This window comes from Serratia plymuthica NBRC 102599, assembly GCF_001590925.1.
Classification (GTDB): Bacteria; Pseudomonadota; Gammaproteobacteria; order Enterobacterales; family Enterobacteriaceae; genus Serratia; species Serratia plymuthica.
This window is the reverse complement of sequence record NZ_BCTU01000001.1, coordinates 346,029-396,710: the sequence shown is the minus strand read 5'-3', so window position 1 is coordinate 396,710 and position 50,682 is coordinate 346,029. Positions and strand designations below refer to the sequence as shown.

Here is a 50,682-nt window from a genome sequence, read left to right as displayed (position 1 = left end):
CCCTTATACGTCCATTTTTTAACCGTGTTTTTGCTTAAAAATCAGCCATAAGTAAAAAAACGTCTTAAAAACAATGTATATGAGCCAAAAAAATATCATTTTTAGATCAATTCGAACAAAAGCATTACCAAACCAAAATAACAGAACAAAAATCTGTTCGTAGCCGGTAAATGCAGTATAAATAACCATTTAATTAACAATAAACTATCAACCCTCAAAAAATAACACACAGAAACTATAAGGACATTAAGTTTCAGATTTGACTTAAAGAACGGCTCATTGCCTGTTTTAATTTTAAGCGAAAGTGCATATTAGGTTAACAATGGGTTGCTTGGGTTATGAACAAGAAAACAGACGTAACGACATGTTTCTCGATTTGCAGAGTTAAGGCGGCGGATTTAGGCTTATGTCTCCCCATAACGTTTTATCGGCAGAGATAATTAAAACTTTAATCATTTTTTCATTGTAAAAAATTTAAATATCGCTGGGCGATTATTTTTCGATAAAATTTACCCGTGTATTTTTACCGCCATATAAAATAAAACGTAGTTTTATTTTAATTTTTTTCTCCGGGCGAGCTATTTCATTATTCGCTGCTGCCGGAGAACCAACCATATAACGTCGGTAATGTTGTCAGCGGCTGCCATAAGAGAATTGAAGGCGCCCTACGGTAGGTTTCAGGTGAATGCGCTCGACCGCCGGAACGCTTCAACGCGAGGAAAACAATCCCCTCAGGAGGATGGCTCAGCGTTCACCGCCCCGGTTTGGTCCCGCCCCGTAGCCCTTACCGGCCCGCCCCCCCTCCTCCAACAACCTGAGACTTTCCCTATTTCGCGCATTTACCGGCAGGATGACATTGCCGATACCGCGTGGGCATATTATTATTCTTCACGCAAAGGCGCTGGCAGCGCAGCCGATTATTACCCTATTGCAATTTATTCATTTGAAATTGATTTTTCAGGTCGAACATCACTCTTTTGACGCCGTTCTGGGTGACCGCGTGATGTTTCTTCGTCCGGCCACTACTCTTAACAGGCTATATTTTAATCATGAATGATACCTTCGATTACCTGATGACGTTCCGCAAATGCTCCAGTCTGGACAGCGTGGAAAAAGTGTACGACAAGCTTAACTATTCCATTGATAACGATATTGAAATGAGCAATATGTACCGTGCGGCCGATCACCGTCGTGCCGAGCTGGTTGCCGGTAAATTGTTCGATTTGGGCAAGGTACCAAAAACGCTGTGGGCGCAGGTGCTTTAATTTTCGTTCATTACGCGCGAAAGCCCCTTTATCTTTTATTGCTAAATAGCGGCAATAATCTCCGATTTATTGTCGCGCGTGATACAAAACACATTTATCAAACGCACCAGGCTCTACTCTTTATCTTAAGCATGAGAAACGGGGGTGGAAGATGGGATATCAAAACGTTCTGGTTACTGTCGCCGTAGCGGCTGACAGCCACCGCCTGGTTGAAAAAGCCGTCTCCATCGTGCGCCCCTCTAATGGCAAAATCACCCTGCTGAGCACGATCGCCAACCCGGAAATGTACAATAATTTCGCCGGGCCGATGCTGGGCGATTTGCGTGCGCTGATGGAAGAAGAGACGCTGCTGTTTTATGGAGGAACTGCGGCTGCGGGCCGATTACCCAATAACCGATACGCTGATCGTTCATGGTGAGCTGAGCGACAGCCTGAGCTACGCCCGCCAGCGCCAGCCGTTTGATCTGGTGATCTGCGGCAACCACTGCGACAGCATGATGAACAAGATCTCCTGTTCTGCTGCGCGTTTTATCAATACCAGCCATATCGACGTGCTGATCGTCCCGCTCTGATATCCGGCGGTTTGCCGCAAAGCCGCCACTTTTGCCCCCGCCGTCTTCATGGCGCACTTTTAGCTCTGTGACAGCCCTGCCGATGAAGGGGGCAGCGCCTAAGCACATTAGGCCATTCCCCCTCACCGAGGATTGACTAGACTTAGGGTTCTGTCCGCATAAGGAGTTCCTGATGTCTCAATCTGAACAACAAAATCGCCGCATCCTGCTGGCCTCACGCCCGCACGGTGAACCCACCGCTGACAATTTCCGCCTGGAAACGGGGGCGATACCGCAACCCGTCGCCGGCCAGGTACTTTTACGCACCGTCTATCTGTCGCTTGATCCCTACATGCGCGGCCGTATGAGCGATGCGCCTTCTTACGCGCCGCCGGTGGAGATCGGCCAGGTCATGGTCGGCGGCACGGTGTCGCGCGTTGTCACGTCGCAACACCCGGATTTCAAACCCGGCGATTGGGTGCTGGGCTATGACGGATGGCAGGATTATGCGCTGTCTGACGGCAACGGCTTGCGTAACCTTGGCCCGCAACAGACACACCCTTCCCGTCTGCTCGGGGTCTTGGGCATGCCGGGCTTTACCGCTTATATGGGCCTGCTGGATATCGGCCGGCCGCAACCCGGTGAAACCCTGGTGGTTGCCGCAGCCAGCGGCGCCGTCGGTTCGGTCGTTGGCCAGATAGCCAAACTGAAAGGTTGTCGCGTGGTCGGCGTGGCGGGCGGCGCGGAAAAATGCCGCTATGTGGTGGAAGAACTGGGCTTCGATGCCTGTGTCGATCACCGGGCTGCCGACTTTGCCGAACAGCTGGCCGCGGCTTGCCCGCAAGGGATCGACATTTATTACGAGAACGTCGGTGGTGCGGTGTTTGATGCGGTAATGCCGCTGCTGAACGCCAAGGCGCGTATTCCGGTCTGCGGCATTATTGCCCACTATAATGCCACCGGTTTGCCCGACGGCCCGGATCGGCTGTCGATGCTGCAGGGGCTGATTTTACGTAAGCGCATCCGCATGCAGGGTTTTATTATTTTCGATGACTATGGTTCAGAGTACGGTGACTTCCTGCAGCAAATGGGCGAATGGGTCGGGCAGGGAAAAATCAAGTTCCGCGAAGATGTGGTCGACGGGCTGGAAAATGCGCCGCAGGCGTTTATCGGCCTGTTACAAGGGAAAAACTTCGGCAAACTGGTGATCCGCGTCGCCGACGAGTAACCGAAAGCCAGGGCGCAGTTCAAATCTGCCATGCCCTGGCATTACCTCAATGCAGTTGCCTCAGCGCAACGCGCCGCCGGCGATCGTCAAGTCCCCGTCAAACGGCTCGATGCCGGTCACCGATACCCTCACCATCGTCACACCTTATGCCGTGTTTAAATTCGTAGGGTATCAGCCTAAACGGGGCAAAATGATGATGGAAATACGTTATCCACATATGCCGCTGCACCAGGGCCTGCGGTTATATTTTTTTCACCGATTGATAAATGTCGAGATCAAAATAACCATCGGCTTCACAGTCGTTGAGGTAGTGCTCATAGCACACGCCCTCCGTCGGTTGATAGCCGCTGGCCGGCAGTTCCTTTTGATAGAAATCGCTCCATGCCCGTTCAAAATCGCCGTCGGTAATGCGGACGTGATAAATTCCGTAGAGCCCGGCAGGCAGCGTTTGCAGCGTAAATCCCTCACTGCCCGGCGTGGGCAGCGTAAAATCGCTCGCCACGGTAAACACCACGTCGGCCCGCAGGCGTTCGGGCGCCACCTCAGCCGGATCGTCCCAGTACAGCACCAGCCATTTGCCGGGCTCAATGTCCTGTTGTTGCCGCCAGGCCATCAACCGTTCGAGGCCCAAAGGAATGGTCTGCGGGTAAGGCCCTACCACCCGCACCCCCACAACCTGTTCTGCTGCCCTATCCTCAATCCTTATCGCCATCACGATCTCCTCGCTACAAGATTACGCCCCTGGTTTCTGCACACGCGCTAGGCACCAATTTCGGTGCGCACGTCCAGCAGCTCCGGGAAAAAGGTCAGATCCAGCGCCTTTTTCAGGAAGCTGACGCCGCTGGAGCCACCGGTACCCGATTTGAAGCCGATAATGCGCTCTACCGTCTTCATATGACGGAAACGCCACAGGTGGAAGCTTTCTTCTATATCCACCAGCTTCTCGGCCATTTCATAGGCTTCCCAATACTTTTGCGGGTGGTCGTAGATCTCTTTGAACGCCGGCAACAGATTCGGGTTGCGTTGGTATGGCTGCGTCCAGTCGCGGTCAGTACATTCCTGCGGGATCGGCAGGCCGTGGCGGGACAGGTAGAGCAGGTATTCGTCGTACAGGCTTGGCGCCTCGAGGATCGCTTTCAGCGCCGCGTGTTTTTCCGCATCATTACTGAACACCGCCAGCATGGCCGCATTCTTGTTGCCCAGTAAAAACTCGATGGAGCGATATTGATGGGACTGGAAGCCCGAGGAGTTGCCCAGCACGTCACGGAATTCAACATACTCTGACGGCGTCAGGGTTTCCAGCACCGCCCATTGTTCAAACAGCAGCCGCTGGATCTGTTTGACCCTGGCCAGGATCTTGAAACAGTGGCTGAGCTTGTCTTGTTGCACCAACGCCCGTGCCGCCTGCAGTTCATGCAGCATCAGCTTCATCCACAGCTCAGAGGTTTGGTGCTGCACCACGAACAGCATTTCATCATGATGCTGCGGGTTGGACAGAGGATGCTGGCAATCCAGCAACTGGTCCAGGCACAGGTAATCGCCGTAACTCATGCGTTTGGAAAAATCGGTGACAATCGCGCTTTCTAATTCTCGTTTGTTCATCTGTACTCTCCGCGGTACCACGGCCGGAAGCGGCGTGGAACGTGCTGCAAAGAGAAAACAATAGTACAGAACCCTCACGTCCGAAGGACTATAAACGAGAGTTGCCTCGCAGATCTCGGTCATGATGCGGCCTGGGGTAATCTCGTATCGGTAAAGGTGCGGGAGGAGTCTCATTCCCGGCGCAGAATACCTGGCGCAAGAACCTGAAAACATCAACAAAAAATAAAAAACCAAACGGGAGTATTACAGTGAATTAATATCGATTAGCCTTACCCTCATTATTTAATACACCAACTTACCGCAACCGATAACATATTTACATTTCAATTTTATTTTCTAAAAAAACACTTGATATGATAATTACCATGCGCTAATAATTAATCACCTTACAGAGGTCAGCATTACAATAAATCATATATTCAAAAGGAGTTGGTTATGGAAATCGTTGATGCAGTTTGGTTCGACTCTATCGCAGGCGGTCGCGGCAATAATGGTGGCGATCGTACCGATAATGGCGGAAGAAATAAGGGTGGAAGTCAATCCGGTAACAACAGTGGTTCAGGTAATTACTACGCCAACAATACCTCGGAAGACTGTATCAATGGGATGGGCGTTGGTGCGGCATTGGGCGCATTTGGTGGGTTACCCGGTATAGCCGCTGGCTTGATTGGCGGCGCAATTACCGGGAAATGTTTCCAAGACACCAGTAAAGGCGGCGGTAACGTAGGAATGGGTAAAGGCGGCAACAAGTGCGGGTCAAGCGCGGGTGGCAGTTGTTCCTGGTAAGCGTTCACACTAAAAAATGATTTCTATATTTTGTTGTCATGTTCACTTTCGGCAAGTCTCCTGTAGAGAATTAGCCTGCCCATTTTGAATTATAACAACGCAACCACCTGGGAATTCATTAATTAAAGGCGGCAGTTAACACCTGCCGTCTTATAGATTAACAAAGAGTTATAAATGGATAAAATCATCAGACCCATAATTATATTTTTCGCCATACTTTCCATCTCCCCTTTCCTTAGTGGGGCCGGAGTGTTAACACCGGGTTCCGTGTTCTCTGCACCCGCGGGCATATCCAAATTTATGATTACCCTCGCCACCGGCTACTTTTTTGTTTCTTTATCCTTAAAGTTCTATGATTTCTTACGAAAAAGTAAATGAATATCACAGCAAACCACTACCATCAGGCAGCCATACTCAATCCCCTTTGCGAGGCTGGATCGGACTCAGCCAACCCTAACCTTGATAATATCGCTAAATTTAGTGGTATAACCCGGTGACAGCATTTCGCGTTTCATCTGCCACGGCTTGACGATGCCTTGCCCGGCAAACCAGATGCGGCCGCGCCCTTCCCGGTTGAGCTTGTCCAGCGTCGCCATCAGTTGGCCGCTGTTGCGCCGCGGCGGGCAGTCGTCGAACAGGTCAATTTGCGCCATGGTACCGGCACTGAAATCCCCCAATATCACGCCGCCTTTCAGGTAACGGCAGCCCTCCCGCCAGATGCTTTCCAGCGCACGCACTGCCATGGCAATAATATCGCGGCTGTCGTTGCTCGGCGTTTGCAGCCGGGCGGTGCCCAGGTTGCTGTAGTAACCCTCACCTGCGGAATGTGGGCTGGTCTTGATAAAGACCGACACGCTGCGGCAATAGCGTTCGTCCTGCCGCAGTTTTTCCGCCGCGCGCTCCGCATAGCTGCAAATCGCCTCCCGCATATGCGGGTAATGGGTCAACCGCTGGCCGAACGAACGTGAGCAGATAATCTGCTCTCTGGCCGCGGCCTCATCCTCCAGTTGCAGGCAGGATTCCCCGCGCAGCTCACGCACCGTGCGTTCCAGCACCACGCTGAACGTTTTGCGCATCAGCCGGGTGTCGCAATCCGCCAGTTGCAATGCGTTTTCAATCCCCATCGCCCGCAGTTGCCGGGTCAGTCGGCGGCCGACGCCCCACACTTCCTCTACCGGTATTAACGCCAGCAGCTTGCGCTGGCGGACAGGATCCGAAAGATCCACCACACCCCGGGTACCTGACCAACGCTTGGCGGCGTAATTGGCCAACTTGGCCAGCGTCTTACTGGGCGCAATACCCACGCCGACGGCCAAATGCGTCTCCTGCAAAATCCTTTGTTGCACCTGGCGGCCAAACTGCGCCAGATCGGCACAGCGGTTAACGCCATCCAACCGCAGAAAGGCTTCGTCCAGCGAATAGATTTCCACCGCCGGCGCCATCTCGTCCAGAATGCTCATCACCCGGTGGGACATATCGGCATACAGCGCGTAGTTGGAAGAGAACACCGCCACATTGCGGCGGCGCATCTCCTCCTTGATCTTGAAATACGGCGCCCCCATCGGCACGCCCAGTGCCTTGGCCTCGGCGCTACGGGCGATCACGCAACCGTCGTTATTGGACAGGACTATCACTGGCTTACCTTTAAGATCTGGCCGAAAAACCTGCTCACAGGCGCAGTACATCGAGTTGACGTCAACCAGCATAAACATGCTCACCTCCCAAACGAGTGCAGGGCGTGGATCACCACACCGAAAATTTCCAAAGTTTCGGGGTAAATGGGGCTATACGCTGGGTTCATAGGCGCAAGGAAGATCCGCGGGGTGAGCAACAGCCGCTTTACCGTAAATTCGCCGTCGACGGCGGCGATGCTGCCATGCACGGATTTTTCTGCCCGATCGACGATCAGCAGGTCACCTGACAAGATCCCGCCATCAGACATCGATTCGCCAGTAGCCCGGATAAAGTATGTTGCCGCTGGATGCTTTATAAAATCATAAAAATCAATTAATTGCTCAATACAGTCATCGGCAGGGCTGGGGAACCCCGCAGGGCAATGTGTACCAAATAGTGGGAGTTTTACGGGCTGGCCTGGTGAAAATAAATACAATTTCGACGTGTTCATAATAGGTATAATTTATCTGTATATATATACAGTAAATCATAAACGAAACGCACGCGGACGCAAGCCTGAAACCAAGCAACCATGCAAGATGCGGCGTAATTTAATAATTTTCTGAGTGTTTTTTTATATCTATTGACGATGATTTTTCGGGGGCTTGCGCACATGTTATCCACTAAAACTGTGGATAACGCCTAGTCTCCCGTCAGCCTGTAATCAGTTTATGGAAAAGGTTATTTAATAGGTGAGAGAGCCCGTGCAGTTTATTCTGACCTGGTGCTTAGAATGTCAGTGAGCCCCGATTGACGAGAACCTTGTTGTAGATAGCCCAGTTGGTGATTTTGAACTGTTGTTTTGCCACGTAATACCACCAGAGGGTCAGGAATGTGGTGATCTAATCCTGATTGCGGTCAAAAGTTCGATTTATTCAACAAAGCCTGTTGGCGGGTGATCCTTTTGTGTCGATATAGCCAAAGTATAGCTTCAGCGGTGTGGCGAGTTAGAGTCAGCAGTTAATTTTATAACTAATTGAAAATGTTAATAAAGTACAAGAAACCGGATTGTGTTAAATAAATCAATTACTTATGATTAGCACTAGGGTTGATTGACCGTAATCCAGTATTTTGTCCCATGCCATCATCCCCCCTTTCAGTGATGTGATATTCTTATCTTGTTGAATGTTGTCCTATCTTACCAGTCATGTTAGGGAGCGTTACCGTGAACAAAATGAAAGTATTGGCTGCCGGCTGTGTCCTGCTGGTTTCTGCGTCTGCTCTGGCTGCCGAGCAGGACATATCCATCCAGGGAAAGCCTCTGCAGGTGGTGACGGCTGATGGCAAAAACCATTCGCTGGCTACGTGTGGTGACTACCTTTCTTTGCAAAAAAATAAGCAGCAGATCGCTTCTATTACCGGATTGTCAGATCGCGATTACGTCGAAGCCCAGGACTCGTTGATCCAGTGCAACATTCAAAATTATGTAACTCAGCATCAGTATGCGCCAATCACTGGCTCTGCAGTGCCGAGTATTCAACAAGTGGTGGCACATTTGCCGGCCAGCACAGCGCTGGCAGTCTCGGATGATGAGGTTACGAAGCTCAAGGCGAAGGGACAGGGTAAAACGCTGCAGGAATGGACACCAAGTCTGAAGTTGAAGGAGGACCGGATGGTGTCGGACAAGGACCAGGTTGCCTATGCCGTAAGCCAATATCAGGTATTCAAAAACCCACAGGGGCAGTCACTGACGTTCATCACCCTAGGCTCAGGGGTGATCGGCGGTACGTTAGGTAAATTGTCCACTTACCGTATCGACGACATGAAAGGCAAAGTTTGGACGGTTATCCCCGTCACTGAGAACACGCCACTATAATGATGAAGTCCCCGCTTCCGGGGCGATAGGTATCACTTAACGGGCGTTTAGCAGTTGATCCCGCGTGGCATTGATACCCTTTGTGAATAGTCTGTATGCACTCTGAATATATATAGAGTCATTGGTAGTATATTTGAAATTAGATTGCCTTGTAGATTTATAATAATTATATTGCTAATATTTAATATCCTGTGCAACCACTTTTTTAAATTTAGCTGTGCCGTTTTATTTTGCTAGGGATTTAAATGCGGCATTTTATTTATTCTATTAAATAATGTTATTCATCGTCCGGCCAGATGATTTCCGGTATTTACTGCCGGGCACTCCTTGATAAGGTGGTTACTTCGGCCAACCGGTGTCATAAATACAGAATAACCAGACTGTTTGCCTGGGTTATCATAACCTTGTCCCCTGGACAGGATCGGGGTTTCCGCTTTGTGTAAAAGTCGGAAGACCGTTGAGCTTGCAGACGCTAGCTTTCAAGTCGTGGGGTATCCACCTAAGGCGACTGTACAGGGTGAATAGACGCTTGAACGGCTTAGTGCTGTCCTTCCTGCTCTTTTCACAAGATTTTATTTCGTCAAGAATGATAAAATAGGAACCACTGTGCAGGACAGGTAGTTCTGGCTTTGGAGACGTGGTGATGACGAAGGCATTTTATCTAAAATACTTAGTATATGGTTCACTGTGGGGTTGCCTAGCCGCGTATATTTATTATAGCGGGTTCAATCATGGCCATTCGATAGGCATATATCTCATGTTTGGATTGTCTGCCGTGCTCTTTCCCTTGGCAAAATGCCTGATTGAAGCACTGGCCCTCAAATACACAACGCGCGAATTCTGGACGCGGGGGTTGTTGGTTGAAACCCCTGCCAGAAATGGCCTTTACGCCTTGTACCATATGGTTTGTTTTATTTTTTCTATCCCTCTCGGCATTGTCTATCTCCTGATAAATAAAAACGCCCTACAGAGTAAAGTGTAGGGCGGTAGGCTTAGTTGAAGATTGTGTTGTTGACTTTTTGGATCAGCTTTTCACCGGTGAGCGCGAGTAACAAACCATACACCAGAATACCGAACGGTGTAGTCGTTAACACCACAGAGATAAATAGCGATTAATATCGTGACAATGCTAACCGTTAGCAAAGTATCTCTCGGCCAGGCACCGCTTAAACGCTGTAGCCAGTTCAGCAGGATCTGCCGCAGCCTTCCCCAGCTTATAAATACTGAGGCAACCACTACAACACGCATATTCGTTAGCTATTTAATCTCAGACTATTCAGAAAAAATTATACTTAACCTATTAATTACATTACTTAATGCCGCACTAACATTGTCCATGTGCACTATACCCGTGCGAAATATCTTCATCCTCCCCTCCGAGTCAAATTTAAAATAAAACCATAAAAACACCCATTACCTTGTTAAATAACAATTTTATTATTTATTTTTTATTCTGGCACGCTTACTGCTGATACCCCTACACCGGCAGATACAACACTTATACCTTGGGAGATTTAAATGACCCTAGTCAGCGAGTCAGTAATAGAAAAAAGTAATCAGCGGTGGATACAACTCCTTTTGGGATTGATCTGTATGGCGGCGATTTCCAGCCCGCAATATGTCTGGACATTATTGACCAAGTCGCTGTCGGCCAAGCTGGGCGTTGATCTGCCCGCGTTGCAGGTCACCTTTTCGCTGCTCATCATATTGCAAACGTTCTTCTCGCCCTTCCAGGGCAAACTTATCGATCGCTTTGGACCACGGCTATTAATCTCCATCGGCACGCTGCTTTCGGGATTTAGCTGGATTATTTCATCCCAGATCAGCAACCTGACTGAGTTCTATCTGGTTTATGGCTGTCTCGGTGGGCTGGGTACCGGCATTGTGTACATCGGCGTCGTTGGGTTGATGGTTAAGTGGTTTCCGCAACAGCGCGGCTTTGCGGCCGGAGCCGTGGCTGCCGGATATGGTATGGGGGCGATTTTAACCACCTTCCCCATCAGCATTTCTCTGGGCAGCTACGGCCTGGAGCAGACCATGATGGTCTTCGGCGGCCTCTTTGCCCTGGTGGGTTTTCTGGCCAGCCAAGGGTTGAAAGTACCGGTCAATGTTGACTTCCAGCCGAACAGCACCAAGTTGGAGCAGAGTAAACGTCAGTTCACGTCAAAAGAAATGCTGCGTCAGCCTCTGTTCTGGCTGATGTTTGTCATGATGGCAATGATGTCCACCTCTGGGTTGATGGTGACGTCACAGATGGCTATTTTCGCGGAAGATTTTGGCATCAGTCAGGCGGTGGTTTTTGGCTTGGCGGCGCTGCCCCTGGCGTTAACCCTAGACCGCTTCACCAATGGGCTGACTCGTCCGCTGTTCGGTTTTATTTCCGACCGCTATGGCCGGGAAAAAACCATGTTTATCGCCTTTGCGCTCGAAGGTGTCGCAATGACGCTGTGGTTGATGTGCCGTGAGGACCCACTGTTATTCGTTTTACTTTCCGGAGTGGTGTTTTTTGGTTGGGGGGAGATATTTTCTTTGTTCCCTTCAACATTAACCGATACCTTCGGCAGCCAAAACGCCACCGCAAACTATGGCTGGCTGTACATGTCCCAAGGGATCGGCTCTATTTTTGGCGGCCCGTTGGCGGCACTGCTTTATCAACACACGCAAGGATGGCACGTTGTTTTTGGTATGGCGATTTCCTTTGATTTTATCACCGCCGCACTGGCCCTTTGGGTGCTGAAACCCTGGCGTTCACGCTTTATGCGCCAACACGGCTGATAATAAGCAGGGTGATCTGAGCTACGGTCACCCTGCAAATGGCATGCGAACTATTTACAAGCCACAAGATTGGCCATTTGCTCTTTATCCGGCAGACCGGCGATCTGTTGAAGCACGTTGGCATGGTTCAGATAATAAATCGCCGGTGTGCCGTTGGCGCCCAGATCGTCCATCAATTTCTGGTTGTACTGGATCTGAGAAAAAATCGGTTGCGGCGTTTTTTCCAGGAGTGCCGGCTTGCTTTTGCCGCCAGACAGTTCGAAATCCTGCCACACCTTCGCGGGGTTGTCGGAAGCCAATATCGCCGCCGCGTAACGGCCGCTGTCGGGCTGCATGACACCGACCAACTGCGTTTTCATGGCGATTTTATTGTCTTTGATATAGGGCTGCACTTCCTGCCTGAACGTTTTACAGTAAGGGCAGAAAGGATCGGCAAACACGACAATCTGGCAATTTGCCTTATCGCTGCCTTCCAGGATGCCTGGCGCTTTTAAGAGCCTTTGCCACATCTCCCGACCGGCAGGGATGTAAATCTCTTCTTGTATGACTTTTTCGCTCAGGTTACTGCCGTTCTCGTCGTACATATAACCTGATATGGCATGCTTCTTGTCGGGGGTCAGATAAATTGTCACCCCCGTTCCTTGATATTTGCCCAGCCACCCCTGAACGCCACCTGGCGCGGTGAAGGGTTTGATGATTTCAATACCTTGTTTTTCCAGTTGTTTGACCGGTGCGGGAAGCGCAGCAGGCGTTGCAGCCTGAACCTGCGTGCCGATAAGCACAGCAGATAACGCGAGGATATATTTGTTCACTCTTATCTCCATATAATAGGTTCTCGTTACGGGCCTTTATATCACAAACCACTGGATCTCTCGGTCATGCCAGAAATAATTGCAAAAAAGATCCCATTGGCCTTTATCATTGCCCGAGTTATGTGATGCCGAGTGTCAGTTAATACCTAAGGAGAATACATGCAAGATTTCAAAGCACTGCTTGATGCCGCATCGGGTTACAGCGAATTTGTTGCCGGCGGAACAGAAGAAGACAGCAAGGCATTGCGGCATTTTGAGGCGCTTGCCAAAGGGGCATTGCCTGACGATGTCATCGGTAAGCTGTCGCGCCTTCCGGGTTCGTACAGCATTCTGGTTGCAGCCGAAATGTGGTGCCCCGACTGCCATAAAAACTTGCCCGTTATCCATGCCGTTGCCGCGTCAGCACCGGCTATTCGTCTGGGCATAGTTACGCGCGATAAGGCGGAAGCCGTCTTTAAAGCACACTTTGGTGTCGATAAAGTCAAAATTCCGTTTGCGGTGGTACTGGATGAGAACGCGATTCCGCTGGGGCAGTTTATTGAACGGCCTAAAACCGCCATCGGCAAGAACGGAGAAGTGACCGAGAGTTACAAAAACGGCGAACTTCTGGCCGATACCGCCCGTGAAGTGGCTTCAATTTTCCCTCAGGGCTGAGGATCGTCAGAAAACCCGATCAAAATAGTGAATACCTGGTGCTGGGCAGCACCGGGTACTAATAAAAAACGAGTAATATCAATAAGAGTCTTAGCCCTGCTTATTTGCAGGGCTTTTTTGAATAGACGATTTATACCCCTGGCATTGGCGTGGCTCTGAATGCATTTACAGCCTTGTCCATAACAACCTGGGCGTTACTTCCCGAATCAAGAACCGTATTTTTAACCGATTCGTTTTCTATCAGTACGGTGGTCACGTCAAGCTCCTGCAATTGATCGGTAGCCAGCAAAGCGCCCACTTGCGTAGCGAAACAAGAACCCGTTGCTATAGCCTGCACCTCCGACGCTTCGGTAGTGGCAACAATATGATTGCCAGAAATATAATTTCCCTGCCCCGAAGCGATACGTATTATTACGGGTGTTGCGCCAGGAGGGGTGACATACTGAGTACCTATCGTTTCAGAAATATGATTGGCAATCACAGAGTTATTGTCACCACTGATATAGAGAATGCCATACAAATCATCCAAGCCATTGTTGTATGCCTGCATAGGAGGCCAGGGTTCACGGTCACGTAAAAAGTGATTTGAAGAAACCAAATTTTCCGAGCAGTTTCCCTGGAGTACCACCATTCCCGGGTAAAATGAATGAAATCTATTGCTGGAGATAGCTGAGCGCATGACACCAGAAAAATGGACGCTGCTTTTACCCCGTGGGAAAATATTGTTGGCCGTAATTAATAGCCCACCAAAATTCTCAGCATAAATTGAGTAGCCTTTATAACCAGCGCCTAGTAGATTATCGGTCACTTTTGACGCCTGCCCCGAACCCCGTAGCTCTATACAGTTGCCGCATTCAGCGATGAAATTATCATGAACATCCAGCGCATCTGCATTATAAATAGTCACCCCATGCTCCAAATACACCATCCCCATACCGGTAATCCGGAATGAGTCTTGAGCACTGGCAATATAAATACCTGTTTTTCCGTTTGTGTAGCTATTTTCTGGATCATTGTTTCCTGAGCCATCATCCAAAAAATGTAAACCATCAATACAAAAGTCAGCAAACTCTACCGAGCTAATTCGGGGTGCGCCATCACGCTGAACATAAAATGCGGCTCCTGCATACTCCTCATCGCCAGCCGCCGACGATATGCCCACCTGTATTCTGCTTCCCCCCGGCCACACTTCGTGCCAGTTTGCCAGCTCACTCTCCGGAGTATTAAAACGAATGCTGGAAGAGGTGAAACCATGACCAGAACCCGCAATTTTCAAATAGCTGATGTCAATAACCACCTGCGTAGTAAGATGATAGTCACCTGGCGGAATATAGATAACGGTGCCTGGCTTACCACCTTCATTCATATCAACGTTCGTTTGCCTGCTTTTAACATCCGCGATAATGCTATTAATTACCTCGCCAATATCCTCATACGGATTACCCACATGCCATTCTGTTACATCGTAGTAATTTCCACTCGCCATTTATTAAACCTCTTATAAGATGACATTAAAGGACAGGAACGTCTTTATATTCCAGTGATTGACCCCGGCCGTTCTCCAGCTCACGCTTTGCAAGATCGACTTTGATTTTTTCGAGGAGCGCATTATTCAGCTTGAAGTAGCGCACCATAAACGCGCTGATGAAATAACTCACCATGGGCAGTAACGAGAACATCATGATAATGCCCTGAATCGTCTCCGTATTCTGTGCCGGTTTATTGGCAATATACCCGGTAAACGACAGTATCCAGGCAACGATCGCGCCGGCCACCGCCAACCCCATTTTCAACATAAACAGGTTGCCGGCGAAGGAGATACCGGTCAGGCGTTTACCGAATTTCCAGTCGCCGTAGTCGTCAACGTCGGACATCATTGCCCACAGAATCGGGCCCGACTGGATTAAATGCAGAATATTGATGACGATAAACAGCGTTAACAGCGGGGTCAGCGATTTCGGGTCGACAAACCATAACGCAAAAGACAGGATGCCGAGAATGATGTTGATAATGCGGAACAATTTTATTTTATCGAAGCGATCGGTGAGCGGCTTGGCAATCACGCTACCCAGCATATTGCTGGCGACGCCGAGCGCCATAAAAAAGGTGATAAATCCTACCGAGGCCTGCATTACGTAGGTGGCGTAATAGATAGTGACCGCACCGCGAATAAAAGCCGGGAAGACGTTCAGGAAGGTAATCGAAATCATCAGTAGCCATTGGTCATTTTTGGCGATGTCTTTCAGATCCCGCATTAAGCTGTCGTTGGCTTTAATCGAAACGACGCGTTCCTTGATACTGGAGAAGCAAAACAGGAACATTAAGGTCGCAGCGCCGCCCATGATCATCATCGTCATCTGGAAACCGGAAGCCCGGTCGCCATTACCCAGCCAATCGGTCAGGGGCAGGATGGAAGAAGAGACGATAAGCGTCGCCAGGCCGTTCAGGAAGAAACGCCATGACAGACAACCCATGCGTTCTTTCTGGTTCAATGTAATGACGCCCGCTACCGAGCAGTAGGGAATATTGATCGCCGTATAGATCAACGACATCACCAGATAAGTTACCCATGCATAAATGATTTTTCCGTTCATGCTCAGGTCTGGTGTGGTGAACATCACAACGGCACCCAGACCAAACGGCAGCGCCATCCACAACAGCCAGGGCCGAAATTTACCCCAGCGGCTTTTGGTGCGGTCGCAAATCGCGCCCATGACCGGATCGCTAAAAGCGTCAAAAATGCGGATGACCAGAAATAATGTGCCCACAATCCCGGGATCCAAGCCATACACATCGGTATAAAACCATGTCAGGTACAGCGCCAGCACGCTCCAAATCATGCAGGATCCGGCATCCCCCATACCGTACCCCACCTTTTCTTTCAGGCTCAGCTTTTCGTAAGCGCTTTGCTTTTCTATTGCGGTAGCAGACATAAACCCACCTCTTTATTGCGCAGTCATGAATACAAAGCACGGGCCGTGTTCCAGCCATCAACGCCAGCGCTTTCATCGTTTTTTGTTAAAAGGAATCCCTGGCGCAAACAGTTGCACCTTGGCTAAACCTGAATCGAATTACAGGGTAGTGATGTGAATATTAACGCTGCTCTCTCGTATAATTAATCGTGAGACAATTTCATGCATTTCGATACTTTCCTGCCTAACTTGATTTTTCACCATTTGAAAGGCCAGGTGAGCAATTTCGCTTATCGGTTGTGCCATGCTGGTGATCTTTTTTGTTTGTGCCAATAAGGTGTTGTCGAAACTGGCAATGGCAATATTCTGAGGTACCGCAACGCCTTTTTCTTTTAACCCATCAATAATATAACTGGCGGCGACATCGTTATAAACCAAAAGACAGGAACAGGTTTTATGCTGCTTCGTTAATTTTTCGATGATGACATCAAGTATATTTATATGGCCTGATATTTTTTCTCCCACGCCTTTGGTTATCCAGAACTGGTTCTCTTTGGCTAGAGCCAGACCATGGCTGCTGATTTTTTTACTGTAGGAAGACACTTTTCGATTATCGACACCTTCCTGAGCAACAAAACCCAATGAGGTATGCCCCATTTGCATAAAGTGTTCCGCAATGCTTTCCGCGCCTTTACCTTGGTTAATTGATACGGAGTTAAAAAAACGGGAAACCTGCGTTACGACTGCCACCGGAATGTTGGTGATCGTTAACCACTCAGAGAGTTCAGCCTCCACTTCTGTCGGTACCCACAGCAGGCTGTCGATCCCCATGCCAACCAAGGTATGGATAATTTGCTTATCCTGCTGCGGTTGATTCTGATGCGTTTTAACGATAACCGACTTACCAATGTATCTGGCCTCTTCTTCAAATGTCGCCAGCAGCTCACAGAAGTGAGGGTTAACCAGATTAGGCAATACCACGCCAATCAACCCGGAACATTTGCCGCTAAGTTGAAAGGCGCTCTTGCTTGGCACATAACAAAGATAATCCATCGCATCACGCACCGCCTTGCGTGTTTCCGCCACTACGCTGGGGTGGTTATTTAAAACCCGCGATACGGTGGCGGTAGAGACCCCGGCTTTTTTTGCTACGTCTTTAATGGATGCCATAATGATTAATGCGTCTCCCTAACAATGGAACTCACTATAAAGTGTGACGGGAGTTGAAAATGCAAGCCAGTTCACATGTCGTTGTGTTACATCAAACCACGGTTTGCGCTCTCAATTTTATCTATCGCGGGGTTTTGTTGAGTCAATAGAACTTTGGGCCGCCAGCAGATTCGGAACGCTGTCCTTCTGGTTTGATGCGCAAGTCGCCCAGGCCAGGACTTTTAATTTCCCCCTCACACCGCAGCATAGACAATAAAGGTGACCACGCCGAAGATCTCCAGCGCGTCTTCGTCGCCGAAGACGATCGGCGAATAGGCCGGGTTCATCGGCAGCAGCCGCAGATCGGGGTGGCGCTGCAACTTCTTCACCGTGAACTCGCCGTCGATGGCGGCAATGACAATGTTCCCGTGCTCCGCCCGCAGTGAACTGTCGACGATCAGCAGATCGCCATCCTTGATGTTGCCCTCGACCATCGAATCGCCGCTGGCGCGCACAAAGTAAGTGGCGTTGGGGTGCCGCACCAGCAGTTTGCCGATATCCAGCCGGGCCTCCACATAGTCCTGCGCCGGAGAAGGGAAACCGCAAGCCACGGGATCGGCAAACAGCGGCAGTGCCGGCGTGGTTTTATTTTCTTCGCAAGGGGAAATAAACATCATAATGAACAACCTCACTTAACTGTATTTTTATACAGTATCGCAAAGAATTTATCGCGTTCAAGTTGTTTACTTGAGGATCCCGGGAACCGATTGATGCCGTGGGAAATTTAGCGGCCCTGGCCGGCCGGCAACCTATCTGCATTTTCCCCCTCAGGTATCAGTAAACACCTTTACTGCAAGAGCATGCCATAGCTATAATAGTATGATTTTTCACTAAAAATTGATCAGTTTATTCTCGATTTGCCTATCATTTCAGCCGGTCTGCTTACCGCTAAGCAGACCTTGGCACTTATATGATCGCTCTGTGTTCATCGTCTAAACTACAAGTCTTTCTCTTTTTCATTGAGGTGTAACCCCAGCCTGAATGGCCTGCGGTGCAGAGCAGCCTGATTATCCCCCGCCATGTCTTCATTTTGACATCCGGATCGGGTTAATTAGGGGGGTAGCATGAGCGCATTTGCCGGCCGAAGAACGGGCGGGCTGCGTGGAGTTCCCTTGGGTACATGCCCGGTTGCAGGGCGTAATTGCAGAGGCAAGCTATGGAACATGTCGTTTATGTCGTCGATGATGACCATTCGGTCAGGCAATCTATTGTCAGGCTGTTAAACTCTGCCGGCTACAGTGCCGTTGATTTTGACTGCGCAGAAGCCTTTCTTTCACACTCCTTTCCCGCCATACCCGGCTGTATCATTCTGGATATGCGCATGCCGACCGGAGATGGTTTTGCGGTAGCCGATGCGCTGAAAGCGAGCGGCCGGGAAATGCCGGTAATCTTCCTTACCGGCTACGGCACCATCCCGCTGTCGGTGCAGGCGATGAAAGCCGGTGCGCATGAGTTTTTGACCAAGCCGGTCGCTTCCGACGATCTGCTGAAGGCGGTTCAGGAAGCCCTCAATCTGGCCGCGGAAAATTCAGATCAGTTGCGCGAGCATTACGAACTGAAACAGCGGCACCTCACGCTGACGCCGCGCGAACAGGAAGTGCTGGAGCTGACGATTAAAGGCTTGATGAATAAACAGATTGCCGCAGAATTGGGCGTCAGTGAAATTACGGTCAAGGTACATCGTCGCCGGGTGATGGATAAAATGCAGGTGCGTTCTCTCGCGGATTTGGTGCGTCATGCCGAGCGGTTAAATCTCAGTAAATCCAAAGCATCCTGACAAATCGGCTCATGTGCAGGCATACAGGGAACCCCGCACATGAGCCATTTTGCTTAGCGAGCCTGTAAAAACGCCAGGAGATCGTCGTTTAACCGGTCCTGATGCGTTACGGCAAAGCCGTGAGGCGCATTGTCATACACCTTCAGTTCAGCGCCAGGGATCGTTTCAGCGGCCACTTTACCGGTGACGTCAATCGGAACGACTTGATCGTTGCTACCGTGGATCACCAGCGTAGGCACATCAATCTTCAGCATATCGTCACGGAAGTCGGTTTCCGAGAACGCGGTCACGCACTCGATGGTCCCCTTCAGCGATGCCAGCAAAGCAATGTTCAGGGTCTGGGTCAATACGCCTTCAGAGATCGTCTGGCCGGCATTGATGCCGTAAAAGGGCACGTTGAAATCGCTGATGAACTGGGCGCGGTCTTTACGTAACCCATTGCGGATCCCTTCGAAAACGGACAAGTCCACGCCTTGCGGATGCGTTTCGCTTTTGCCAAACATCGGCGTAACCGCGCCTAACAGCACCAGGCCAGCCACGCGTGCGCTGCCGTAGCGGCCGATGTAGCGGGCCACGTCGCCACCGCCCATAGAAAAGCCCACCAGCGTGACGTCCTGCAGATCAAGCTGCGTGATCAGTTCATTGATGTCCGATGCGAAAGTGTCGTAGTCATAGCCGGTCCAGGGCTGATCTGAACGGCCAAAACCGCGACGGTCGAACGCAATGACACGGTAGCCGCGTTCAGCCAGAAAGTTTAGCTGGCTGTCCCACATATCCGCGTCCAGCGGCCAGCCGTGGCTGAACAGCACCGGCTTCCCTTTCCCCCAGTCTTTGTAGTAAATCTGCGTACCGTCGTTCGTTTTAATCGTGCTCATAACAGACCCCTTGGCAGTGTTTATAAACTCAGAGACTGACGGACCCGGTTAAACCGGCGCCACCAGATAACGGATCAGCGGCAGTGTTTCGCCCTGATGAAATGCACAAATACGGTTTTGTATTTTCTGGTCATTCATGGTGTAACGCTCCTGCTGGCGCAGGTACTCCATCCAGGAACCGACCACAAACGTCTCGACAAAAACGCCGGGCTGAAGGATGTCCTCATACACGGACCAGTTGATGGCGCCGCCGCGCCGCCTGACGCGCCGCATGTCCTGCATGCATACCGTGAAGGCGCGCGCATCCTCTGCCGTAACCAAATATTCGTAGCTCACCATCACCGGCCCACGGTCATGGCGCACATCCAGCTCAGGCGTGGCCCCCTGTTCCGTACTGATGTCCAGATTCAGGTCGGGATCCTGGTCCAAACGCCAGCGGTAAACCGTGGTACTGGCCAACACCATGCCCAACGCGGCCACGCACAGCGAAACGGGAATGCCGAAATGCGAGGCCAACTGCCCCCAAATGGCGCTGCCGGCGGTCATGGAGCCGAAGAAGACGGTCAGATACACCGCCAACGCGCGTGCTTTCACCCATTTAGCCGCGCTGCGCTGTGCGCCGAGGTTCAACGTAGACAGCACCGCTATCCAGGAAAAACCGATGAAAAACTCAAACGCGTTGAGCAGCCAGACGTTACGGACAAACGCCAACGCCAGCATCGTGACGGCAAACAGCAGGCTTGCCAGCACCATCAGCCGATCCGGGTTGAAGGACTTACGCAAGCGAGGCAGTAACACCGCACCGAAGATGGCCCCTACGCCGATAAAGGCCAGCATGATCCCGTAACCGCCCGGACCAAGCCCAAGTTCACGTCGCGCAACCAGCGGCAGCAAAGCCCAGCCCGCACTGCCGAACGTGAAAAAGGCCACCGTACGGACCAACACATTGCGCAAAACCGGTGCGGCATGTACATAGCGAAACCCGGCGCGAACGGCGGAGAAAAAGTGCTCGGGCGGCAGGCGCTGAACGCTCGGTTCCGCCTTCCAGCGGTAGAGCACCCAGGCTACGCCCAGCACCGAGATGGCGTTGAGCAAAAACACCATCCAGGGGCCGGCGAAGGAAAGAATCAGCCCGCCCAACGCCGGGCCGATGGCGCGACTGATGTTGATGCCCAATGAATTGAGCGCAATGGCCGGCCCCATCTCATTTTTGCTGACCAAATCAGGCACGATGGCCTGGAACGGCGGCGAACTCATGGCCGCACCGGTGCTCAGCAGGAAGGCCGCAACCAACAACACGCCAGGGGTGACGTGGCCCGTCACCGACAAGAGGGTCAGCCCGGCCGCGGCGATAAACACCCAGACCTGCGAAAACAGCAGGTATTTACGGCGATCGACAATATCCGCCATCACCCCGGAAGGCAGCGCAAACAGAAACATCGGCAAGCTGCTGGCCACCTGGACCATGGCGACGGACAGCGGATCGGCACTGAGCGTCAGCATGGTCCAGTTCACCCCAATATCGTTCATCCATGAACCGATATTGGAAACGACGGTGGCTATCCACAGCATGCGGAACACGCGTTGGCGCAGCGGTTGCCACGGCGATGCATTCGCCGTAGGCACCTCTTTCAGCGCTTCAGCCGTGATGCTGTGAATATCATTAATCTGCGTCATAACGCCTCTCCAGCGGCCTGTCTGCACCGATACGCCATTTACCCGGCCCGGTTATCGCCAGCGTGGTAAAGATGATCAGCAGCAGCCAGCCGAATTGCCCTTCGGCGATAGACCAACCTGGGTGCACGAACAGCATCGCCACCAGCAGCACGCCGATAATGGGCAGACAGGCGATACGCGTACCGAACCCCAGAATAATGAACACCGGGCAGACCACTTCCGCCAGAATGGCGGGCAACAGGCTCATGTAAGGTCCGAAGCCAAAAGGATCTTCGATGCGTGTCAGTTCTTCGCTGAAATTAAACACCTTCGGCAAACCGTGCACGTGCAGCAAGAGCAGGCTGCCGGTCAGGCGCAGGAAGAACAGCCCCAGATCGATCCGGGGCGTGATGAAAAATGCAGATGACGTTTTCATAGGATTAAAACGCAAAGCAGCTGCAGCCGAGCGTTCCCCAGAATGCATTGTCATCTGCAACGGGTACGCTGGAACCGCGGGCAATATCATGATTATGGGTATGCACCCCACAAGGGCCGCTGCAATGATGCGCCTGTGACATCATGCCCACGCGCGCGTTCGCTACCGGCGGTGCGCTGCGGTAGTGACCCGGCACCTTCACCACCGGCGACCAATCCGGCAACACCGGAATGGACGGTGGCGCCAACGGCCCGAACGTGCCGGCGGCATAAACGATGTCGCCACCGACCACCGTCAGCACGGATTCGATGCCCTTGATCTCTTCTTCAGGCACGCAGAAGTAATCCTTGCTGAGCACCGCCATGTCCGCCAGTTGGCCCGCTTTGATCTGCCCTTTTTTGCCCTGCTCGCTGGAGAACCAGGCACTGCCCTGCGTCCACAGCATCAGCGCGGTATCGCGATCCAGACGCGCATTGGCGTCATACATCTGCATGCCGCCCAGGGTGCGGCCGGAAACCAGCCAGTAAAGCGCCGTCCACGGGTTGTAGCTGGCCACGCGGGTGGCGTCCGTTCCCAGCCCCACCGGCACGCCGGTTTCCAACATGCGGGCCACCGGTGGCGTGTGGCGGGTCGCTTCAATGCCGTAACGCTCGGCAAAGTATTCGCCCTGGAAGGCCATGCGGTGTTGCACGGCAATACCGCCGCCAAGCTCCTTGATGCGATCGATGTTTTTCTGGGTCACGGTTTCTGCATGGTCAAAGAACCAGTGCAGGCCATTGAACGGGATCTCGCGGTTGACTTTTTCAAACACGTCCAGCATGCGGCTGATGGATTCGTTGTAGGTCGCATGCAGGCGGAATGGCCAGCGATGCTCGACCAAGTGGCGTACGACACGCTCCAGCTCGTCTTCCATGCCTGGCGCCAAATCCGGACGCGGTTCCAGGAAGTCTTCGAAGTCCGCTGCGGAAAACACCAGCATTTCACCTGCGCCATTATGGCGGAAGAAGTCGCTGCCCTGGCCCGGCGTCAGCATGTCGGTCCATTTTTCGAAATCTTCCAGTTCATGCCCCGGCCGCTGGGTAAACAGGTTGTAAGCGATGCGCAGCGTCATCTGCTTTTTCTCATGCAGTTCGGCGATCACTTGGTAGTCTTCCGGGTAGTTCTGGAAACCGCCGCCGGCATCGATGGCGCTGGTCAGGCCCAGACGGTTCAGTTCACGCATGAACTGACGGGTCGAGTTCACCTGCTGTTCCAGAGGCAACTTCGGCCCTTTGGCCAGTGTGGCGTAGAGGATCATCGCGTTAGGGCGCGCAATCAGCATGCCGGTCGGGTTGCCGTTGCTGTCGCGCTGAATTTCGCCGCCTGGCGGGTTGGGCGTGTCTTTGGTATAGCCCACCACTCTCAATGCTGCGCGATTGAGCAGTGCGCGATCGTAAAGATGAAGAATAAACACCGGGGTGTCCGGCGCCGCTTCGTTGATCTCATCCAGCGTTGGCATGCGGCGCTCGGCAAACTGGAACTCCGTCCAGCCGCCCACCACGCGCACCCATTGTGGCGATGGCGTGCGCAGTGCCTGATCTTTCAACATCCGCAAGGCATCCGCCAGCGACGGCACGCCTTCCCAGCGCAATTCAAGGTTGTAGTTCAGGCCACCGCGGATCAGGTGAAGGTGTGAGTCATTAAGCCCCGGCACCGCAGTGTGCCCCTTAAGATCCACCACTTTCGTGCCTTCGCAGTGGTGCTGCATCACTTCAGCGACGGTACCGACTTCAAGGAACTTGCCCTCGCGGATCGCCACGGCTTCCGCCAGCGGATTTTCGCGATCGACAGTATGAAACTGCCCGTTAACCAGTATCAAATCAGCTTTGCCCAGCGAAACCATAGATCCTCCTGTCTGAGACGTCCGGTTCAGGCTCAAAGCCGCCGGACATAACGTGCGCGGCCTTTCAGAGCGGCGCGAATTGAAAGGATTATGGAATAGGAATGGGAAAAGACCAGTTATACAAAGGGATAGATATACCAAAGTATAGGTATACGAAAGGTTAGTTATACCAACAGATAATAGTTTTGCCCCCCACCCCAGCCTAACATTCAACCCGTTGATAGCGTTTACCACCCGGTAGCGTTCGGCTCTGTCGCTGCGCCAACGGCGTGACGGCCTTGTTACTTTTAACCTCATCCCAAGGGTATTTTTATGACAACCTCTAAGCTCGAAGTCCTGACGCCAGCCAACTGCCAGATGATTTTTATCGACCACCAGCCTCAGATGGCTTTTGGCGTGCAATCGATTGACCGCCAGGTGCTGAAAAACAACACCGTTGCCTTGGCGAAAGCCGCGAAGGTATTCAACATTCCAACCCTCATTACAACCGTTGAAACCGAGAGCTTCTCAGGTAATACCTATCCGGAACTGCTGGACGTGTTCCCTGGCAAAGACATCCTCGAGCGGACCTCGATGAACTCATGGGACGATCAAAAAGTGCGTGACGCGCTGGCCGCCAACGGCAAGAAAAAAGTGGTGGTTGCCGGCCTGTGGACCGAAGTCTGCAACAACAGCTTTGCCCTGTGCGCCATGCTGGAAGGCGACTATGAAATCTATATGGTGGCTGATGCGTCAGGCGGCACCTCTAAAGAAGCGCACGATTATGCCATGCAGCGCATGATTCAGGCCGGCGTGATCCCGGTAACCTGGCAGCAGGTGATGCTGGAATGGCAACGTGACTGGGCGCACAAAGAGACCTACAACGCGGTGATGGATATCGTGAGAGAGCATTCGGGCGCTTACGGCATGGGCGTGGATTATGCCTATACCATGGTGCACAAAGCGCCTTCACGTCAGAAGAGCGAGCACCACACTCTGGCGCCGGTCGCCGCCCGCTAACCGCGGGAAGCCGGCCGGTACAAAGCCCGGCCGGCTTCATCCCAGGAGATAATGATGAGCGCAGGATTAATTTCCCTTTCCGTCGGCGTCCTTATTGGCCTGCTCTATGGGCTGCTTAAGGTCCGCTCGCCGGCTCCCCCGGCGCTGGCGCTGGTGGGGCTACTGGGAATGCTGGCCGGCGAAAGCTTGATGGGACAGGTGCTGCAACCTGAGCAGACCGCCAACACTCGGCTTTGTCAGACACCGCCCGGCACGGCGGCCTCTTCCGCTGTAACCTGCCCTGCGAAAGGAGACTGAAATGAAAGCATGGCTCGTTTCGCTGGCCATTGGCCTTCTGGCCGGTATTATCTATGCTGCGTTGAATATTCATTCACCGGCCCCGCCGGTGATTGCCCTGCTGGGCCTGTTGGGGATGCTGATCGGCGAACAGATTATCCCGGTCACCCGGCGGCTGATAAACCGACAGCCGCTGACGCTGGCGTGGTTTCGCCATGAATGCGTCCCCAAAATATGCGGAACTCCACCGGCCAAGGCTCAGACGACAACAGAGGACCCTCCGCTTAAGTAATGACCTGTCAGAGGAATATCAGCATGATGCTGCCGCAGCGCATTGCCATTGTCGATGATGAACGTTCTGTCCGCAGCGGGTTAATCAACCTGCTGCAGTCTGACGGTTACACGACATGCGCCTTTGAATCCGCAGAGGCGTTTTTAAACGAAAAAACCGCGCTGTCAGACGCTTCGTTGGTTATTATCGACATCAAGCTAAAAGGAATGGGTGGCTTCGAGTTTTATGAAAAAATAAAGACTTACGCAACGCCGCCACCGGTGATATTTATATCCGGCCACGGTGATGAGAATATGCAACGGCTAGCCCTTAAACTCGGTGCCGTTGCTTTTTTGCGTAAGCCTATCGACATCGACGCGCTCCTGGGCCTGATCCAATACGCATTGAGAGACGATAAAAACGCCTGATGACAAGACCGCTTCCTGCGAGAGAGCCGAATGAATGATCCGCTGATACCGCCAGACCGGGCTGCCCTTCCTGATTTTCAGGATGGGCAGTTTTTTGCATTTAAGGATGATGTCATTTTTACCCCCCTGGTTCAGGAGGGCTGCATCGTCTGGATGAACGGGCGGCACCCTTTTTCGAGCGGGGCTTTCATCCTCGCCACTGCGGTCAGCGATGAGGCGGAAGCGGACGCGACGCAACTGCTGAAAAATGAATTTCTGCTGCGTCCCTACCTGTCCGACGCCTGGGCGGTAAAACCCGCCGCCTGCACGCAGTATCGCGGCCGATACGCGCTGGTCTATCCGTCTTTTGCCTTTGATTCCCTGGCCCGCATAACGGGGCAGCCGATGGTCTGCATGGCCAGCTTCCTGGAGCTTGCCATCCGGATATGTGCCCCACTGCGTCAGATGCACAGGCACAACCTGATCCACGGCGATATCAAGCCGGGTAACATCTTTATCCAGGGCGATACCTCATGCCGCCTTGCCGGGTTTGGTCTTACGACGGGCACTGCGGAAGAGTTAAAACAAACCCGCCTGCCGTTTTTTGGCGGCACGCTCGCCTATATGTCACCCGAACATACCTCGCGCACGCAAAGATCGGTGGACAGCCGCAGCGATCTCTATAGCCTTGGCATCGTTTTTTATGAGCTGCTGACCGGCTCTTTGCCCTTCGACCTCAGCGAAGGCGGCCTGGCGGAATGGGCGCATCACCATATCGCTTCGGAGCCACGCCCGCCTCATCTGCTGCGCGAACAGATACCGGCCATGCTTTCAACGCTGGTCCTGCGGTTGTTGGCCAAGTCGCCCGATAACCGTTACCAGACGGTCGACGGGCTGGTCGCTGACCTGCGCCGCTGTCAGGCCACCCTGACCGATGACAATGACATCATGCCTTTTCCTCCCGGGTTGCAGGATCGCGCACCTGAGTTTCATCTCGCCGAGACGTTGTACACCCCCCATCCACAGAGCCGCGAGCTTGTCGCCGCGTTCGACAAGGTCAATCAGAGCGGAACCCACACGCTTGCGGTCATCAGCGGGCCTTCGGGCATCGGCAAATCCTCGCTGATCGCCTCAGCGTTAAAAGAGCTGAAAAACCGGCGCACGCTGCTGGCCGTGGGTAAAGTCGACCAGTTCTCATCGTCGCTGCCTTATGGGGTGCTGACCTCCGCCTTCCGGGCGCTGACCCTGAAACTGCTGGGATTGCCGGCAGAAGATGTCGTTCTCTGGAAAACCCGCCTGGCGCGCACGCTGGACGGTTACGAGGGGCTGGCCATTAACCTGGTACCGGAACTGGGTCTGTTGCTGGAGCGGAAATCCCGGCAGGCCCCCGACTCGCTGTCGACCGATGCCCGAGCCCGCTTTAATCTTATGATAGTCAGCCTGGTCAATACCTTTGCCACCCCCGGCTGCCCGCTGGTGCTGCTGATTGACGATATTCACTGGATCGATGTCGCCAGCTTGCAGGTGCTGGAATATCTGCTTAAAAACAGCGATGCGCTGCCGTTGCTGTTGGTGGTTGCCCTGCGCGATCCCTCTTCAACGGACAACCTTTCGATGTCTGAGGCGCTGGGCCGGCTCCGCGATGCGGCTCAACGTAAAATCGACATCATACCGGCGCCGCTCTCGGTTAAAGCCGTCGCTCGTTGGCTGGCCGACGTCTTCCAGCGGCGCTCAACCGGCACCCTCGACCTGGCTCGTCTGATACATGAAAAAACCGGCGGCAACCCGCTGTTCGTGCATGAGTTTTTCAAACGCATCGTCGATGACGGCCTGGTGACGCACAACAAGTATCAAGGCAAGTGGTATTACGACGTGCCGACCATTCAGGCACGCCATTACACCGAAAACGTCGTCGGCCTGGTATTGCAGCAACTGGAGAAAATGCCCGCAGAAACCCGCAAGCTGTTAGGCAGCCTGGCCTGCCTGGGCAGCAGCGGCGAGCTTGGCACCATTAGCCGCGTCCTGAACCTCTCCGATACGGATATCCGCTATCAACTGCACCCTGCGGTTATCGCCCAGTTGATTACCCTGTCTGCCGACACCTATACGTTCCCCCACGATCGCGTGCAGGAAGCGGCCTTCGCCCTGCTGGATGCCGGCGAACGGGGGCATCTGCACCTCACGACGGCAAGCCTGCTGGCCGAAGCTTCACGCCAGGCGGCGGGCAATGAGATGCTGTTCCGCGCCATTCACCATGTGTCCGCAGCCATTGACTGCGTACAGCCGCCGCAACAGCGCAAAATGTTCCGTGAATTGAGCATGCTGGCGGCCCGCCGCGCGAAGCGTTCCGGGGACTACCTCTCCGCACAGCGATATCTACAGACCGCCCGTGCACTCGGCGGCCCTGCGTCTGATAATGCCTCCGATTTCGCGCTGGAGCTGGAGGAAGCCGAGTGTGCGTTTTTGCTGGGTAACCTGGTCGCGGCGCGGCATTTGAGCGACCGGTTGCTGGCTTCGCCTGGCGGGTTGGCGGAAAAAATCTCCGCGGCCAATTTGCTGGCGGAAGTGCATATGCGCCAGTCGGATAACCCGCTGGCACTGGAGACCGCATTAAGCTGGCTGACGGTATCCGGTATTACGCTTAACCGATACCCCGACGATGCGGAATGCGAGGCGGCCTGGAAAATGCTCCACGCCCGTATCGGTGAGAACCCGGCCGCTATTTTCAATCAATTGCCGCTCATGGCCAGTCCTGAAACGGAAGCCGCGATGAGTTTGCTGGCCCGTGCCGGTCTGTCCGCCAGCTTCATCAGCCCACGTCTGCACTTCATGTTGCTGTGCCAGATGCTGCATCTGACGCTGGAACACGGCATTACCGGCGCCTCAACGTCGGCGATGGGCTGGTTTGGCGTGCTGATTGGTCACCGCTATGACGAATATCGGTTGGGCTTTAAATACGCGGTACTGGCCCGTGAACTCGTGACGCGCCACGGTTACAGCGTTTACGAAGCGAAAACGCTGCTGCCGCTCGATCAGTTGAGCGTCTGGACCCAGCCGCTCTCCTACACCACCGAATGCGCCAAAGCCTGCTTCACGGCGGCGGTGACGCACGGTGATCTAACCGTCGCCTCTTTTGCCGCCTGTCATCAGATCATTAACTTTTTAAGCCGCGGCGATCATCTGGATAACGTGCTGATCAGCATCGAACGGGGGCTGGCCTTTGTGCGGAAATCCCATTTTCCGGACGTTGAGCGCATTATGTTGATCCAGCGGCATTATGTTGAGCATTTGCGCGGGGTATCGCCAGGAGCCTGGGGCGGCATGGATGCGCTGCCTGACTCGCTGCTGCCGACCGCGCCGGAACAGGCGCCGCAGCAAATGTCCACCATGATGTTCTGGTTCTGGCTGTATCGGGGCATGACGCATTTTGTCGCCGGCGAATACCCGCAGGCGGAAGAGTCGCTGAAACAAGCTGAGTCCTTTTCCTGGTCTGCGCCGGGGCATATCCACCTGCTGGATTTGCATCTGTACAGCGCGCTGACGTTAAGCGCTCAACTGACACCGGATACCTTCTCCGTTGAACACCGGCGGAAACTGCAAAAGCACCATGACAAAATCGCGCTCTGGGCGCGCATTAATCCGGGCACATTCGCCGACAAAGAGGCGCTGGTGTATGCGGAGATTGTCCGCCTTGACGGCATGAACAGCATTGCACTCGAACAGTATGAAAAAGCGGTAAGGCTCTCGCGGGACTCGGGTTTCAACCCCAGCAATGCGCTGGCTCATGAACTCGCGGGTCGCTTCGCGCTCAGTTGCGGCTACCATACTGCCGCCGATGCTCACTTTCGGGGCGCAATGGCGGCATGGGGGCGCGCAGGTGCGCAGGCCAAGGTGAATCAGCTGAAGCAGGCTTATCCCCATCTGGTGTCCCCTGGCCAGGCAACGCCTTATGACACCATCGCCTTTGCCCAGAATGAAGAAATCCGCGATCTGCAGAGTGTCATCAAAGCATCGCGTGCCCTGTCTGAAGAGATCAATCTGGAACGGCTTATTCAGATACTGATGACCATGCTGCTGGAACGTGCCGGTGCCCAGCGCGGCCTGTTGATCCGCATATTGGATAACAACATTCCTGAAATCGAGGCGAGCGCCTATACCGGCAGCGACGGCGTCAGGGTACGGATTATAAAAGATGTGCCGATGGCCACCGACATGCCGCTGTCGATACTGTCCGCCGTGATCCGCACCGGGCAAGAAATACGCACCGGCAAGCCGGAAGAATTCAGCCCTTTCTCACAGGATCCTTACCTCGTGACTTCCGGCGCCGCCGTTTTGTGCGTGCCGATGTTCAAGCAGGCGCGGCTGGTCGGCGTGTTGTACCTCGAAAACCGCTTAATGCCTGAAATCTTCACCGCCGAGCATTCGAAAGTGGTTAACCTGCTCGGCGCGCATGCCGCAGTATCGCTCGAAACCGCAAGACTGTATGCCGAATTGCTTGAGGAGAACATTCAGCGCAGGCGAGTGGAGAAAGAGCTCAGAGCAAGCCAGACCTCGCTGATGCTGGGCGAGCAGATCAGTCATACCGGCAGTTGGCGCTGGGAGCTGGAGCAGGATCTGATGTTCATGTCCGAAGAATATGCCCGTATTCTCGGCCTGCCCGAAAAGCAGAAAATGATTTCTATGGCCGAGTTTCTTACCTTCGTTCACCCGGACGACTATGCGCGAGTCAGCACCGTCGTCACCGACGGGGTGAGAGACGGGCAGCCCCTCAGGGCCGAGTTTCGCATCATGAGCGCGGATGGCGTTTGCCGCTACATATTGGGCATCGGTAACCCGGTCGGCGTGGGCACCGAGGTCTACGAATACTACGGCACCATCACCGACATTACTGCTCAGCGGCAGACGGAAGACGCCGTCAGAGTGGCCCAGGCCGAGCTGGCCCGCGTTTCCCGCGCGACCACCGTCGGCCAGTTGACCTCGTCCATTGCGCACGAAATCAATCAACCCTTGATGTCGATTGTCTCGAATGCCGGGGCAAGCCTGCGCTGGTTGAACCACGACCCTGTCCGGCATGACAATATTCGTACGGGGCTGGAGGAGATCATTACAGAAGGCCAGCGCGCAGGTGAAATCATTCGCAGCCTGCAAACCCTGACGCGCAAGCAGGAGCCGGTCTTTTCTCGTATCGATCTGCACTATCTTGTCCGCCATATCATGACCCTGTCGCGCAGCGAAATTGAGCAGCGCCGCGTGGCGGTTGAGTATGAACTGAAGGCCGCCGACAGCTTCATCTTTGGCGATAGCGTTCAGATCCAGCAGGTGTTGATTAACCTGGTGATGAACGCGATAGAAGCCCTGTCGGAAGTGAGCGATCGTGCGCGAACGCTTAGGATAACCACGTTGAACCCAGATGACGGCAGGGTTGAGCTACGCATAATGGACAACGGCGTCGGGCTGGATCCTGACGTAATGGAACGGGTTTTCGATTCTTTCTACACCACAAAAGCACAAGGAATGGGGATGGGGTTGACCATCAGCCACGCCATTATTGAACGCCATCGGGGCGCGCTGAAAGCGCAGGCGGCGGAACCCTGCGGCAGTTGCTTCAGTTTTGTGTTGCCAATCAGCGGCAGTGAAAGCGCGATTAAGCCGTAATGTGCACAGGATTTGGCATGATCGCCGGGTGAAATTCCGCAGAACGATTAATCTGATAGCGAGTTTCGGACATCTTAACTACCCCTCAGCCTTGATGGTCGGGGGGGTTTATTATAAACGTCACCTCAAAACGCCCTCTGAGAGGCATCCACCGCTCGGGGATTGACGCATTTTAATTAAAATCGTCCTACCTGAACATTTTCACATTCAGTTTATTAATGGCGCGGCAAACCATTAATAAACACCTCATCACTAAATAAGGCACATAAATTACTTTTTATAAATTCAAATGTAATTATTCATGAAATAAACATCCTAGTTAATTAATAACTATCGGGGTATGATAGAAATTCAACCAAAGGATGGGTTAATTTTCATTTCCACGGCATCACCTAGATAAAAGGCTATGGAAAACCCTCTCAAACCCTCACTAATATGCTGATTAATTTGGTGTTAATCAAATTCATAAAATGGAACTTAGTGTGTAAATTTTTCCATATTTTAGCGACCAATACCCGTAAACGAACATCATGGAGTGAAATGTGAGTGTACAAACAGAGGAAGGAAAACTGCGGCGTATGACGTTGGGTGAAATTGCAATGGCTCGGCGGGTCTATGCTGATGCTATTGCGTACAGTCGCATCTGGATCCACTGTGACAGTTATCTTCCGTTTGGGCTGCAAAACAAAGATTATGCTATGACTCCGAACGGAGAGTTATGGTTCAGACAAGAATTGTACAGAGAGGATTTTTCCGCAAATACGGTTTTTATCGAAGACAAGCACCTCTTTATTCATGAGCTAGGCCATGTGTGGCAACACCAGCATGGGCAATGGGTACGGATGCGTGGTTTGTTTAGTTGGGCCGCTGATTATTATTACTGCCTTGATAAACAAAAAATTACTGATTACTCACTGGAACAACAAGCCTCGATTATGGCTGACTATTGGCTGTTGTTAGTCTATGGTATTGAGACTTGGCGTTACTATCAGAAACCAGGGCGCATGGGGAAATACAAGGGAACTGATAGCTTGCGTGATATTAACTCGCTCTATCAGAAAATCATTATGGGCAAGAGATCATGATAGGTATGAAGGATTTTTTTCTTTTAGCGGCCGTATTTTTATTGGCAGGATGCCCTGGCCTCGGTGATAAAGTGGTTTCACGTATCCCTACAACCATAACGGTTAAAGATAACGGAATCTGTGTGGTGTCTCCAATGAACCCTGGAGAGAAAATTACAGCCATTCAAATTTACAGTGATACAGGCGACAAACTAATTAAAACGCTTGATGACATGCCTGAATATAGCGAAAAAGGTAAATGCCTACCTGTATTTGGTTATATTTTCCAGCCTAAAAAACACTATTCGTTAGCCTATGATGTGAATTCGTTAAATCCAAATGATTCACATTTGATTACGGCAGAGTTTTCGATTTCATCTGATGCACGGGGTAATATAACACTTGACAAGTGATGCATCTTTAGTAATTAACGCAATCACTAGCCCGACACCTTTTGTTTTATAAGCGCGGAACTGTTTCATCGTAATTATGGGCAGACTCACAAAGCGGCTACAGCAGCAGCGCCAGTTCCATCGCCGCGCGTTGCAGCTGTGGCAGCACCCGTTCACGCAGCTCCGCCGAGGAAATTTGCGAAGCATTGACCCCCACGTTCATTGCCGCCACCACGCCGCCGCCCTTGCGCGAATGCATCGGCACCGCAATCGAACGCAGGCCAATCTCCAGTTGCTGATCGTTGATGGCATACCCCTGCCTGCGCACTTTCGCCAACTGTTCACGCAACTGTTCCGCGCTGGTCACGGTGTGCTCGGTCAGTGGTTCGAAGCTCACCCGCGACAGATAATCCTCCAGTTGTTCCTCATTCAGCGCACTGAGCAAAACCAGCCCCATTGACGTGGCGTAGGCCGGCAAGCGGCTGCCGCGCCCCAGATCAATCGTCATGATGCGCTTCACCGAGGCGCGAGCGATATACAAAATGTTGTCGCCGTCGAGCGTTGCCACCGAGCAGGACTCGTTGAGCAGCTTGCTAAGGTAATCCAGCGAATTCTGCGCCGCCTTCGCCAGTTCGGAAGAGGAAAGATAAGCGTGGCCGATGGTCAGCACCCGAGGCAGCAACCGATAATGTCGGCCGTCGGGGCAATGCACAAAACCCAGCGCCCGCAGAGTGTACAGGCAACGGCGCACCGCAGCGCGCGGAATACCGGTAATCTGGCTGATTTCGGAAACCGACATCTGCGAATACTGCGGCTGGAAGGCCTGCAACACCTCTAACCCCCGGGCCAGCGAAGCCATAAAGTTGGGATCGCCCTTGTACCTCTCGTTGCTTAAATCGCCGATCTCCTGCAGCCGGCGCAACTCCCCGCCGCCAAATTCCGAAACATCACCCATCCTGATCCTCCCTTCTTTCGATGACGCCTGGGTTGATACGCCCGAAGTGCCTAAAACAGTGCCGAAACAACGCCAAATATCGATTTAGTTACCTGCATCACAAAATGAGCAGCTCAACCACCAATGTTTCGATAATCGCACAATACGCTGATATTCGCACTTGTCGCTGTATTTTTCATCATTTAATTTAGAGCCAGAACCAGTAAGTGTGACGCTGAATTAACCGTAGCCTACTCAGGAGAGCTGATGATCGATAAAAACGTGGCATCCGCAGACGCCGCCGTCGCCGATATACCGGATGGCGCCACCCTCATGGTCGGTGGTTTTGGCCCTGCCGGCCAACCCTGCGCCCTGCTGGATGCGCTGATCCGCCACCGCCCGCGCGAGCTGACGCTGATCAGCAATAACGCCGGTAACGGGGATTTCGGCCTGGCCGCGCTGCTGAAGGCCGGCTGCGTGCGCAAAGTGGTGTGCTCTTTCCCGCGCCAGTCCGACTCCTGGGTATTTGACGATTTGTACCGCCGCGGCGAACTGGAACTGGAGCTGATCCCTCAGGGCAATCTGGCCGCCCGCATTCAGGCCGGCGGTTCCGGCCTCGGCGGCTTCTACACGCCGACCGGTTACGGCACCAAACTGGCGGAAGGCAAGGAAACCCGTGAGATAGACGGCCGCCAGTACGTATTCGAACTGCCGCTAAAGGCCGATTTTGCTCTGATCAAGGCTGAAAAAGGCGACCGCTGGGGCAACCTGCTGTATTCCAAAACCGGGCGCAACTTCGGGCCGATCATGGCGATGGCCGCCCATTGCACCATCGCTGAAATCAATCAGCTGGTGCCCCTGGGCCAGTTGGATCCTGAAACCATCATCACGCCGGGGATCTTCGTGCAACGCCTGGTAACTTCCCCGGCAAGCGCAGCGCAACTGTCGGCTTAAGGAACGGACTTATGTCAAAACTCACTCATCAGCAGTTGGCCGAGCGCATTGCGCGCGACATCCCGGAAGGCGCCTATGTGAATCTGGGCATCGGCATCCCGACGCAGATCGCCAACTACCTGCCGACGGACAAAGAAATTTTCCTGCACAGCGAAAACGGCATCCTCGGCATGGGCCCTGCACCGGCAGAGGGGCTGGAGGATCCTGATCTGATCAACGCCGGCAAACAGCCGGTCACACTGCTGAAAGGCGGTTGCTTTTTCCATCACGGCGACTCTTTCGCCATGATGCGCGGCGGCCACCTGGATATCTGCGTACTGGGTGCTTATCAGGTCTCCGAACAGGGCGATCTGGCCAACTGGAGCACCGGCGCACCGGGGGCCATTCCGGCAGTCGGCGGCGCGATGGATTTGGCGATTGGCGCACGCCAGGTCTTTGTGATGACCGAGCATCTGACCAAAAAAGGCGAATGCAAGATTGTCCGCCACTGTACCTATCCTCTGACCGGCGTCGGCTGCATTGACCGCATCTACAGCGATCTGGCAGTGATGGACGTTACGCCTCAGGGCCTGGTGGTACGCGAAATATTCGGCGGGCTGACCCCGCAGCAATTACAGGAAGTCACCCCGGTCGAGTTGACCTTTGTCCTTCAGCACGGAGAACCAACGCATGAATCCAGCCTATCTGTGTGACGCCGTTCGTACGCCTTTTGGCCGTCTGAACGGCAGTCTCGCCACTGTCCGCGCCGACGATCTGGCCGCCCTGCCGCTGAAAGCGCTACAGGCGCGCCACCCGCAGCTTGACTGGAGCGCGGTAGACGACGTGTTGCTCGGCTGCGCCAACCAGGCGGGAGAAGATAACCGCAACGTAGCACGCATGGCGCTGCTGCTGGCCGGCCTGCCGGTGCAGATCCCCGGTTGCACCCTCAATCGTCTGTGCGGCTCCAGCCTGGATGCTGTGGCGATGGCGGCCCGCGCCATCAAGACAGGTGAAAGTGAGCTGATGATTGCCGGTGGCGTGGAAAGCATGTCGCGGGCGCCGTTTGTGATGGGCAAAGCGGAGAGCGCCTTTAGCCGGGCGATGAAAATAGAAGACACCACCATGGGCTGGCGGTTTATCAATCCGCAAATGCAGGCGCAATACGGCGTGGACTCTATGCCGCAGACCGCTGAAAACGTAGCCCTGAAGTTTGGCATTAGCCGCCAGGATCAGGATGCTTTCGCCCTGCGCAGCCAGCAACGCACCGCAGCGGCCCAGGAAAGCGGTTTCTTTGCCGAGCAACTGATCGAAGTCAGTCTGGCGCAGAAAAAAGGCGACCCACTGCTGTTCCGCCAGGATGAACATCCGCGCGCCACTACGCTCGAGGCACTGGCGAAGTTGAAACCGGTAGTTAATCCGCAAGGTACCGTCACCGCCGGTAATGCCTCCGGGCTGAACGACGGTGCCTGCGCACTGTTGCTGGCCGGAGAGCGCGGAGTAACCCGCCACGGCTTGGAGCCAATGGCGCGCATTGTCGCCAGCGCCGTGACCGGCATTGAACCTTCGATTATGGGCTTTGCGCCGACAGAGGCGGTGCGCAAAGTGCTGAAAATCGCCGGTCTGACGCTCGATCAAATGGACGTTATCGAACTTAACGAAGCCTTTGCAGCGCAGGCGCTGGCGGTGACTCGTGAGCTGGGACTGAGTGACGACGCCGCACAGGTGAACCCAAACGGCGGCGCGATTGCGCTGGGCCATCCGCTGGGTGCTTCCGGTGGCAGGCTGGTGATGAACGCCGCCTGGCAATTGCAGAAAACACGGGGACGCTACGGGTTATGCACCATGTGCATCGGCGTTGGCCAAGGTATTGCGCTGATCATCGAGCGGGTATGAATATGGCCATCGACTATCGCCTCGATGGCCGCGCAGGTGCGCCGCTGTTGGTGCTGTCCAACTCGCTCGGCACCACCTTCGACATGTGGCAGGCGCAGTTGCCGGCATGGTGCGAACACTTTCGCGTGTTGCGCTACAACCAACGCGGCCACGGTGCAACCCCCTTGCCGGAAACCCCGCTGCGGCTGGAAACGCTGGGCAATGACGTTGTCGCCCTGCTCGACCGGCTGGGTGCGCCAAGCGCCCACTTTTGCGGCATTTCGATGGGCGGGCTGACCGGGCTGTGGCTCAACCGCTACCACCCGCAACGCATCGATCGCCTGGTGGTGGCGAATACCGCCGCGCGCATCGGCAGCGCTGAAGGCTGGCAGTTGCGTGCGCAACAAGTGCGTTGCGAGGGGTTGGCGGCGGTGGCCGCCGCATCCCCTTCACGCTGGTTCACCGAAGCCTTTTTGCAGCGCTCGCCGCAGCAGGTTGCTGCGCTGGTTGACGGGCTGGCAGCAGGCGACGCCGCCGGTTACGCAGCCTGCTGCGATGCACTGGCGCAGGCCGATCTTCGTGACCAAACCCGCCAGATGCCGCGGCCGATGTTGGTCATTGCGGGGGAGCATGATCCGGTCACCACCGTGGCGGACGCCGAATTTTTGGTCGCCAACGCGCCGCATGCCCGGTTAAGCGTCTTGCCGGCCTCGCATATTTCCAACGTGGCCTGCGCGGAAGCGTTCGGCCAAAGCGTTATCGAGTTCCTCACCGAGAAGGATTGACGGGCCGGCGGGCCTGTCATTTTCCCGTGATTCGTTGCCCCTGCGCATCAATCACCGGCTCGCCGTCTTCTTTGCTGAACGGACCCTGCTGGGGATCCGGCAGGATATCCAGCACCGCCTCCGACGGACGGCACAGCCGCGTGCCTAACGGCGTCACTACTATCGGCCGGTTAATCAAAATCGGCTGCTGCAACATAAAGTCGATCAGTTGAGCATCGCTCCACTGTGCGTCCGTCAGCCCCAGTTGTTGGTAAGGTTCGACGTTTTTGCGCAGCAACTCGCGCACGGAAATGCCCATATCGGCAATCAGTTTGACCAATTGGTCACGGCTGGGCGGCGTCTCCAGATACAAGATCACCGCAGGCTCCACGCCGCTGTTACGGATCAATGCCAGCGTATTGCGCGAGGTGCCGCAGGCCGGGTTATGGTAAATGGTTATCTGGCTCATGGGGTTCTCTCTTGTTAACACTAAAGCGACAGGCGCAGGGCCAGAGCGGCCAACGCGACAAACAACACCGGAAGTGTCATCACTATCCCCACCCGGAAGTAATATCCCCAGGTGATGACGATATTTTTCTGCGACAGCACATGCAGCCACAGCAGCGTAGCCAGGCTGCCGATCGGGGTAATTTTCGGCCCCAGATCGCTGCCTATTACGTTGGCGTAAATCATCGCCTGCTTGATCACGCCGTCCGCGTTGCTGCCGTCGATCGACAGCGCACCCACCAGCACCGTCGGCATGTTATTCATGATCGAAGACAAGAACGCCGCCAGAAAGCCGGTCCCCAACGTGGCCACCCACAGCCCCCGCTCGGCCAGGCTATCCAGCATACCGGACAGCAGGTCGGTTAATCCCGCGTTGCGCAGGCCGTAGACCACCAGGTACATGCCCAACGAGAAAACCACGATCTGCCAGGGCGCACCACGCAACACTTTACCGGTATCAATCGCATGCCCCCTTTTCGCCACTGCCAGCAGGATCAACGCCCCCACGGCGGCGACCAGGCTGACCGGTACGCCAAGCGGCTCCAGGCCAAAGAAACCCACCAGCAGCAAGGCCAGCACACCCCAACCGGCTTTAAAGGTCGGTAAATCGTGGATCGCCTCGCGTGGCGGTCGCAGCAGCGCCAGATCATAGCTCACCGGAATATCCTTGCGAAAATACAGGTGCAGCATCACCAACGTTGCGACAATGGCGGCAATGTCCACCGGCACCATCACGGCGGCATACTGAGTAAAGCTCAGCTTGAAAAAATCCGCCGAGACGATGTTCACCAGATTAGAGACCACCAGCGGCAGGCTGGCTGTGTCGGCAATAAATCCCGCCGCCATCACGAACGCCAGCGTGGCGCCCGAGCTGAACCCCAAGGCCAGCAGCATCGCAATCACAATCGGCGTAAGGATCAGCGCCGCGCCGTCGTTGGCGAACAGCGCTGCCACGCTGGCCCCCAGCAACACAATATAGGTGAACAACCACCGCCCTTTGCCCTTGCCCCAGCGCGCAACGTGCAACGCCGCCCACTCAAAGAAACCGGATTCATCCAGCAACAGGCTGATGACGATCACCGCGATAAAGGTCGCCGTGGCGTTCCAGACAATGTGCCAAACCAGCGGAATATCAGCGGGATGCACCACGCCAGTCAGCAGCGCCAGCACCGCCCCGAGCGAGGCGCTCCAGCCAATGCCCAACCCTTTTGGCTGCCAGATCACCAAAATGAGTGTCAGAATAAAAATTGCCCCAGCCAGTACCATCATCGCTCCCTGGCGCATCACGCCACAAATACATATGTTTTTTCGAATATATAAAAACAAATTTTTTTAACGTTACCGGCAAAGCGCCCGGCCACCCGCTGCGGCTTGCTGCGCCAGTTCGCTGAACCGTTGCTGCTGGCTGAGCCAGGCTTGATCGATAATCGCCGCAGCCCAGGCCGGCATATGCGGTGACAACCGGTAATAGATCCACTTACCTTCACGGCGATCGAGCAACAGGCCGCTTTCACGCAGCATAGCGAGATGACGGGAAATTTTGGGCTGCGACTCGTCTAACGCACCGGACAGCTCGCATACGCACAGTTCCCCTGCCTGGCGCAACAATAACACCAGGTGCAACCGGGTGTCGTCCGACAGATTTTTAAACAGTTTCAGCGGTGTCAGTGATGGCATAGATTTCTCTCCGAATGATAACCCCCATCATAATTCGCAGCCGGGCGATGTCAACAACACATATGGATAATCAAATATAATAGCCCTTTTACAAAGCATCCGCGAACGTCAAGGCCCTACTGACGCACTATACTGAGTACACCGCCGCAGTTTTGGAGATGTGTGATGTCGCTACCCTTCAAATGTTCGGAAAGGCTTACCCTTGGCACGGAGATAGAACTGCAACTGGTGGACAATGACAGCTACGATCTGTCGCACAAGGCCGACCGGGTGGTGGTGGATGTCGACGACAAAAAACGCGTCAAGCACGAGCTGACCAAATCGATGGTGGAGTTAAACAGTTCGGTGCATACCGATATCGGCGAACTGTTGGCAGAGCTGAACGAGCTGACCGGGAAGATACGCGCAAGCGCACAGCGCATTGATTGCGACGTCTGCGGTGGAGGCCGCCATCTGAGCAACGACTGGCGTCAACAGGTCATTACCGACTCCGAACGCTACACATTGCTGGCCAGCCGCTTTGGCTACCTCTCCAAGCTGGCCTGCGTGTTCGGCCAACATATCCATATCGGTGTCAACGACGGTGACGAGGCTATGTATCTGTGCCATGCCATGACGCCCTATTTGCCGCATCTGATTGCCTTGAGCGCCTCTTCGCCACTCTACCAGGGCGTCGATACCCTGTTTGCCAGTTCCCGTTTCAGCGCACAAAACTCTTTCCCCAACTACGGCTGCCTTGAGCAAATCTATAATTGGGACGAATTCACTGTTTATTATGAAAGACTTACCAGTGCCGGGGTGATTGAAGGTATCAAGGATATTTATTGGGACGTGCGTCCAAAACCGGAGTTAGGTACGGTGGAAGTCAGGGTCTGCGATACGCCGTTGCATATTCACCATGCGGCCACATTAGCCGGTTACTGCCGGCTGCTGGCCAGATACCTGTTGGATAACAGACAAAGGGTTGTTGCGGAATATGTCGCCTTTACCAACTACAACAAGATCAATGCCTGCCGCCACGGCTTTGGCGCCGACTATGTGGATCCCGCCACGCTGCGCCGCTGCAGCCTGACATCGCATATGCTGGCCACACTCGTCGCCCTTCGGCCTGGCGTGCAAAACAGCGAAGAAAACGCGCTGCTCGATGATGTTGAGCATTACGTCAAGATCGCGCTGAACGATGCGGACCGCATACGCCGCCTGCGGCATAACGGCCTGCAGCAAAAGGAAGTGATCAAACAACTCTGCCACGAACTGTTGCAGCCGCCGCATTAAAACGGCTCACCACCACACAGGTTTCAGCTATCGATTCCATACGCCAAAGCGACTGTTCATTACGTGCTATTCCCCTACAATCAGCCTTAACAAAACACCATTTATTCTCACCGGGGGCACGATGTACAATTTCTCACGCTATCAGGCAAAAGAACTGGCGCTGGCTTATATGAGCGGCAAAAAACACGATCTGTCGCCGCAAGAATTTCTGCAGCAGTTGAAAAGCAGCGAAAGATCTTTTGAATACTTGCTGAAGCACGGCGCCGAGCAACCGCGCGAAGTGTTGGTAAAAAGCTTTTAAACCCCACCTCAGCCTTCGCCGGTGGCATGCCAAACAGGCGTGCGTATTCCCGGCTGAATGACAATGCGCTTTCATGTCTGACGTTGAACGTCCCAATAAGGCCGTTCCCCACCCAAGTGTGCCAGCAGGAAATCGACAAAGGCCATGACTTTCGCCGGCACGTGTTTGCGTTCCGGGTACACGGCATAAATCGCGTGTTCCGGCAGCTTGTGATCCGGCAACAGTTCGATCAGCCGCCCCTGCGCAAGATCGTCTCCGACGATAAAGGTCGGCATCTGACAAACACCCAGGCCGGCGAGCAACGCTTCACGTAGCGCCTCACTGTTATTCACCTGGTAATTCCCTCTCGGCTGAAAACGTACCGCCCCTTCAGGCCCCTGAAACTGCCATTCGCTGCCAGCACGGTAGTAGCTGTAAAACAGGCAGTTATGCTGCGCCAACTGCACCAGATCCTTTGGCGTGCCGCAGCGCGTCAGATAAGCCGGCGCAGCGCACAATACGCTGTAGCAAGGCGCGATACGCCGGGCAATCAGGCTCGAATCGGCAAGCCGGCCAATGCGGATCGCCAGGTCATAGCCCCCCTCCACCAGATCGACCAGCTTATCGTCCATCATCATATTGATTTCCACCTCCGGGCAGGCGGCCAAAAAAACCGGAATCAACGGCGCAATGTGCAAACGGCCGAACACCATCGGCACGCTGAGCCGCAAAATGCCCTGCGGCTGCCCCTGCAATCGCGTGATGGCGTCTTCCCCTTCCTGCGCCACCGCACAGGCGTTCCGCGCATAACCAAAATACTGCTCGCCCGCTTCGGTCAGGCTCAGGCTGCGGGTGGTGCGATGCAGCAACTGCACGCCCAGCGAGCCTTCCAGTTGGGTAATGCGTTTACTTACCGCAGACTTGGTAATGCCCAGCCGCTGGCCGGCCGCTGAAAAACTGCCGCATTCCACTACCGCTACAAACAACGGGATAGCCGCAAAATTATCGGTCATTTATCGTCAACTTTTACTCAACAATGAGTTTCCATTGTAGTGGATTATGACGATAACAAAAACAATGTAGGCTGTTCGTCACTGTAAAAAGGGAACCTGACATGATGATACGCGGACGTTTCTCCGATCCTTTGCTGGCGTTAGCCGCCGGTGCTTTGCTGGCCCTGATGATCAGCGTCAACAGCGGACTGGCGAGCTATAACAGCCCGCTATTCGCTTCCTGGGTGGCTCATGGCGTTGGCGCGATCGCCGCCTGGTTGTTGCTGCTGTTGTTGCTGCGCCACCGTACGCCCCTCTCTCCTGCGACGGCGCCCCCCCGCTGGGCCTATTTGGGCGGTATTCCGGGTGCCCTGACCGTGATAGTGGCCGCCATCACCGTCAATAGCCCGCTGGCGCTTGCCGGTAGCCTGGCGCTCATGCTTACCGGTCAGGTGCTGTTCGGCATGCTTTCCGACAGCCGCGGCTGGTTTGGCGTCATTCAACGCCGCCTGCGCATCAACGACATTATCGCCACGCTGCTGATCCTCGCCGGCTGCGCCCTGCTTATTTTTCTGAGATAACCGCCATGCTAACCTTGGTACTCCTCGCGCTGTTCAATGGCGTCTGCATCAGCATCAGCCGCGCGGTCAATGGCCGCCTGGCGTTAAGTCGCGGCGCTTTCCAGGCCTCGCTCTGCAATCACATCGTCGGTTTTTTGTTCCTCAGCCTGCTGCTGGCGGTAGGCGGCGGGTTCAATGGCCTCTCCCTTGGTCACGCCCCGTGGGGAGCCTATTTAGGCGGGGTCATCGGCGCGCTGTTCGTGGCGCTGAACAGTTACGTGCTGCCGCGCCTTGGCACTCTGCGCGCCGCACTGCTGATTATCAGCGGCCAAATGTTAGCGGGCGTCGTCATCGATCGCCTGCGCGACAGCGGCGCTCCGGTCGGTGCGCAGATCTTGGGTGTCGGGCTGATCCTGCTCGGCGTCGCTCTGGCGCGGAGGGAAAAACCCCTTATTGCGCTGATCCATAACGTTCTTAAATTGCGCGAATAATTCGCCTTTAGAAGCGAATAAACGCTAAATTCGCATTCAGATACGAATAATTGACATATTCGTATTTAGGTGCGAATTTTAACGGTAAATTATCGCTTCAGAGCAGAGAAAAGCATGCAAACGCAACTCAGCGTAATCACCGGCGATCTGGTCAACTCCCGGCAATTCGACACCGCAAATTACATTACCGGGCTAAATGCCCTGCTCAACCGGCTGCAACAGGCCAAGCTTATACAGCGGTTCGAGATTTTCCGCGGCGATGGCTTCCAGGCGGTGGCCGAATCGCAATCCGGCCTGCTGCTGGCGGCATATATCCGTATCGCACTCAAAGCAATGGACGCCGGCCAGTGGGACGCCCGCATCGCGGTAGGCCTGGGAGACGGCCAGGAGCGAGCGGCCGGTTATGCCAGCGCCTTTGTGAATTCCGGCCACGCGCTGGACAGCCTGGATAAAAATTGCAGGCTGGCTCTGAAAAATGACAATGCCGAGACGAATGCCATTGTCAGCGATCTGTTGCCAATGTTAGATCATGTCATTGGCCGTCTGTCGCAGACCGAGGCGCAGATAGTGCAGGCGCGGATGTTTGCCGCCACCAACCTGGAAGTGGCCGAGAAACTGCATAAAGCCGCATCCACGGTCTCCGCAACGCTAAAACGCGCAGCCTATGAGGAGATCATGCGATTTATTCACGCGATTAACAGGATCACCTGAAGATGGATTTAACCTACGCGCCGTTGCTGACCTGGTTGCTTATTGTACATTTGCTGGCCGATTTCCCGCTGCAACCGCTCAGTTGGGTGGAGGATAAAATTCGCCGTCGCGCGCGTTCGCGTTTCCTGCTGTTGCATGCCTTGCTGCACGGTATATTGGCCGCCTGTGCGGTGGCGAGTTTCGGTCTGCTGCATGGCGGGCTCACCGCCGCCGCCGCGCTGGCTACTTTGCTGGTTATCGCTATCAGCCACTATATTATCGACCTGCTGAAAGTCACCCTCCTGGCACGCCTCAGCCGGGCCGGCGGCTTTCTTCTCGATCAATGCCTGCATCTGACGGTGATTGTTCTGCTGTGGCTGTGCCTGGTGCCAGAACCCCGCAACCTGATAGCCACGCTTGGCGCCGCCGCTACCGGCGGGCAGTTTGGGCTGATGTTATTGGCGTATTTAGTGATTTATATGCCGATGGGCGTTCTGATTGGGCAATTGCTGGCGCACTGGACGCCGCAAATGCCGCCCTCGGCCAAAGCCGATAGCGATTCGCTGTTACGCGCAGGCAAGCAGATTGGCTACCTGGAAAGAACGCTGATACTGACGTTTGTGCTGATCGGCCAAATTCCGGCGATCGGCTTTTTGCTGGCCGCAAAGTCTATTTTTCGCTTTGGCGACCTGCGACAGAGCGATGACAAAATGCGTACCGAGTATGTGCTGCTCGGCACGCTGTTTTCCTTTACGCTGACCATCTTGCTCGGTCTGCTGGTAAAAAAATTATTATAACCGCCAGGCATTGCGCCCGGCGGTCAGGGTAATTACAGCCACTCACCGAAGCGGCGAATATAAAAACGCTTCATCATCTGCGCTACTACGCAGTAGCTGACCAGCGTGCCGGCCAGCCACGGGAAGTATTCCCACGGCAAGGGCTGCAAACCGACCCAGGCACCCAGCGGCGAGAACGGCAGATAAATGCCCAACGCCATTACCAGCGCCGTGGTCAGCAGAACCGGCAATGCGGCGGTACTTTGGATGAACGGGATCTTCTGGGTACGCAGCATATGCACCACCAGCGTTTGCGACAACAACCCTTCAATAAACCAGCCGGACTGGAACAATGCCTGATGCTCGACGCTGTTGGCGGCGAAGACGAACCACATCAGCGCATAGGTGGTGATATCAAAAATGGATGAGGTTGGCCCAATCCACAGCATAAAGCGACCGATGTTCTTCGCATCCCACTTGCGCGGCTTGCGCAGGAACTCTTTGTCCATCTTGTCCCACGGCAGCGACAACTGGGAAATATCGTACATCAGGTTCTGAATCAACAGGTGGATCGCCAGCATCGGCAAAAACGGGATAAACGCACTGGCCACCAGCACCGAAAATACGTTGCCGAAGTTGGAGCTGGCCGTCATGTTCAGGTATTTGATGATATTGCCGAAGGTCTCACGGCCTTTGATGACCCCTTCTTCCAGCACCATCAGGTTTTTTTCCAGCAGAATGATGTCCGCCGACTCCTTGGCGATGTCGGTGCCGGTATCCACCGAGATACCGACGTCCGCATCGCGCAGCGCCGGAGCATCGTTAATACCGTCGCCGAGGAACCCGACGGTATGGCCATTCGCCTGCAACATCTTCAACACCCGCGATTTCTGTAGCGGTGTCAGTTTGGTAAAGACCGTGCGTTGCTCCACTTCACGCGCCAGCGTTTCATCGTCCATCTGTTCGATTTGCGGGCCGGAGAGCGGCTCGCCCGGCTCCAGCCCGACGTCGCGACAAATCTTGCAGGTGATCACCGGGTTATCGCCGGTCAATACCTTCACCGCCACGCCGTTTTCCTGTAGTGCGGCTATTGCTTCCTGCGCGCTCTCCTTCGGCGGATCGAGGAAGGTCAGGACGCCCTGGATCACCATATCGCGCTCATCGGCCACGCTCAGCGGCAAGGGATCTTTCTGCTCACCCAACTCCCGCGTCGCCAGCACCAGCACGCGGAATCCATCCTCATTATACTGGGCGGCAAGCGCCTGCAGCGCCGCACGCCGCGCCTCATCCAGCACCAGCGTCTGCTGCCCCTCGCGCACGTAGGTGGCGATGTCCAGCATCTCCTCCACCGCCCCTTTGCAGATCAGCCGCTGCTGGCCATTTTCATCCGCCACCACGATCGACAGACGGCGTCGTACAAAATCGAACGGCAGCTCATCCACCTTGCTAAAACGCCCCAGCGCCTCGATGCCCGGCTTGCCGCGCCCGAAGCGGATCACCGCCTGATCCATCAGATTTTTCATGCCGCTTTGGTGGGCGCTGTTCAACCACGCCAGGAGCAACACCTCATTATCTTTGGCGCCGCCGACGTCCAGATGATGCTCGAGGATAATGCGATCCTGAGTCAGGGTGCCGGTTTTATCCGTACAGAGTACGTCCATAGCACCGAAGTTCTGGATGGCATTCAGGCGCTTGACCACCACTTTGCGCCGCGACATGGCAATCGCGCCCTTCGCCAGGTTGGAACTGACGATCATCGGCAGCATCTCCGGCGTCAATCCCACCGCCACCGCCAAAGCAAACAGCGCCGCTTCGCTCCAGTCGCCCTTGGTAAAGCCGTTGATCAGCAACACAATCGGCACCATAACCAGCATAAAGCGGATCAACAGCCAACTGACGCTGTTCACCCCACGATCGAAGGCCGTTTGCGAACGGGAGCCGACGATCGACTTGGCCAGCGAGCCAAAATAGGTGCGCCCGCCGGTCGCCACCACTACCGCCGTGGCGGTGCCGCTGGCGACGTTGGTGCCCATCAGGCAGATGTTCGGCAGTTCCAACAGCGCATGCTCGCTGGAGACTTCCTCCTCGCTCGATTTTTGGCTGACGTTGCCCATCGCATCGTATTTCTCGATCGGGATTGCCTCCCCGGTCAGGATCGCCTGGCTGATGAACAGATCGCGTGAAGCAAGCAGGCGCACGTCCGCCGGCACCATGTCCCCGGCGGAAAGCTGGATGATATCTCCCGGCACCAGTTCGCGAATTGCCACTTCCAGCGTCAAAGGCTGCGCGCTGTAGCTGCTGCGACGCAATACCGTTGCGGTAGTGCGCACCATCGATTTCAGCGTTTCCGCTGCCTTGTTGGTCCGGTATTCCTGCCAGAAACGCAGCAGCCCGCTGAGTGAAACCATCACCAGTATGATGATCACACCAATGAGATCGGTTTCTTCACCGCGCCGGAGAGGCAACCAGTAATCGGTAAAGAAACTGATCGCAGCCAGCACCATAAGAACAAAGATAAATGGATTATTAAATGCGCCAATCAGTTGCACCAGCGCGTGCGGCGCTTTCTCATGGGCAACCTGATTAACGCCAAATTGCTCCAGGCGTTCATCGGCGTCGTCCTGGGTCAGGCCATTACGGTTGCATTTTAAATTTGCCAGCGTCTGATCGACGCTGTTTTTCGCTTCTTGCGCGATGGCGTAAGGCGCCTCTTTTTTATCGCGACGGCGTAGGTTGTCATTAATATAGGTCATAACGCTATTCTCTTATCTTATTCTGCGCACAGGGTTACCCCGCCTGATTAACAGGTGAATAAGCGCAGAGTGGAATTTTATTTAATCAGTGTAATTGCCGGGATTTATAACCACAGGCAATCACGTCGAACAATCAATATTATGGGATCATCGTCCATGACGCCTCCTTACCACCAAATGAAGTGAATATTAATGAAGAATTAAACGGGTAATTCAGAAGCCACTCGCCAGCGTACGGCGCTCACGCTTTTTTCCAGGCTGACGCGGCAGACAATACCCTCGATTTCTTTTTGCGCTGCGGGATTGGCCGTTATCTCGGCACAAACCTCAAGCTGGCCGGGAATGGATATATCGGCGCTGCGTAAAGATTGCAATCTTAGTGCCACGCCGTTCAACGCCTGCAATATCAGCGTGCGTACCAGTATTTCATCTTGTTCGCCGCAGGTAACCTGAATGCGATAACACAGCTCCAGGTCGGTCGCCTGTTGCTGAGGTTGCAGATTGATGCGCTGCGCCGCTTCGCGCAGCAGAATATTCGCGCACAGGATCACCAGCGTCGCCAGTACCGCATTCCAGTACTGCCCCAGGCCACACAGCACGCCAATCGCCGCCGAGCACCACAGCGTGGCGGCGGTATTCAGGCCACGGATGTTCAGCCCTTCGCGCATGATCACCCCAGCGCCTAGAAAGCCGATGCCGGAAACAATCTGCGCGGCAACCCGCCCGGCGCTGGAAGGATCGGTGGACATGGAGCTAAGGATAAACACCGCCGCACCGGTGGCCACCAGCGCATTGGTGCGCAGGCCGGCCATACGCTGACGCCACTGCCGCTCGGCGCCAATAACCGCGCCCAGGCTCATCGCCAGTAATAAATTTAATACAAAAGGAGTCATAGCCATGACTGTCCCCTTAATAAACTGCAGGAGATAAAATCATGTGCTTTTTAGCACACGCTAAATTGCGCCAATAATATATTAGCGAACGAACGCGTCGGTGCCTGGAGGGAAAAGGCTGTGACTGCAAATTGCCATAATAACGTCCAAATCAATTCGCCTGATGCCATTGGGCCTCAGGTACAACAATGAGATTCGGGTTTGCACAGCTCGGAATAAAAAGAGAGGGGTGCTGCCCGCCGTTTTCGGCAAGCAACAAATCAAAAAGAGGATTGGTCAGCTTGCCTTATTTATATCGCTACAACTAAAACTGTCCAATTGTGTTTCCTCACTGAAATTTTGGCTGAGTATAGTGACGCAGGATAATGATGTAAAGGCGAATTTATTAAACGGAAATTAAACTGCATAACGCCATTTATTTGACGCGCAACGCAATCTGCCGCATTGGCTTTGGGTGATGCGTTTATTATCTATAGACTAGCGTCTCAACAGGACATTAATCCCCGAAGGACAGCCAATCCGATGAACATGCTTCGCCTTTCCATCAGTTTCGCCCTGTTTGCCGCCTTCCCCGCCGACGCCCTGTTACTGCAACAGGGAGCGGCCCGTTTTGATATCGACCCGGCCACGCTGCAAATCACAACAGGCAAAACCATCGTCAATCAGGCTCAGGCCGCGCAAGCCGTGGCCGAACTGCAAAGCACGCCAACGCAGGCCCATTGGCAATGGCCGGACAGCGCCATGCAGGTGTCCGCCAGGCTTGAGGACGGCGATCTGCGTCTTGGCTTCAACACCCGCCGGGCGCAGACGTTGAATTGGTTCACCCTGCCGCAGCAGGCCGACACCCTGTTGTTGCCAATAGGTGAAGGCAGCCGTATCCCGCTGGATAATGCCGTCTGGCAGCAGTATCTGGTTAAGGAAATGACGCCGCTGGATACCAACTGGGATCTGAAGTTGCCATTGTGGAGCCTGGAGCAGCAGGGCAAGGTGTATAGCTGGCTGCTGCTTACGCCGTTCAGCAATCAGGTCAACTTTGCCAGCGCAAAAGGCGTATTCAGCATGCGCAGTAGCCACCTGTTCAACCGTTTTAATCAGCAACAGACTTTCGACGTGTTGCTGCATGTGGGTGAAACGCCATTATCCGGCGCGCGTCGTTATCGCCAGTATTTGCAGCAAAGCGGCCAGTTCAGCAGTCTTCGCGATAAAATCCGCTCGGCCCCTGAGGGCGAAAAACTGATTGGCGCCACGCATATCTATTTGTGGGGCGACAAACTGCTGGCACCCGCTGACGTGAAAAACTGGCCGGGCCTGCTATCCTGGCTTACCTCCCCGCCTGGCGAAGAGCTGTGGCAAAAAATGGATGCCGAAAACCAGAAAGCGCTGCGCCAACTGGCGGGAAAAACGCCGGAGGGTTGGCAACAACTGACGCTGATCGACGCTCTGAACCAGGCGCTGGTCGCGCTGACGCCGCTCAACGCTACGCCGGATGACCCAGACTTCCTGGAAGCGCAACATCGGCAGGCCGCCAGCATGCGTGATTTGGCGCAGCGGCAGCTTGGCGCCTATCTGGCACCGGCAGATAGCTGGGGCCAGGGGCTGGCGAAACCACTGATCGAGGCGCTGCATCAGGCCGGGTTGCCGCGCCTGTGGTTGGGCACCGATAATTGGACCGCCGAGTTTCTGCATCCGCAGGCGGTGGAGAGCGCCAAGACATTGGGCTATCTCATCGCCAGTTACGACTCTTACGACACGGCGATTCCCCGCGGAGTCAACGACAGCTGGCTGACGGCCCAGTTGCCGGCAGCGCTGCGTGAAGACTGCGCCATCGTACGCGCCGACGGCACTAAAAAACCCGGTTTCGGCAAGCAAGGCTACTACCTGAATCCCGGTTGCGTACTGCCCTATTCCCAACAGCGCATGCGCAGCCTGGTACAACTGGCCGGGCTGAACAGCCTGTTCCTTGACGTTGACGGCACGGGAATGGTGTCTGATGACTATCAGCCCAATCACCCTACCGGCGCTGCGCAAATGGCGCAGGCACGCAACGCGCGGCTGGCCTGGTTCAGCGACAAGCTAAAACTGCCGCTTGGTTCTGAGGATGGCAATGCGGTGACCGCCCGCCACATCATGTTTGCCCACGGCATGGAAACCTGGGGCTTCGGCTGGGGTGATAAACAAATGAATCAGGATAAATCCTCGCCCTACTATCTGGGTGCCTGGTGGCCAAACGCGCAACCGGCCTTTTTCTTCAGCCCGGCCAAGGTAAAAGAACCCTACCGAACGGTGGAGTTTGATCCGCGCTATCGCCTGC

General features: G+C 54.2%; 46 protein-coding genes and 2 pseudogenes (1 of these 48 cut by a window edge). 27 read left to right on the top strand and 21 right to left on the bottom strand.

Annotated features, from left to right (window positions below; all coding sequences use genetic code 11):
- The first annotated feature begins 1,049 nt into the window (after nt 1-1,049).
- From ydgT to curA, 3 genes and pseudogenes are all read left to right on the top strand, one after another.
- A complete protein-coding gene (gene ydgT, locus SPL01S_RS01710; protein ID WP_004946155.1) occupies nt 1,050-1,265 on the top strand; it encodes a transcription modulator YdgT in 216 nt (71 codons plus the stop codon).
- A gap of 151 nt (nt 1,266-1,416) precedes the next feature.
- Nucleotides 1,417-1,837 (top strand): annotated as a pseudogene (gene uspC / locus SPL01S_RS01705) (universal stress protein UspC).
- A 172-nt stretch (nt 1,838-2,009) separates the two neighbouring features.
- Complete coding sequence (gene curA / locus SPL01S_RS01700; RefSeq protein WP_063197214.1) at nt 2,010-3,044, top strand: NADPH-dependent curcumin/dihydrocurcumin reductase; 1,035 nt, start codon at nt 2,010-2,012, stop codon at nt 3,042-3,044.
- 241 nt (nt 3,045-3,285) lie between these two features.
- Here curA and sbmC read toward each other — a convergent pair whose 3' ends face one another.
- Together sbmC and kynA are read right to left on the bottom strand one after the other, a co-directional pair.
- On the bottom strand, nt 3,286-3,756 hold the full coding sequence (gene sbmC / locus SPL01S_RS01695) for a DNA gyrase inhibitor SbmC (protein ID WP_063197212.1): 471 nt from the start codon (nt 3,754-3,756) through the stop codon (nt 3,286-3,288).
- Between the two features lie 47 nt (nt 3,757-3,803).
- Nucleotides 3,804-4,646: a tryptophan 2,3-dioxygenase gene (gene kynA / locus SPL01S_RS01690; RefSeq protein WP_013813516.1), complete on the bottom strand. Its 843-nt coding sequence runs from the start codon at nt 4,644-4,646 to the stop codon at nt 3,804-3,806.
- Nucleotides 4,647-5,081: 435 nt separating this feature from the next.
- Between kynA and SPL01S_RS01685 the strand changes: the two genes are divergently transcribed.
- Nucleotides 5,082-5,432, top strand: a complete 351-nt coding sequence (locus SPL01S_RS01685) for a hypothetical protein (RefSeq protein WP_013813517.1) — start codon at nt 5,082-5,084, stop codon at nt 5,430-5,432.
- A gap of 443 nt (nt 5,433-5,875) precedes the next feature.
- Here SPL01S_RS01685 and umuC read toward each other — a convergent pair whose 3' ends face one another.
- The 3 genes and pseudogenes from umuC to SPL01S_RS25895 all read right to left on the bottom strand — a co-directional run.
- Nucleotides 5,876-7,144: a translesion error-prone DNA polymerase V subunit UmuC gene (gene umuC, locus SPL01S_RS01680; RefSeq protein WP_063197210.1), complete on the bottom strand. Its 1,269-nt coding sequence runs from the start codon at nt 7,142-7,144 to the stop codon at nt 5,876-5,878.
- 2 nt (nt 7,145-7,146) lie between these two features.
- Nucleotides 7,147-7,557 (bottom strand): translesion error-prone DNA polymerase V autoproteolytic subunit, encoded by a 411-nt coding sequence (umuD, locus tag SPL01S_RS01675; RefSeq protein ID WP_063197208.1) that lies wholly within the window; start codon nt 7,555-7,557, stop codon nt 7,147-7,149.
- Nucleotides 7,558-7,837: 280 nt separating this feature from the next.
- Nucleotides 7,838-7,948, bottom strand: a pseudogene (locus tag SPL01S_RS25895) (hypothetical protein); the annotation flags it as partial.
- Between the two features lie 332 nt (nt 7,949-8,280).
- Between SPL01S_RS25895 and SPL01S_RS01670 the strand changes: the two are divergent.
- The 3 genes from SPL01S_RS01670 to oxlT all read left to right on the top strand — a co-directional run bounded on the left by SPL01S_RS01670 (nt 8,281) and on the right by oxlT (nt 11,697).
- Nucleotides 8,281-8,922 (top strand): hypothetical protein, encoded by a 642-nt coding sequence (locus SPL01S_RS01670; protein ID WP_232246053.1) that lies wholly within the window; start codon nt 8,281-8,283, stop codon nt 8,920-8,922.
- A 643-nt stretch (nt 8,923-9,565) separates the two neighbouring features.
- Nucleotides 9,566-9,904, top strand: a complete 339-nt coding sequence (locus SPL01S_RS25815) for a colicin E1 family microcin immunity protein (RefSeq protein ID WP_063197204.1) — start codon at nt 9,566-9,568, stop codon at nt 9,902-9,904.
- 536 nt (nt 9,905-10,440) lie between these two features.
- Nucleotides 10,441-11,697 (top strand): oxalate/formate MFS antiporter, encoded by a 1,257-nt coding sequence (oxlT, locus tag SPL01S_RS01660; RefSeq protein WP_063197203.1) that lies wholly within the window; start codon nt 10,441-10,443, stop codon nt 11,695-11,697.
- Between the two features lie 50 nt (nt 11,698-11,747).
- On the opposite strand, the gene dsbG is transcribed toward oxlT, so the two are convergent.
- On the bottom strand, nt 11,748-12,509 hold the full coding sequence (gene dsbG / locus SPL01S_RS01655) for a thiol:disulfide interchange protein DsbG (protein WP_063197201.1): 762 nt from the start codon (nt 12,507-12,509) through the stop codon (nt 11,748-11,750).
- Nucleotides 12,510-12,668: 159 nt separating this feature from the next.
- On the opposite strand from dsbG, the gene SPL01S_RS01650 reads away from it, so the two are divergent.
- Nucleotides 12,669-13,163, top strand: a complete 495-nt coding sequence (locus SPL01S_RS01650) for a thioredoxin family protein (protein WP_063197199.1) — start codon at nt 12,669-12,671, stop codon at nt 13,161-13,163.
- 130 nt (nt 13,164-13,293) lie between these two features.
- Here the strand turns inward: SPL01S_RS01650 and SPL01S_RS01645 are convergent, their stop codons facing one another.
- From SPL01S_RS01645 to umuD (SPL01S_RS01630), 4 genes are all read right to left on the bottom strand, one after another.
- On the bottom strand, nt 13,294-14,649 hold the full coding sequence (locus SPL01S_RS01645) for a NosD domain-containing protein (protein ID WP_063197197.1): 1,356 nt from the start codon (nt 14,647-14,649) through the stop codon (nt 13,294-13,296).
- Between the two features lie 25 nt (nt 14,650-14,674).
- Entirely contained in the window at nt 14,675-16,096 is a 1,422-nt protein-coding gene (locus SPL01S_RS01640; RefSeq protein ID WP_004946181.1) for a glycoside-pentoside-hexuronide (GPH):cation symporter, read from the bottom strand.
- A 138-nt stretch (nt 16,097-16,234) separates the two neighbouring features.
- Nucleotides 16,235-17,245 carry a LacI family DNA-binding transcriptional regulator gene (locus tag SPL01S_RS01635; RefSeq protein WP_006326164.1) on the bottom strand — a complete coding sequence of 337 codons (1,011 nt, stop codon included), beginning with the start codon at nt 17,243-17,245 and terminating at the stop codon, nt 16,235-16,237.
- A gap of 233 nt (nt 17,246-17,478) precedes the next feature.
- Entirely contained in the window at nt 17,479-17,901 is a 423-nt protein-coding gene (umuD, locus tag SPL01S_RS01630; RefSeq protein ID WP_063197196.1) for a translesion error-prone DNA polymerase V autoproteolytic subunit, read from the bottom strand.
- A 539-nt stretch (nt 17,902-18,440) separates the two neighbouring features.
- On the opposite strand from umuD (SPL01S_RS01630), the gene SPL01S_RS01625 reads away from it, so the two are divergent.
- Nucleotides 18,441-19,061: a response regulator transcription factor gene (locus SPL01S_RS01625; protein WP_063197195.1), complete on the top strand. Its 621-nt coding sequence runs from the start codon at nt 18,441-18,443 to the stop codon at nt 19,059-19,061.
- Between the two features lie 53 nt (nt 19,062-19,114).
- Here the strand turns inward: SPL01S_RS01625 and SPL01S_RS01620 are convergent, their stop codons facing one another.
- Genes SPL01S_RS01620 through SPL01S_RS01605 form a run of 4 tightly spaced genes read right to left on the bottom strand, consistent with a single transcriptional unit; the run spans nt 19,115 to nt 23,910 of the window.
- Nucleotides 19,115-19,936 carry an alpha/beta fold hydrolase gene (locus SPL01S_RS01620; RefSeq protein WP_062871213.1) on the bottom strand — a complete coding sequence of 274 codons (822 nt, stop codon included), beginning with the start codon at nt 19,934-19,936 and terminating at the stop codon, nt 19,115-19,117.
- 48 nt (nt 19,937-19,984) lie between these two features.
- Nucleotides 19,985-21,613, bottom strand: a complete 1,629-nt coding sequence (locus tag SPL01S_RS01615) for an MFS transporter (protein WP_063197193.1) — start codon at nt 21,611-21,613, stop codon at nt 19,985-19,987.
- Nucleotides 21,600-22,028: a DoxX family protein gene (locus tag SPL01S_RS01610; protein ID WP_063197191.1), complete on the bottom strand. Its 429-nt coding sequence runs from the start codon at nt 22,026-22,028 to the stop codon at nt 21,600-21,602. Before SPL01S_RS01610 ends, SPL01S_RS01615 begins: the two co-directional genes overlap by 14 nt.
- A gap of 4 nt (nt 22,029-22,032) precedes the next feature.
- Entirely contained in the window at nt 22,033-23,910 is a 1,878-nt protein-coding gene (locus tag SPL01S_RS01605; RefSeq protein WP_063197189.1) for an amidohydrolase, read from the bottom strand.
- A gap of 312 nt (nt 23,911-24,222) precedes the next feature.
- Between SPL01S_RS01605 and SPL01S_RS01600 the strand changes: the two genes are divergently transcribed.
- From SPL01S_RS01600 to SPL01S_RS24280, 7 genes are all read left to right on the top strand, one after another.
- Nucleotides 24,223-24,909, top strand: a complete 687-nt coding sequence (locus SPL01S_RS01600; RefSeq protein ID WP_062871217.1) for a hydrolase — start codon at nt 24,223-24,225, stop codon at nt 24,907-24,909.
- A 54-nt stretch (nt 24,910-24,963) separates the two neighbouring features.
- A complete protein-coding gene (locus SPL01S_RS01595; protein ID WP_063197186.1) occupies nt 24,964-25,206 on the top strand; it encodes a DUF1427 family protein in 243 nt (80 codons plus the stop codon).
- A 1-nt stretch (nt 25,207) separates the two neighbouring features.
- Nucleotides 25,208-25,477 (top strand): DUF1427 family protein, encoded by a 270-nt coding sequence (locus SPL01S_RS01590; RefSeq protein ID WP_062871219.1) that lies wholly within the window; start codon nt 25,208-25,210, stop codon nt 25,475-25,477.
- A 23-nt stretch (nt 25,478-25,500) separates the two neighbouring features.
- On the top strand, nt 25,501-25,884 hold the full coding sequence (locus SPL01S_RS01585; RefSeq protein ID WP_062871220.1) for a response regulator transcription factor: 384 nt from the start codon (nt 25,501-25,503) through the stop codon (nt 25,882-25,884).
- A 30-nt stretch (nt 25,885-25,914) separates the two neighbouring features.
- Complete coding sequence (locus tag SPL01S_RS01580) at nt 25,915-31,518, top strand: ATP-binding sensor histidine kinase (protein ID WP_063197184.1); 5,604 nt, start codon at nt 25,915-25,917, stop codon at nt 31,516-31,518.
- A gap of 542 nt (nt 31,519-32,060) precedes the next feature.
- A complete protein-coding gene (locus SPL01S_RS01575) occupies nt 32,061-32,603 on the top strand; it encodes a type IV secretion protein Rhs (RefSeq protein ID WP_081113132.1) in 543 nt (180 codons plus the stop codon).
- A gap of 5 nt (nt 32,604-32,608) precedes the next feature.
- A complete protein-coding gene (locus tag SPL01S_RS24280) occupies nt 32,609-32,995 on the top strand; it encodes a putative T6SS immunity periplasmic lipoprotein (RefSeq protein WP_073972008.1) in 387 nt (128 codons plus the stop codon).
- Nucleotides 32,996-33,092: 97 nt separating this feature from the next.
- On the opposite strand, the gene SPL01S_RS01570 is transcribed toward SPL01S_RS24280, so the two are convergent.
- The gene (locus SPL01S_RS01570) at nt 33,093-33,929 is read right to left on the bottom strand and encodes an IclR family transcriptional regulator domain-containing protein (protein WP_006326175.1); all 837 of its coding nucleotides are present in this window, start codon (nt 33,927-33,929) and stop codon (nt 33,093-33,095) included.
- A gap of 246 nt (nt 33,930-34,175) precedes the next feature.
- Between SPL01S_RS01570 and SPL01S_RS01565 the strand changes: the two genes are divergently transcribed.
- The 4 genes from SPL01S_RS01565 to pcaD are packed head-to-tail and all read left to right on the top strand — an operon-like array spanning nt 34,176 to nt 37,498.
- Nucleotides 34,176-34,862, top strand: a complete 687-nt coding sequence (locus tag SPL01S_RS01565; RefSeq protein WP_013813536.1) for a 3-oxoacid CoA-transferase subunit A — start codon at nt 34,176-34,178, stop codon at nt 34,860-34,862.
- Nucleotides 34,863-34,873: 11 nt separating this feature from the next.
- Nucleotides 34,874-35,554 (top strand): 3-oxoacid CoA-transferase subunit B, encoded by a 681-nt coding sequence (locus tag SPL01S_RS01560; protein WP_063197180.1) that lies wholly within the window; start codon nt 34,874-34,876, stop codon nt 35,552-35,554.
- Complete coding sequence (pcaF, locus tag SPL01S_RS01555; protein ID WP_063197178.1) at nt 35,532-36,734, top strand: 3-oxoadipyl-CoA thiolase; 1,203 nt, start codon at nt 35,532-35,534, stop codon at nt 36,732-36,734. The genes SPL01S_RS01560 and pcaF overlap by 23 nt, the downstream gene beginning before the upstream one ends.
- Nucleotides 36,731-37,498 carry a 3-oxoadipate enol-lactonase gene (gene pcaD, locus SPL01S_RS01550; protein ID WP_063197176.1) on the top strand — a complete coding sequence of 256 codons (768 nt, stop codon included), beginning with the start codon at nt 36,731-36,733 and terminating at the stop codon, nt 37,496-37,498. The genes pcaF and pcaD overlap by 4 nt, the downstream gene beginning before the upstream one ends.
- Before the next feature lie 16 nt (nt 37,499-37,514).
- Here the strand turns inward: pcaD and arsC are convergent, their stop codons facing one another.
- From arsC to SPL01S_RS01535, 3 genes are all read right to left on the bottom strand, one after another.
- Complete coding sequence (gene arsC, locus SPL01S_RS01545; protein ID WP_063197174.1) at nt 37,515-37,946, bottom strand: glutaredoxin-dependent arsenate reductase; 432 nt, start codon at nt 37,944-37,946, stop codon at nt 37,515-37,517.
- 20 nt (nt 37,947-37,966) lie between these two features.
- Nucleotides 37,967-39,250, bottom strand: coding sequence for an arsenic transporter (locus SPL01S_RS01540; RefSeq protein ID WP_063197172.1), 1,284 nt, complete (start codon nt 39,248-39,250; stop codon nt 37,967-37,969).
- Between the two features lie 72 nt (nt 39,251-39,322).
- On the bottom strand, nt 39,323-39,661 hold the full coding sequence (locus SPL01S_RS01535) for a metalloregulator ArsR/SmtB family transcription factor (RefSeq protein WP_063197170.1): 339 nt from the start codon (nt 39,659-39,661) through the stop codon (nt 39,323-39,325).
- 165 nt (nt 39,662-39,826) lie between these two features.
- Here SPL01S_RS01535 and SPL01S_RS01530 point away from each other — a divergent pair, with 165 nt between their 5' ends.
- A complete protein-coding gene (locus SPL01S_RS01530) occupies nt 39,827-40,936 on the top strand; it encodes a YbdK family carboxylate-amine ligase (protein ID WP_063197168.1) in 1,110 nt (369 codons plus the stop codon).
- Nucleotides 40,937-41,057: 121 nt separating this feature from the next.
- Nucleotides 41,058-41,237 (top strand): hypothetical protein, encoded by a 180-nt coding sequence (locus SPL01S_RS01525; RefSeq protein WP_004946232.1) that lies wholly within the window; start codon nt 41,058-41,060, stop codon nt 41,235-41,237.
- A gap of 71 nt (nt 41,238-41,308) precedes the next feature.
- Here the strand turns inward: SPL01S_RS01525 and SPL01S_RS01520 are convergent, their stop codons facing one another.
- Entirely contained in the window at nt 41,309-42,229 is a 921-nt protein-coding gene (locus SPL01S_RS01520; protein ID WP_062871231.1) for a LysR family transcriptional regulator, read from the bottom strand.
- Between the two features lie 101 nt (nt 42,230-42,330).
- On the opposite strand from SPL01S_RS01520, the gene SPL01S_RS01515 reads away from it, so the two are divergent.
- The 4 genes from SPL01S_RS01515 (at nt 42,331) to SPL01S_RS01500 (ending at nt 44,746) form a co-directional block, all read left to right on the top strand.
- Nucleotides 42,331-42,789, top strand: a complete 459-nt coding sequence (locus SPL01S_RS01515; RefSeq protein WP_063197166.1) for a DMT family transporter — start codon at nt 42,331-42,333, stop codon at nt 42,787-42,789.
- 5 nt (nt 42,790-42,794) lie between these two features.
- Nucleotides 42,795-43,259: a DMT family transporter gene (locus SPL01S_RS01510; RefSeq protein ID WP_063197164.1), complete on the top strand. Its 465-nt coding sequence runs from the start codon at nt 42,795-42,797 to the stop codon at nt 43,257-43,259.
- Between the two features lie 114 nt (nt 43,260-43,373).
- On the top strand, nt 43,374-43,970 hold the full coding sequence (locus SPL01S_RS01505; RefSeq protein WP_063197162.1) for a hypothetical protein: 597 nt from the start codon (nt 43,374-43,376) through the stop codon (nt 43,968-43,970).
- 2 nt (nt 43,971-43,972) lie between these two features.
- Nucleotides 43,973-44,746 carry a DUF3307 domain-containing protein gene (locus tag SPL01S_RS01500; protein WP_063197160.1) on the top strand — a complete coding sequence of 258 codons (774 nt, stop codon included), beginning with the start codon at nt 43,973-43,975 and terminating at the stop codon, nt 44,744-44,746.
- 32 nt (nt 44,747-44,778) lie between these two features.
- On the opposite strand, the gene mgtA is transcribed toward SPL01S_RS01500, so the two are convergent.
- Both mgtA and SPL01S_RS01490 read right to left on the bottom strand, forming a co-directional pair.
- On the bottom strand, nt 44,779-47,478 hold the full coding sequence (gene mgtA / locus SPL01S_RS01495) for a magnesium-translocating P-type ATPase (protein WP_063197158.1): 2,700 nt from the start codon (nt 47,476-47,478) through the stop codon (nt 44,779-44,781).
- Between the two features lie 200 nt (nt 47,479-47,678).
- On the bottom strand, nt 47,679-48,377 hold the full coding sequence (locus SPL01S_RS01490; RefSeq protein ID WP_004946253.1) for an MgtC family protein: 699 nt from the start codon (nt 48,375-48,377) through the stop codon (nt 47,679-47,681).
- A 516-nt stretch (nt 48,378-48,893) separates the two neighbouring features.
- On the opposite strand from SPL01S_RS01490, the gene SPL01S_RS01480 reads away from it, so the two are divergent.
- Nucleotides 48,894-50,682: the 5' portion of a glycoside hydrolase gene (locus SPL01S_RS01480; RefSeq protein WP_063197154.1), read on the top strand. Its footprint extends 395 nt past the window's final position; only the first 1,789 of its 2,184 coding nucleotides appear in the window; its start codon is at nt 48,894-48,896; its stop codon lies beyond the right edge, outside the window.

Bases quoted from the DNA above. Each gene is read 5' to 3' on its own strand.
- SPL01S_RS01520 (WP_062871231.1), bottom strand. From the start codon at position 42,229: ATGACCGATAATTTTGCGGCTATCCCGTTGTTTGTAGCGGTAGTGGAA.
- SPL01S_RS01510 (WP_063197164.1), top strand. From the start codon at position 42,795: ATGCTAACCTTGGTACTCCTCGCGCTGTTCAATGGCGTCTGCATCAGC.
- SPL01S_RS01530 (WP_063197168.1), top strand. From the start codon at position 39,827: ATGTCGCTACCCTTCAAATGTTCGGAAAGGCTTACCCTTGGCACGGAG.
- arsC (WP_063197174.1), bottom strand. From the start codon at position 37,946: ATGAGCCAGATAACCATTTACCATAACCCGGCCTGCGGCACCTCGCGC.
- SPL01S_RS01540 (WP_063197172.1), bottom strand. From the start codon at position 39,250: ATGGTACTGGCTGGGGCAATTTTTATTCTGACACTCATTTTGGTGATC.
- pcaF (WP_063197178.1), top strand. From the start codon at position 35,532: ATGAATCCAGCCTATCTGTGTGACGCCGTTCGTACGCCTTTTGGCCGT.
- SPL01S_RS01515 (WP_063197166.1), top strand. From the start codon at position 42,331: ATGATGATACGCGGACGTTTCTCCGATCCTTTGCTGGCGTTAGCCGCC.
- SPL01S_RS01560 (WP_063197180.1), top strand. From the start codon at position 34,874: ATGTCAAAACTCACTCATCAGCAGTTGGCCGAGCGCATTGCGCGCGAC.
- umuD (WP_063197196.1), bottom strand. From the start codon at position 17,901: ATGATGTTTATTTCCCCTTGCGAAGAAAATAAAACCACGCCGGCACTG.
- SPL01S_RS01525 (WP_004946232.1), top strand. From the start codon at position 41,058: ATGTACAATTTCTCACGCTATCAGGCAAAAGAACTGGCGCTGGCTTAT.
- SPL01S_RS01645 (WP_063197197.1), bottom strand. From the start codon at position 14,649: ATGGCGAGTGGAAATTACTACGATGTAACAGAATGGCATGTGGGTAAT.
- SPL01S_RS01595 (WP_063197186.1), top strand. From the start codon at position 24,964: ATGAGCGCAGGATTAATTTCCCTTTCCGTCGGCGTCCTTATTGGCCTG.
- SPL01S_RS01565 (WP_013813536.1), top strand. From the start codon at position 34,176: ATGATCGATAAAAACGTGGCATCCGCAGACGCCGCCGTCGCCGATATA.
- SPL01S_RS01570 (WP_006326175.1), bottom strand. From the start codon at position 33,929: ATGGGTGATGTTTCGGAATTTGGCGGCGGGGAGTTGCGCCGGCTGCAG.
- ydgT (WP_004946155.1), top strand. From the start codon at position 1,050: ATGAATGATACCTTCGATTACCTGATGACGTTCCGCAAATGCTCCAGT.
- SPL01S_RS01490 (WP_004946253.1), bottom strand. From the start codon at position 48,377: ATGGCTATGACTCCTTTTGTATTAAATTTATTACTGGCGATGAGCCTG.
- SPL01S_RS01620 (WP_062871213.1), bottom strand. From the start codon at position 19,936: ATGAGCACGATTAAAACGAACGACGGTACGCAGATTTACTACAAAGAC.
- umuC (WP_063197210.1), bottom strand. From the start codon at position 7,144: ATGTTTATGCTGGTTGACGTCAACTCGATGTACTGCGCCTGTGAGCAG.
- SPL01S_RS01635 (WP_006326164.1), bottom strand. From the start codon at position 17,245: ATGGCATCCATTAAAGACGTAGCAAAAAAAGCCGGGGTCTCTACCGCC.
- SPL01S_RS01650 (WP_063197199.1), top strand. From the start codon at position 12,669: ATGCAAGATTTCAAAGCACTGCTTGATGCCGCATCGGGTTACAGCGAA.
- pcaD (WP_063197176.1), top strand. From the start codon at position 36,731: ATGAATATGGCCATCGACTATCGCCTCGATGGCCGCGCAGGTGCGCCG.
- SPL01S_RS01535 (WP_063197170.1), bottom strand. From the start codon at position 39,661: ATGCCATCACTGACACCGCTGAAACTGTTTAAAAATCTGTCGGACGAC.
- SPL01S_RS01670 (WP_232246053.1), top strand. From the start codon at position 8,281: ATGAAAGTATTGGCTGCCGGCTGTGTCCTGCTGGTTTCTGCGTCTGCT.
- kynA (WP_013813516.1), bottom strand. From the start codon at position 4,646: ATGAACAAACGAGAATTAGAAAGCGCGATTGTCACCGATTTTTCCAAA.
- SPL01S_RS01580 (WP_063197184.1), top strand. From the start codon at position 25,915: ATGAATGATCCGCTGATACCGCCAGACCGGGCTGCCCTTCCTGATTTT.
- oxlT (WP_063197203.1), top strand. From the start codon at position 10,441: ATGACCCTAGTCAGCGAGTCAGTAATAGAAAAAAGTAATCAGCGGTGG.
- SPL01S_RS01500 (WP_063197160.1), top strand. From the start codon at position 43,973: ATGGATTTAACCTACGCGCCGTTGCTGACCTGGTTGCTTATTGTACAT.
- SPL01S_RS01590 (WP_062871219.1), top strand. From the start codon at position 25,208: ATGAAAGCATGGCTCGTTTCGCTGGCCATTGGCCTTCTGGCCGGTATT.
- SPL01S_RS01610 (WP_063197191.1), bottom strand. From the start codon at position 22,028: ATGAAAACGTCATCTGCATTTTTCATCACGCCCCGGATCGATCTGGGG.
- SPL01S_RS01685 (WP_013813517.1), top strand. From the start codon at position 5,082: ATGGAAATCGTTGATGCAGTTTGGTTCGACTCTATCGCAGGCGGTCGC.
- SPL01S_RS24280 (WP_073972008.1), top strand. From the start codon at position 32,609: ATGAAGGATTTTTTTCTTTTAGCGGCCGTATTTTTATTGGCAGGATGC.
- SPL01S_RS01625 (WP_063197195.1), top strand. From the start codon at position 18,441: ATGGAACATGTCGTTTATGTCGTCGATGATGACCATTCGGTCAGGCAA.
- SPL01S_RS01600 (WP_062871217.1), top strand. From the start codon at position 24,223: ATGACAACCTCTAAGCTCGAAGTCCTGACGCCAGCCAACTGCCAGATG.
- mgtA (WP_063197158.1), bottom strand. From the start codon at position 47,478: ATGACCTATATTAATGACAACCTACGCCGTCGCGATAAAAAAGAGGCG.
- SPL01S_RS01505 (WP_063197162.1), top strand. From the start codon at position 43,374: ATGCAAACGCAACTCAGCGTAATCACCGGCGATCTGGTCAACTCCCGG.
- SPL01S_RS01615 (WP_063197193.1), bottom strand. From the start codon at position 21,613: ATGACGCAGATTAATGATATTCACAGCATCACGGCTGAAGCGCTGAAA.
- SPL01S_RS01605 (WP_063197189.1), bottom strand. From the start codon at position 23,910: ATGGTTTCGCTGGGCAAAGCTGATTTGATACTGGTTAACGGGCAGTTT.
- curA (WP_063197214.1), top strand. From the start codon at position 2,010: ATGTCTCAATCTGAACAACAAAATCGCCGCATCCTGCTGGCCTCACGC.
- SPL01S_RS25815 (WP_063197204.1), top strand. From the start codon at position 9,566: ATGACGAAGGCATTTTATCTAAAATACTTAGTATATGGTTCACTGTGG.
- sbmC (WP_063197212.1), bottom strand. From the start codon at position 3,756: ATGGCGATAAGGATTGAGGATAGGGCAGCAGAACAGGTTGTGGGGGTG.
- umuD (WP_063197208.1), bottom strand. From the start codon at position 7,557: ATGAACACGTCGAAATTGTATTTATTTTCACCAGGCCAGCCCGTAAAA.
- SPL01S_RS01640 (WP_004946181.1), bottom strand. From the start codon at position 16,096: ATGTCTGCTACCGCAATAGAAAAGCAAAGCGCTTACGAAAAGCTGAGC.
- SPL01S_RS01585 (WP_062871220.1), top strand. From the start codon at position 25,501: ATGATGCTGCCGCAGCGCATTGCCATTGTCGATGATGAACGTTCTGTC.